Source organism: Blochmannia endosymbiont of Camponotus sp., assembly GCF_023586085.1.
In the GTDB taxonomy this organism is placed as follows: domain Bacteria; phylum Pseudomonadota; class Gammaproteobacteria; order Enterobacterales; family Enterobacteriaceae; genus Blochmanniella.
Map to the genome: position 1 here is coordinate 692,055 of NZ_CP097757.1, position 57,671 is coordinate 749,725.

The following is a 57,671-nucleotide window of genomic DNA, read 5'->3' on the forward strand; positions in this document are numbered from 1 at the left end:
AAAACCCTCACGAGTAACAGTATTAACATAATCACCTTGCAACTGTTCAGTAGGAGCAAATGCTATCGCATGAACAAACCCATCAAAAGTTAACCATTTTTTTTTCAATTCAACAAATAGCTGATCTATACAAAAATCCTCAGATACATCACATGGTAATATAATATCAGAATCAAAATTTTTAGATAAATCTTGCACTCTTAATTTCAATTTATTGGTATGGTAAGTAAAAGCCAATTCAGCCCCTTCTCTATATAAAGCCTGAGCAATACCATAAGCTATCGACCGATGGCTAGCCATGCCGGTAACTAAAATCCGCTTATTACTAAGCAACGCCATACTTTCATCTCCAAACCAGTGTATTGTGATTACATTTTAAAATATTTTAAATATAACAACCATTGTAGATTTATCTAACAATTATTGTCATACTTTTATAAAATTATTTACACTCTTAATTATATAAATTGACATTTAAATATTTCTAAAAAATTAAAAAGTATTGCTATAATAGCAATATAAAATATTAAATATGTATAAATATTTATATGATCGAATATATAACTTTAAAAATCTCAAAATAAATAAACAAAATATACACAATATTAAAATATTTCTATAATAAAAAGCAAATAAACTACATAACTTAATGATAAATAACTTTGATTTACAAAAAACATGTAATGCTTTGAATATATAAAAATTTGATTACTACTACCTTTAATTATATTTGTGTCATTTACTTATGCTCAAATACCATTGACCTACAAAATATCTTCCAAACATCCTACATTTAAATCACACTATAACTAATGATTAAAGTTTAAAATACTCCATTTATATTAATCAATTTATTCATCAACATTTAACTAGTCACATTATATTTATTTTTAAACTAAATCCATATACTAACTAATATATAAAATATATTATCAATGTATGTACATATACTACTTCCTACATATACCAATTCATAATATATATTTCTGTGATCAAAATATTATACAGGTAGTCAGCAGTTGTTAATAATTTATTATAACTCTATTATCATTATCAAAAAAATTAATTTTTGAGATCAAAATATATGTAATATGCATACAACATCCTGTTTCTATTTATTTATACATCAACCTCATAATAAATTATCTAAAATAAAATATTCTTTAATATTTTATTATGTTATTGCGATTATGAAATTTATATTTCATATCTATATAATTATCTTTAATTTATTTTATAAAAAATACAAAAATTAATAATTTTATTTTTTATTCCCTATAATTTTTATACGTTTATATCTTAATAATAACATTTAAAATATAAAAATAAAATATATAAAATTACAATCGTATCATATAGTTCAACATAAATATTATCTGTTTTACTGATCACTATACTAATTTAGACAGTAAAATAAAAAATTAAAATACATATAATACTTTAGGTATTAACAACACTCATTCTCATTAAAAATATAATCAAATATAAAGATATTTGTTTGAATCTATAATTATCAACTGTAATCAAAAAGTTAAGTACCAATTATTACGTATTACTTATATATATTAAAAATTTATCCTAGATTAACAATCTATAATAGATATTCATAAGTCCTGTTTAGTACATTCTATTGTTATAGATTCTATAATTTATAAAAAGATATTCATATTTATAATTATATAATATAATTTTTTTATTATTTAATTAATACTATCTGTTACATATAGTGTTCACAACAATCGCTGAGAATAAAACATTCATACAGTTTATAGATATTTTATACAAATAAAACATATAATACTCATCATAATAAACTTTGGTAATTACACGTATAATAATACCATTATCATATATACTGAATGACTCATTATTCACTAAAAATATATTGTACTACAAATAACCATAATATAGATATCATTTAATATGATATATTTTTCCACTACGATTTAACTATTAAGAAACCATCTATTCTTTAATAAAAACAAACATTATTGATTACATCTTTAGAGAGGTAACAAATATGCGACTTAGGCGTGTGACAGAAGCAAAATTACCAACAATTTGGGGTAATTTTTTAGTAGTAGGATTTGAAGAAAAATTTACTGGGCATAACCATGTCGCATTAATATATGGAAACATCACCGGATCAGAGCCAGTATTAACACGAATACATTCCGAATGTTTAACGGGTGATGCCTTATTCAGTTCACGCTGTGATTGTGGATTCCAACTAAAAACAGCATTATATTGTATTACAGAAGAAAAACGTGGTATTTTAATCTATCATCGACAAGAAGGACGTAACATAGGATTGTTGAACAAAATTCGTGCTTATGCCTTACAAGACAGCGGAGCTGACACAGTAGAAGCAAACCAATGTCTAGGGTTTGCTCCTGATGAACGAGATTTCACTATTTGTGCAGATATTTTAAAATTATTATGTGTAAAAAAAATACGTATTCTAACAAATAATCCAAAAAAATTAGAAATTTTAAATACATCACGTATTAATATCACAGAACGAATTCCATTAATAGTCGGAAGAAATCCAGAAAATTCTAGATACTTAGATACCAAAGCCTTTAAATTAGGACATTTATTTCATAACTAATAAAAAATAAGAAATCCCAATACAATTAAATATTAATTATTATATAGTGTCTCAAAATGAACTAAATTATTCTGTAATATAATACTATTTACGATTAATTTATGTATGAAATTACGTCATCATATATGATATATTTACATCTATTCATTTACATAAATAGATAATTGATATACAATGTAATTATATATAAAATTACCAAATTAGCACTACATTAAAACACTGTTAAATATAATTCAACGGTACTAAAAATGTTAATTAATTAAAATAATATATAAATAATCCATTGCAATAAACAATTTATATTTTAAATATTTAATTTAGTTTCTTATATAAAAATTAGTTTCATTCATCCACATAAAATTGATCAAAATATTGGTTCTATAATTTCTACAATTTTTTGAATTAAATATTTTTTATTTTAAAAATTAAACATCCACATATGATATAATCACATTTTATTTTTTATAAAAAATCTATTAGATTAGATCAATTCGTATAAAGTAAGTAGATTATATTTTCCTTGTGTCGATCTACATCCCTGATTATTTTATGTCTACCATTTACATAAAATTGATTATAAAACAATAATTTTTAGTTATACATTCTATTTATGATAAATAGAATGATTTCCCATCTAAGGCATACAAAATAATTCTAATAATACTAAGCTAGTAATTAACCATATCTTAAATTAGATTAAATATATACAGTTATAGAAAATATACGGAATATTTTCCTATAGGGTCATATTATATTAATTCGATCAAAAAATTTTATAATTTACTTTTTTAATCTTACATTTCTTAAAATAAATATAATCACTATTCAAAATAAGTAATACTATAAACATAAATTCTTTAAATAATAAAATTAATAAAAAATTTTAATTAAAAATACCAATTTATATAACTAACGACCAATTTGTCTAACGAATTAAATTCGTATCATGTATATTTAACACAAACATAACTTCTATGATTAACTACTCTCACTCTCTACTAAAATAAACAAAGTATATTTCCATATATCATTAAACTTTATTTTTATATTTAAACCTTAATTATTATAGATTTATATTTTATTTAAACTATCTAATAAAATATACATTGGTTGCTACATTGCATATGTATACTTACATAACATAATTTAATCTGAAAAATATATTGAATGCTATGAAAACAATCTACAACTTTAATTAATACCTTAGAACATTTTATCAATCTAACGCAATTCCATTCCCAAATAGATGCTATTCCACATATCTAATTTAGATAACTTATTAAAATAAAACATATTTTTATATATGCTAAAACCCTATTAATCAATACATATCCAAACACTATAACAACTTCCAATAACTTATTTTACAATAATAAAACACTATTTGATATATATTTTGTTCCACGAGCTTTGTTCATATTAAGTTAATGTATTTATCATACATACCTATACATAATCTATATTTAAAACCCAATTGAACACAAAACAATCTATAATAAGTAATTATGACAATTTTTTAAAATAATTAAATAGAGGTTTTATAATTATTATTAATCATCATTTTATGTAACTAATTCAAAATACACCATATTCTCAATATATAAATCACATATTTGGTATATATTCTTAATATTTAAAAAATAACTTTTAAACGAAAATTATAATTAATATGTGTCTAAAATAATTTACCTATCAATTCTCAATAAATTTCTCATATATACAAGTAAAAACAAAACAAACAAATAAAATTTTATTTGATTTTCTATAAAACATAATTTTCATAAAACTATATTTAATTATATACTCGATTAAAACTAAGTATATAAATGACACCCATTTCATAGTTAGATTTAATCCTAAATTTTAGAGAAATGTTTAACAATCTAAAATTTTTTAGATATATATATTAAATTTAATAATAGTTAATTATGAAAATTTTTATTAAATTTCAATTAACTATTATTATGTTTTTTGTAATTAAATTAACATTATTTAATTAATATTAAATTTATAAAAAATAATATAAAAATTATAATATCTATTTATTAATACTTTATTGTAACATTTATTAATTGCTTAGTTATACCATTAACTAAAACAAAAAGTATATAATATTTAATTCAAAATTGGATAATAATCATAACTCAATTTATACAGAACGAAAAATAATAACTATTTATATATTGAAATAAAAAATCCTATAAATAAATAAAATACAACAATATGTATCATAAAAAATTCAATACAATTTCACATTTACATTTATCAAACCAATTATACTATAAACAAAACCACAACATACAATTACCCAATATAGCAATACATAAAAAATTATATTCAACAAATAATTTTTAATATCTTTGCAATTATTGTCATTTAACATTTAAAAAATGGTAATACTAAGACGATTCATTTTATTACAAAATAGATACATAATCATATCAAGATAAAACTGAATATTCTACTACTTAACCATTTAATAGTAATTAAACAGTTATTTAGAATGTTTAATATACTTGAAAATATTTCAATCAAACCGTTAATATATATAAGATCTCAATAAATAACTGGAAAAATTAAATAATGGAATTTAAAAAAACTCATATAGAATGTCTAAATATTCAAGTACGTTACCATTCTAATCCTACAGCAATTTTTAACCAATTATGTAATAACCGTAATTCGACATTATTATTAGAATCATCAGAAATTAACAAAAAACATAACATAGAAAGCATGATGATTATTGACAGTGCTTTACGTATTACTGCCTATGGTACAAATGTCACCATACAAGCTCTAACTAAAAATGGCGCAAGTTTACTCCCATTACTAGAGAAAACTTTCCCAATACAAGTAAAAATTAATAAAACTGTTGATAAAATCAAATTGATATTTCCACCAATACAAACAATGATTGATGAAGATACACGTTTGCGATCAATCTCAATATTTGACTGTTTACGATCACTATTAATGATAACACAACCATTTAAAAATGTTCCTAAAGCCATATTTTTAGGTGGTCTATTTTCTTATGATTTAATATCTTGTTTTGAATCTTTTCCTAAATTAATTAATACTTATAAATGCCCAGACTACTGTTTCTACTTAGCTGAAACATTATTAGTTTTTGATCATCAACAACATACTGCTTTATTACAAAGCACTTTTTTTACTTCAAACACTTTAGAAAAAAATAGATTAAAAACTAGAATGAACCAATTAAAAACCCAACTCAATCAAACGCCTCAAACTATTCCATCTCAAAAAGTACACAATATGACATTACGTTGTCATCCAAGTGACGAAAAATATAAACAAATTATACGTAAAATAAAACGAGCTATACGCCAAGGAGAAATTTTACAAGCTGTTCCCTCACGACGTTTTTTTCTTCCATGCCCTTCACCATTAGCAGCATATCACATATTAAAAACTCACAATCCCAGTCCCTACATGTTTTTTATGCAAGACACGATATTTACACTTTTCGGAGCTTCTCCAGAAAGTTCTTTAAAATACAATGCAGACACTCGACACATTGAAATCTATCCCATTGCCGGAACACGAGCTAGAACTCATCGTATTGACGGATCATTAGATACAGATTCAGATAATCGCATAGAATTAGAAATGCGCTTAAACCACAAAGAATTATCAGAACATTTAATGTTAGTAGATTTGGCAAGAAATGATCTGGCACGTGTCTGCAAAGCGGGCAGTCGGTATGTAGCTGATTTGTTAAAAGTAGATAGATACTCTTTTGTTATGCATTTAGTATCTAGAGTAGTAGGAGAATTGCGCCACGATCTCGACGTATTACATGCTTATCGTGCATGTATGAATATGGGTACATTAACCGGAGCGCCTAAAATTAGAGCTATGCAACTTATCTACGAAGTGGAAGGTACACGACGAAATACTTATGGTGGTGCTATTGGATATTTAACTGGTTCTGGAAGTTTAGATACATGCATTATTATCCGATCGGCTTATGTTACGAATCAAATAGCTACAGTACAAGCAGGAGCTGGCGTAGTGATAGATTCCGTACCTCAATCGGAAGCAGACGAAAGTCGTAATAAAGCTCGAGCTGTTTTACGCGCTATTGCTATAGCACATGCTTCTGAGGAGTTATTTTAATAATGAGCAACATAGTATTACTAGATAACATTGACTCATTCACGTATAACTTAGTAGATCAGTTACGTGACAATGGACATAAAGTGTTAATATATACCAATCAATTACCAATATCAATAATCATAAACACACTATCAAATATGATAAATCCAATTTTAATGTTATCACCAGGGCCTGGATCCCCCAGCAAAGCTGGATGCATGGCACAATTAATAAAACAACTAATTAGAAAAATTCCAATTATCGGAATTTGTCTGGGATATCAAGCTATCATAGAATTTTATGGGGGGCATATATCTCAATCAAAAAAAATTTTTCATGGAAAATCCTCTTTAATATACCACGATAATTTAGCTATGTTTTCTAATATACCAAACCCTTTTTTAGTAGGACGATACCACTCGCTAATAGGTAATTACATACCAAATAATTTAAAAATTAATGCCTATTACAATAAGCATGTAGCAATGGCAGTACGTAATGATTCTGATCTAATTTGTGGATTTCAATTTCATCCTGAATCTATTTTAACCACCCATGGCACACAACTCATTACACAAACTATCGCGTGGGCAATATGTTTATCTCAAGGAAAAAAATAATATGCAAGATATTCTGGAAACTTTATATCAAGGTAAAAACATCAGCCAAGAACAAAGTGAAAAACTATTTTATAACATAATAGAGAAAAAATTATCTTCTATACAAATAGCAGCTGCACTTATTAGCATGAAAACACGTGGAGAAACATTCGAAGAAACAATAGGCGCTATAAATATATTATTAGCTCATGCTAAACCTTTTCCCCGTCCAAATAGCTTGTTTGCAGATATCACAGGCACTGGGGGAGATAATTGCAATACTATTAATATTTCTACAGCAAGCGCTATTGTTGCTTCAACTTGTGGTGCAAAAATTATTAAACACGGCAATTGCAGTATATCTAGTCTAACAGGATCAATGGATTTTTTAGAAAAAAATAATTTAGATATAAAAACAGATGCGCAACAAGCACGTAAAAATTTTGATGAACTAGGTATATGTTTTTTACATGCTCCTCAATACTACGAAGTGGTGCATCGTATAATGCCTATACGCAAACAATTAAAAACTCCCACACTATTTAATATAATAGGACCATTAATTAATCCATCTAAACCTGTATTAACACTAATTGGTGTATACAAAAAAGAATTATTATCGCTTATGATTCAAGTATTGCAATTACTCAAATATGATCACGCAATAGTAGTACATTGCGGAGGAATAGATGAAGTAGGGTTACACGCCCCTACTCATATAGCAGAATTACACAATAATACAATAAACAACTATGTTTTAACAGCGGGAGATTTTGGATTAAACTCCTATCCAATAGAAACACTGTACTGTCATTCAAGAAACCAAGCTCACGAATACATGATTAATTTACTAAAAGGAAAAGGAGAGCCTGCGCATTCAGCCATAACAGCTGCCAATGTAGCATTATTATTAAAATTATTTGGATATGGCAACTTACGTGATAATACACAATTGGCTCTAGACAAAATACACCATGGTATTCCTTACGCTCGTTTGTTATCTTTATCAAAAAATAGGATACAAAAACATGCAACACACAATACTTGATGAAATTTTATCACATAAAAAAATATGGATAACTGAACAAAAAAAACGACACCCGTTACATATCTTAAAAAATAAGATACAAGTAAGCAATCGTGATTTTTATCATGCTGTGTCCAATAAAAAAAAACAAACAGTATTTATATTAGAATGTAAGAAAGCATCACCTTCTAAAGGTATTATCTGTAATGATTTCAATCCTATCCAGATAGCTCAAACCTATAAAAAATATTCCTCAGTTATTTCAGTACTAACTGACGATAAATACTTTCACGGAAATTTTAATATTTTACACCAAGTAAGTGAAATCGTAAAACAACCAATACTATGTAAAGACTTTTTCATTTCAGAATGGCAAATCTATTTTGCACGATTACATCAAGCTGATGCCATTTTATTAATGCTATCAATTTTAGATGATGCAACATATCAAAAATTAGTTAAAATAACCCATACGCTACGTATGGGAGTATTAACAGAAATAGTAAACGAAAATGAATTAAAACGTGCTAAATATTTAGGAGCTAAAGTTATCGGTATAAATAATCGTAACCTACATGATCTTTCCGTTGATCTAAATCGTACTATCACTCTCAGTAAACATATACCCAATACAATAACAATAATTAGCGAATCTGGTATTAATAATTATTGTCAAATCAGAAAACTTAGACCATATGTCAATGGATTTTTAATCGGAACAATATTAATGTCTCAACCACATATTGATATAGCAGTAAAAAAATTAATTTTAGGAGAAAATAAAATATGCGGACTAACTCGAGTTAGTGATGCTTATATTACTAACAAATTAGGGGCGATATATGGAGGATTAATTTTTATTTCTAGCTCACCTCGCTATATAAATATCATTACCGCACAACATATTGTTTCTAACGTAAAAAATTTAAGTTATGTTGGTGTATTTCATAATGCTACTATTTCTTATGTTATCAATATAGTAAATATATTAAATCTATCAGCAGTACAACTACATGGAACAGAAGATCAAAATTATATTAATATTTTACGAAAACAACTACCTATTACATGTCATATATGGAAAAGTATTAATATGAATCACAGACCTTTATTGTCATGTAATATACTAAACGTAGACCGCTATTTGGCAGATAATGGCGGAGGTAGTGGACAAACTTTTGATTGGTCACTCCTTTCTAATATGCAATTAGAAAAAATAATTTTAGCAGGAGGATTGACAATAAATAATTGTATAAAAGCAACAAAAATAGGTTGTTTAGGTTTAGATTTTAATTCCGGAGTTGAAATCAGACCAGGTATCAAGAATCATAAGAAACTTATAAAAATATTTCAAATACTAAAATCTTATTAAACAATCAATACATTTAAAAATAATTAAAGGAACCAATATAAATCGATATGATAAAACTACAGTCCTATTTTGGTGAATTTGGAGGTATGTATGTACCACAGATTCTAATACCAGCACTTACTCAATTAGAAGAAGCATTTATATCAGCTCAAAATGATCCTGCTTTTCAAAAAGAACTTAAATACCTTTTAAATCATTATGCTGGTCGACCCACTCCTTTAACGTTATGTAGAAACTTAACGAAAGGAACTCGTGCTAAACTTTATTTAAAACGTGAAGACTTATTGCATGGAGGATCTCATAAAACCAACCAAGTATTAGGACAAGCTTTATTAGCCAAACGTATGGGTAAAAAAGAAATAATTGCTGAAACTGGTGCTGGGCAACATGGAGTTGCTGTCTCTATTGCAGCATCTCTTTTAGAATTAAAATGTCGTATTTATATGGGATCTAAAGATATACAACGTCAAGAACTTAATGTTCTACGAATGCAATTAATGGGTACACAAGTGATCCCAGTGCATCATGGTTCTGGCACCTTAAAAGATGCCTGTAATGAAGCTATGCGGGAATGGTCTAGAACTTATGAATACACTCATTATATGCTCGGTACAGCTGCCGGCCCTCATCCTTTTCCCACAATTGTTAGAGAATTTCAACGTATTATTGGAAAAGAAACATATAAACAAATACAAACATATGAACAGCGTTTACCAGATGCAATTATCGCTTGCGTAGGAGGAGGATCTAATTCTATTGGAATATTTTCTGATTTTATTGATACACCATCAGTACAATTATTAGGTGTAGAAGCGGGAGGTTTAGGAACAAATACTAAATATCATGGCGCTGCTCTACAACATGGAAATATAGGAATTTATTTTGGCATGAAAACTTCAATCTTACAGTCTTCAGATGGACAAATAAAAAATTCCTATTCTATTTCTGCTGGACTCGATTTCCCATCTGTTGGACCAGAACACGTTTACCTAAAAGACACTGGTCGAGTGAAATATGTATCTATTAATGATATAGAAGCTATAGCAGCTTTTAAGCAATTATCTGCTCATGAAGGAATCATTCCAGCTCTAGAATCCGCTCATGCTTTGGCACATGCGCTAAAAATAATTCAAGAACAACCAAATAAAATACAAATTTTAGTAGTGAATTTATCTGGACGTGGAGATAAAGATATTTATACAGTTAATAATGTATTACAAACACAAAAAGAGATATAAAAATGGATCGTTATCAAAAATTGTTTACACGCTTAAATCAAAATAAATCAGGAGCATTTGTCCCTTTCATTACTATAGGTGATCCAAATGCTGTTTCTTTTATGCATATTGTAGATACTTTAATTGCATCAGGTTCTGATGCATTAGAATTAGGTATACCATTTTCTGATCCTATCTCAGATGGGCCTGTAATACAAAAAAGCATAGCACGAGCCTTCAAATCAGGTATAAATTTTTCACGTTGTTTTGTCATATTGAGAAATATTCGTAATAAATATCCACATTTACCTATCGGATTATTAATCTACGCAAATTTAGTGTTTAAAAATGGAATAAATAATTTCTATTCATATTGTGCAGAACTGGATATAGATTCCGTGCTAATTCCTGATCTTCCTATAGAAGAAAGCCTACCATTTTATAAAGCTGCTATACAAAATAAAATAGCACATATCTTTATTTGTCCACCTAATGCTACTGAAGAATTAATACATAAAATTATAAGACAAGGATCCGGATATATCTATTTATTATCCCGCCCAGGAGTAACTGGAATTGAAATTAACAAAAAAACAATTAATACTGCTGTTTTATATAATTTAATTAAATATATTCAAAAACAAGAAAAAAAAATACCTATTCTACAAGGTTTTGGCATACATACACCACTGCAAGCTCAAGAATCAGTATTATTAGGCGCCTCTGGAATTATTTCCGGTTCTGAAATTGCAAGAATTATTGAAGAAAACATATCTAATCTGGAATTAACGCTAGAACAATTAAAAAAATTAGTACGTCTAATGAAAATGTCTATGTGTTTTCATGCAAATTAAATTTTTACATGTAATATGTATCATTTAATTCTTATATAAAACAAACACTTAACATCAATAAACCCATGTAATTACTAATATAATAACAACGATATTAAAATCCCTATACAAAATATGGAACATAGAAATAAAAATATTCGATTTGTTATAAACTATTAATAATACTAAAAATTATAAAATAACTTAATCATATCTCATTAATTTCATTTTAAAAATATGATTTTTTATTTTCAAAAAATATTTTTCAGAGAAAAAATTATAAAAGCTATGATAATTAAATTATCTCGAGATGTATTGCATTTTATTCATAATTATTATACTGATATCATAATATTAATATTGATTACAACATTAATTCAAATTTGTTTAGACTATATTTTATTGCCAAAACAAGAAGAACTTATATTCATGAATAATTTTATTGGAATAGGATTACATAACGTAATCAAAGAGTTATCAGTAGATCAACAGTACATTTTATTCAGATTATCTGCTGCTCATAGTATTTCTAAAATTCTAAGTAGTACCTTTTTATGTGGAAGTATACTAACTATGTTACATTTAATATCTACCACTAATAAAAATAATCAGCACTTAAACATAGGAAATATTATTACATCAGCAATACTAATATTTCCAAAATTTCTATTATTAATTTTTTGTACTACATTATTTATACAATTAGGGCTTATGATAGCAATGATCCTAGGGATTATATTGGCTATTATTATAAGTCTAACTCCAATTATAGTCATTATTGATAATTTACCCATCGTGAAAGCCATGTGCCTTAGCATCAAAACAAGTTATCGTAATTTTCATATAATTACACCACCTATTTTATTATGGTTTTTAATTAAAACGGTATTGATGTTAATTGTATACCATCATTACTATAATTGGATATTTATTACTAAAATTTTAGTAAATAGCTTTAGTAATGCATTATCTGTAATAATTTTAATATACCTTTATCGTCTATATATGCTCGTTAAGACTGCATAAATTATGCAGTATTTATTAAATAATAACAATTTTAATATTATTTATTATTTAATTTAAAATACCGTCCTATATACTTTTATAAATACACTTAATTCAAATCACTATTTTATTCCATACAAAATGTTTAAGTATACCAACTATTTAATTCTTAATATGCCGATCACTAAAATTTTTATTAGCATTTAAACAAAATTTAAAAGTAATAGTTAAATCTTTTTCTGATTTGTTATTCTCATATACCCAACGACGCATGGCCGATCTAATGCTTTTTTCAAATATACCAGAAGGAACAGCTGACAACACCCGTATGTTATCAACTCTACCCCTAATGTTAACATCATATTGTACAGTAACTACTCCCTCGATACCTAATATTTTTGCTTTATTAGGATATTCAGGATATATACGATTAATCACACAAGAAGATACATAGCTCTGATTATGATCTATTTTAAGAGAAGATACAGAATTCTTTGTAGCTTCTGAAAGATTAATATTATTATTTCCAGCTGCAGAAAAATTTTTATTAGAATTTAATATATTTTTAGAATTATTTACAATCTGTTGTTGTTTTGGATATGTTCTAGTTTTTAGGTTTGGCTTATTATGATTTTTTTTTAATAATTTTAATGATTGACTTTCTTCCAATGAAGAATAAGGAACCTGATCAAATTGCAGAAACGATAGTGTAAATATTTTAGACTTTTCTATATAAATAGATTTATTAACAATATGAGAAAATTGGTACGATAATATATTCATTACAATCATATGCATTGTACACGATAAACAAACACAAAAATAAATCGATACATGTAATTTGTACCAAATACGTCGATAACTATTGATAATTAAATTTTTTAAAAAACTCATATTATATTATACAAGTTAAATAACTTATCATTTTGTACAAGAAATTATTCTCTATCACGCTCCTTAATACTTTTAAAAATTTTAATCACTTTATTATAAAAAACACATTTATATTTTGCATATTTCTTTCATTACACACACTAAAATAGTAATATATATAGTATTTCAGTATCAAATTCACTTAAATATGTATAATTTATTTTATACGATCATTCTTATGCTATTCATATATATATGAAATTTTCAACAATAATTTTTTACATTCATTAAATAAATAAATATATTTTTCTGCTAAAAATATTAATTAATATCAACAGTAATTAATTAAAATAAAAAATTTTAATTAAACACATATATCAAGTTTTAAATTTTAATTATATACTAATTTAACGTTAATAATAAATAAATTTTTAATCACCGATGAACAAAATCACTAATTATTGTAGTGAATATACCCATTTATTTATTTAATACACAAAAAATTTCATACAATTATCATATATTTTATAATTTGTAAAAACGTAACAAAATCAATACTATTAATACAAATTTATTAATATTTAATTAATATATTTTACCAATTAAAATTTGATTATTATAAATATATAAGTCTCTTATGCAATTATAAGATTTATCACACAATAAACATTCAAATAATAATCGAATAGCAACCTTTTATTAAAATATTCCATAAACGTTCTAAATAGGATTTATTATAATAATGATCGCGATGTACACCATTTTTAATTGTATTTTTTTATGCAGTTATTGGTTATTAATCGCATTAGTTACATTTCGAGTTTTAATAAAACGTCGAGCAGTTCCATCATCTATGGCATGGTTATTGGTAATTTATATTTTACCTCTAATAGGTGTAATTACATATCTGCTATTTGGAGAACCTAATCTTGGTAAACAACGATCTACTAGAAGTAAAATAGCATGGTTATCTACTATACGTCGCATACAAATATTAAAAACCTATAAACATATTTTTTCAACTGAACACAGTGCAACTGCTACATCATTATTTAAGCTTTGTGAACATCGTCAAGGAATAGGCGCTCTAAAAGGTAATCAAATACAATTATTTAAAAAAACTAATGATACTATTACCTCTTTAATTAAAGATATTGAATTAGCCCAACACAGTATTGATATGGTATTTTATATTTGGGAATCTGGAGGATTAGTAGATCATGTTATAAAAAAATTGATTATAGCAGCTAAAAGAGGCATTCAATGTCGTATTATATTAGATTCTGCTGGATGTGCTAGTTTTTTTAACAGTTCATATCCTAATATAATGCGACAGGCTGGAGTCCATGTAGTAGAAGCGCTACATGTAAATTTACTACGAATTTTTTTGAGACGAATGGATTTACGCCAACATCGAAAAATGGTATTAATTGATGAGCATATTGCCTATGCTGGCAGTATGAATATGGTAGATCCACAGTTATTTAAAAAAAATATAGGAGTTGGACAATGGATTGATATCATGGTTCGAATAGACGGACCTGCGACTTCAGTTATGAGCATAATATTTTCTTCTGATTGGGAAATTGAAACAGGACAACATATATTATTACCATTATTATTAAATACTCACGTAGTGGCAGCTCACGAATTAATACCAACAGGCCATACCATTCAAATTATTCCTTCTGGCCCAGGATGTCCAGAAGGAATAATTCATCAAATATTACTAATATCATTATATGAAGCTCGTAAAAAGCTTATAATTACTACTCCATACTTAGTACCTAGCGATGATTTATTACATGCTATTTGTACAGCAGCGCAAAGAGGAGTAGAGGTTCATATCATTATTCCAAAAAATAACGATTCTGTACTAGTAAATTGGGCTAGTAGAGCATTTTTTAGCGAATTATTACAAGCTGGTGTTTTAATACATCAATTCCAAAATGGACTATTGCACGTAAAAAGTGTATTAGTTGATCAACAACTAAGTATAATAGGTACTGTAAATTTAGACACACGAAGCCTATGGCTAAACTTTGAGCTTACTTTAGTCATTGATAGCCAGGAATTTAGTAATGAACTGGAAAAAACACAACAAAACTATATTTCTCATTCTAGAGTAATTGATCCTCAAACATGGGCTAACCGTCCTTACTGGGAACGCGTTGTTGAACGTTTATTTTATTTCCTAAGCCCCTTATTATAAAAATTTTAATCTTCAGTGCATCAACAGCACAACTCAACTCAAGATAAATCAACCAATAAAAATGCTGATGGCAATATTTGGTAAAACTGTATATTATTTTTATCGAACACACTCAATAACTACAATTGATTTATACAGATAATAAAAAAATTATTTATGTGCTAAAGTAGAAATTTATTCCCCTCAATATTATCAATGCAACATTTATACTTAATTTCATAATTAAATTATTAAACAATTAACCATTATATACATAACACAGCCAAACTAGACACAATATATACAATATATATCGTCAATAATCACAATATGAATCACAATAAAAACATATATTAAACATAAAATAAAAAATTAATACAATCAAAAATCTATAACCCATATAATATTTATTTTAATTTTAATATTATTAATATCTTTAATGTTATAAACATATATCTGTTTAGAACAAAATATAACAGGTATAAATATTTATAATATTTATACATTTATTAAGATATATACATACAAAAACTAAATTAATTTTTTATCTATTTTGGTGAACACGTTTTATTAGATGAGAATGATAATTCGAATTTTTCCAAAAAATGCCTACGACATACTGAAACATAACGATTATTACCTCCAACTAATATTTGATTACCATCTCGTATTACTACACCTTGATCGTCAATTCTAAGAACTCTATTAGCCTTACGTCCACAATAACAAATAGTTTTTAATTCAATTAATTTGTCCGCCCATGCTAATAACCATAAGCTTCCCGGAAATAAATCAGCTTTAAAATCAGTACGTAAACCATAACACAACACAGGAACATTCAACGTATCTACTATTTTTCCTAAATCAATCACTTGATCACGATTAAGAAAATGACACTCATCTATTAATACACAATGTATTATATCATCCTGATACATAGCTGCTATTTGATCAAAAAAATTAGTTTTAACATTAAATATTTTAGCAGAAGCAGTTAATCCAACACGAGATTTAATTTTTTCATGCCTACAATTTTTATAATTCATTTCAGCAGTATATAATACAGTATGCATTCCTCGTTCCTGATAATTATAAGAAGACTGTAATAATGCGGTAGTTTTTCCAGCATTCATTGCTGAATAATAAAAATATAATTGCGCCATAAATTACAATCCTATCTCAGTCACAGAATTTGAATACTATTCACATAACATAATTCTATTATGTTAAGAATAAATTTATTAATCTAATTTAATCTATGAAATTTATAAATAAAAATATTTTGTATATATACATTAATTTTAATGTAATAAATTTTAGATTCCATCTAATTACAAACACTTTCACGATACCACGTATATATCTTAATATCATTCTATATTTTATGTATAAAACAATAATTTAAATAAATAAATGCTCTATGCTTAAAAAGATTCTATGTTTCTAATAAAAATAACTAAAAAATTAATAAACAACTATTATCTATTATTTAAAATTTGTAAAAATAAAAAATAATCATTTAATTAAATAATGTTATTTATTTTTATAAAAAATAAATAACATTATTTAATTAAATTAATAAAATAATTTTTAGTAAAATATAACATATCACAATACTTTACTTATATTTATAACTCTATATATAATTACTTATTAATACAAAATATAATAAAATTATTTATAAATTAAAACACCCTAGGTATTGCAGAAAATAAATTAGCGCTCTATCCTTATCAATAGATTTGTTATTTATAACATTTGAGATTAAATCAATGAATGACGCATTAAAAATTCTTAATAATATACGCACGTTACGAGCGCAAGCTAGAGAATATACTCTTGAAACATTAGAAGAAATGTTAGAAAAGTTAGAAACAGTTGTTAATGAACGCCGAAAAGAGAAGAATCAAGCCCAAGCTGAAATAGAAAAACATGCTCTAAAATTACAACAATACCGCGATATGCTTATAGCTGATGGAATAGATCCTAATGAACTATTACAAAATTTAAGTACTACTACCAAATTATTTCACAAAAATAAACGTGCAACTCGCCCAGCAAAATACCAGTATATTAATAAATATGGTGAAATTAAAACCTGGACTGGACAAGGGCGCACGCCCTCAATGATTAAGAAAGCTATCGATGAAAAACAGAAAAAACTAGAAGATTTTCTACTATAATTTTGACAGTACTGATCATATTTTATTTTTTATGTAAAACCAAAGGGCTTTTTGATCAAATTACTAAGCTCTTTGTTTTATATAAATAACGAATACGCACAATATTAGTAATTATTTAATGTAAAAATAACATATTCATATAAAAATATAACTAATAAGTTATATTATATGTTGTTTTATATACATATTTAAAATATTATTAAACACGTTCTCAAAACAATCGTTATTATTTGCAGTTTAATAATTGAAATATCAGTCCAAGAAATTTTAAAATTATCAATAATATTACTCTAATAATAATAAATATTTGTTATTACTGAACAGTTTTCCTGAATATTAAGCTGTTATAATATTTTAACGAAATATGAATATAAATATATCTATCTTTCAGTTTTTATCGACAAATGTCACTATCTATTTATTCTTAAAACATCAATTATAACTTTATAATCTTTATTATTGATAAATTGATATTATAAAAATATAAATTCTTAAATAAATCAACAACCAAACCACATTAATATTGATTATAAGACTAATATTAATAATAATTTATTAAAGAATACAAATACTACTACGAATATAACTACTAAGATAAATTATAATTTTTGTTCCTTTTATTACTTTGTATCAAACACCAAATAAAAGTAATATATGAAATTCATTAAAAAATCATCTTTATTAAACAACTATTTTTCTCAATTACATGCTTAAAGTCATAATGTGTATACTATACAACTCATTCTATTCTTTATGATGGTTTACATAACTAAAAATATAAAAAAATGATATAATGTTTACAATGCGCTTATATATATAAATATTGTAAAATGTACACTACGAATAAACGAACTTTAAATATATTAATATTTAAATTATAAAAATAAATATTACTTAAAAATAATATATATAAAAAATTATTGTATTTTGATTTTTTCAACAAATTTTAAATCTAAAAATTATTACAATTATTAAAATTAATGAAATTATTTAATAAGTATCTAAAATCTTTACGATAAAAACTATTACTAATATTCTCTATTTTTATACACAAAAGACTCTAATAAATTAGATCTCACCATTAACCAATATCATTGCTAAACATATTTAAATTTTCTAAAAAAACGTAAGATACTATCTATCTTATAGAATCAAAAATTTTAGTTATTTTATAAACGATAGCCAATCTTCTAAAAATCTTATTTTTTATACAAATTCTTGTGACTACAACACTAACTAACATATCTATCGCATATACAATAATCCTTTTTACATATCACAAATCAAATTTTTTAATATTAAAAACTATCTTAGTTTACTTTGTTCAAATAATATATTCGTACAATTATTTAGAATTATCTTTGATGATCTAATAAAACTTATAAATAAATGAATCTCAAATCAATACTAACTTTTAGTTTAAATAACTAACTATTATCCAAAAAATCATCATATAAATTCGTAATAAAATTATAAACTAATAACACATAATTTATGACTACTAAGAATAGTCATTCTCTCTGTAATTATCACCTTCATCAAGCAATTATCTGGACATAAATACGTAAACAAAAAATTAAAAATATAACCATTTATTGCAGTAAGATGAAGAAATTTCATCACAATATATAAATACCGTTCTAAACTAAATACACTTACCAAAATGCAACATTCTTTTTTAATTAGTTCTCATTTTTACATTATACAACAATATTTATATATAATATCCACAATATTTAGAATAAAAACTGTTACTTTAAAAATAAAGTATTATATATCTGAAACAAATTTAAGATTAATCAATATAATGAATGAGTATCTGTTATGTGCTCTATTATAAGCTTATAAAATTTATTTATTAATTATAATTAAGTATCTACGATAACTAATAAAAAATATGTTATATTTATGATACGTATATAAATAATTTATAGATTAATATTAGATGAGATTTGTTTCTTTTAATGTCAATGGATTACGTGCTCGTATGCATCAGTTAACTGCAATCATCTTGCAATTACAACCTGACGTGATCGGTCTACAAGAAACTAAAGTACATGATAATTTTTTCCCTATAAAGGAAATTTTAAAATACGGTTATCACGTATATTATTATGGACAAAAAAAATATTATGGTGTTGCACTACTTCTTCGTCAAATTCCATTAACTGTAATCCGGGGTCTTACTAATGATGATAATTTATCTCAAAAACGAATAATCATAGCTGATATTATGACATCAATAGGCACATTAACTATTATCAATGGTTATTTTCCTCAAGGAGAAAATAAAAATCATACTGAAAAGTTTGTGTATAAAAAAAATTTTTATAAAAATTTTCAAGACTACATAGAACATACGTATCACAATAATTCATTGTTACTAGTTATGGGTGATATGAATATCAGTCCCACAGACTTTGATATTGGTATTGGTGAAAATAATAAAAAAAATTGGATTTCATCAGGACGATGTTCTTTCTTGCCAGAAGAAAGAACATGGATCAATAATTTGATGAACTGGGGGTTAATAGATATTTATAGAAAGATGCATCCTTATAAAAACGAACGTTATTCCTGGTTTAGTTATAAATCTAATGGATTTAATAGAAATAGTGGTTTACGTATCGATTTAATATTAGTAACTTGTTCTTTAAAAAATCGTTGTAAAGATAGCGATATAAGTTATAGTATTCGCAGTATGAGTAAACCTTCTGATCATGCCCCAGTATGGGCAGATTTCAATATTTAATTTATATGTATATAATAAAAGATAAGAGTTATATGTAATTTTAATTACCTATTATAAAATGATATGCAATTAATTTTTAAAAATTATTGAGTATATATATAAAACACCTGATATACTTTAAAAGTAATTGATAAATTATTCATTGGATCATCATATAATGTCCTTAATGATTAAAGAGTTCATGCGAAACACATGGCAAATAATTAGCAAAATACTTAAATATAGTGTACGTACACTATATTTAATACGCATGATAATAATAAATATATTTTTTCTAATCCTAATGATTATCGTTGTTGGAATATATCTAAACTTAAGGAATAATGCTACTAAATCGCCATCAAAGAACACTGCTCTGATTTTAGACATTTCTGGGACCGTTGTAGATAAACCTATAACATCAGATAACAAATTCCACAAATTTAGTAGGCATTTACTAAATACAAATCAATCAAATACTAAAGAAAACTCACTGTTTGATATTGTTAATATATTACGTCAAGCTAAAAATGATCCTAACATAACTGGATTAATATTATCATTAAAAAACTTTTCTGGAAGTAATCAAACGTCATTAGAATATATTGGAAAGGCTTTGTATGAATTTAAAAATTCTGGTAAATCAATTTATGCCATTTCTGATTATTACAACCAATCGCAGTATTTTCTGGCCAGCTACTCAAACAAAATTTATATCACACCTCATGGTTTTGTAGATTTACGAGGTATCTCTACCAACAGATTATTTTATAAATCACTATTAGATAATTTAAAAATTAATACTCATGTTTTTAGAGTAGGTGCATATAAATCTGCTGTTGAACCATTTATTCAAGACCAAATGTCTGATCATGTACGACATGAAGAAAAAAAGTTGATCAATCATCTGTGGAATCAATATTTAAAAACAATATCCATTAATCGTAAGATAAAAACTCAAGAAATTTTTCCAGAAACTGATAAAATGTTAGACGAATTACATCAAATACAAGGTGATACCGCAGCTTATGCGCTTAAAAATAAATGGATAGATGAAATTGCGTCTCACTGTGTTATAGAAGATACAATGCAAAAAATATTTGGATCTAATAAACAAGGCACTTCATTGAATGCAATTAGTATGTATGATTATAATCTTGCAGCACCAATAAAACAAAATAATCAGATAGCAATAATTTGTGTTAATGGCCCAATTATAGATGGGCCTGATATACCAGGTTCAATTGGCGGTGATACTATAGCTCACAAAATTAGAAGCGCCCGATTCAATCCGAAAGTGAAAGCAGTAATACTTCGTGTAAATAGTCCTGGAGGAAGCGTAAATGCTTCTGAATTAATTAGATCAGAATTAATAGCTATCAGAGATTCTGGTAAACCAGTAGTTGTTTCTATGGGAGGAATAGCAGCATCTGGTGGATATTGGATATCAACTCCAGCTAATATTATTATCGCAAGCAACAGTACTATTACAGGTTCTATAGGAATATTTGGTATTATTAATACATTTGAAAAATCTCTTGATTCTATCGGTATCCATAACGACGGAGTAGATATATCTCCTATCTCAAATATTTCAATAACTAAATCGCTACCTACTGAATATATAAATATGATGCAACTTTATGTAAATAATAGCTATCGTTATTTTATCAACACCGTAGCTGAGTCTCGCAAAACCATAAAAGATATTCATAAAATCGCTCAAGGGCACGTATGGCTTGGTTATGATGCGATAAAAAATGGACTAATTGATAGTATAGGAGATTTAGATGATGCAATAAATAAAGCTGTTAAATTAGCTCGTTTAACAGAGTATCAACTTAATTGGTATGAAGATAAAACAAATTGGATCGATATTTTATTACAACACACTAATAAAGTTATTCATGCTATAACTATTAATTTTTTAAATCATCATCTTTTATTAACTAATTTTAACGACAAATTAAAAATTAATAATCTTAATGTTTTAAATTTTATATGGAATGATCCCAAAAATTGTTATGCTCTTTATTTAGATCATTTAATACAATGATAATATATAATCAAAGCGACATTTATGAATTTTTAGAAGTAATAAATTATATTTACATATATAAAAGATCACGTAATGAATATATTTCATATCAATTTCCATAAAAAAGATAAAAAATATATAATGTTTATATCCCTATCGCATAGTAATAAATCATAATGTAACTAGTGAAACGCATATATTATAATTAGTGTTATGATAACGATAATTAATTAATATTTATATACGAAACATAAAAATATCAAAACATACTTTATATTTTAAAATTATTAATTTACATATTACATATAATGTATATCATCATTGAACTTTATTAATAACGCATAACTACAATTACTTATACAGGAGTATATAATGTATGGCTATTAAAATAGGTATTAATGGATTTGGTAGAATTGGTCGTGTTATCTTCAGAGCCGCGCAAGAACGAAAAGACGCAGATATCGTTGCTATTAATGATTTATTAGATATTCAACATATCGCATATATGTTGAAGTATGATTCAACTCATGGACGATTTAAAGGCACAATCAACGTACACGACGATCATTTAATTATTAACAATAAAGTTGTGCACTATACTTCACAAAAGGATCCAAAAAATTTACATTGGAAAAATTTTGATGTCGATGTTGTCACCGAATCTACAGGGATTTTCTTAACTCAAGAAAAAGCTTACGGACACATATCTTCTGGGGCACGTAAAGTGGTATTAACTGCTCCAGCAAAAGATGATACCCCAATGTTTGTTATGGGAGTAAATAACCATCACTATAACGGAGAAAAAATAGTATCTAATGCATCTTGCACTACTAATTGTTTAGCTCCATTAGCCAAGGTTATTCATGATAACTTTGGAATTATTGAAGGCATAATGACCACTGTTCATGCTGCTACTGCTACTCAAAAAACTGTTGATTCTCCCATATATAATGATTGGAGAAATGGACGTGGTGCTTATCAAAATATCATTCCGTCATCTACTGGAGCAGCACAAGCATTAGGAAAAGTTATAAAAGAATTAGATGGTAAATTAACTGGAATGTCATTCCGAGTTCCCATTCCAAATGTCTCTGTCGTCGACTTTACTGTCCGCCTGGAAAAATCAACCTCTTACAAAAATATTTGTGATGTTATTAAACATGCCTCTTGTGGCAATTTAAAAGGAATTATGGGATATACCGATGAAAAAGTAGTATCCAGCGATTTTAATGGAGAAAAATTAATTTCTATATTTGACGCACAATCTAGTATTTCGTTAAATAAGAACTTTTATAAATTGATATCTTGGTACGATAATGAAACAGGTTATTCCGATAAAGTAATTGATTTAAGCATATATATTACAAAGTATAAATAATAATATAAATCAAATAAATATATTAACATGTTGAACAAATACTTAAGGTCATGTAAATAACTCTATATAACTTAAATAGGGAGGTTGTTTAAATAAATTAATAAAAACAAACTCCCTATCAATATATACATCACGTTTAAAACTTTTTAATTTAACCTTATATATAATATGACTTAATATTTTTATATTTCTATAAAATAAGCCATCATTAATATTAATTAAAAATTATCATCTTTAAGATTTGAATATTACTATATACAGACAACTTCAAATTTAATCTTAAAATTAAATTTCAATACTTGTATCATTATGTATGATTTAATAGCCTTAAAATTTTTAGTATATTTGTAGTTTTTATATATACTGGTATAATAAGAATTAATACATAATAGATTATTTATATAATAAATATTTTTATTTTGTGTTAAACAGTGATTTTTAAACCAAAAATATTTTAATTTTAGGCAATTATTTATGTTGCATTTTCTAAATATTTGTTCCAAAAGTAGAAAATGCTGGGGTTTTCTAATTTTTACCATTATTAATTTAGAATTAATAGCCTTATATTTACAGCACATTGTTTTGATAAAACCTTGCGTACTGTGTATCTATCAAAGATGTGCCCTATGTGGCATAGGGATAGCAGGCTTAATTGCAATACCAGCCCCTTCATTTGCTCCTTTAAGACTATTTGCTATATCAATTTGGTCATACAGCGCTTACAAAGGATTATTATTGGCCAAAAAATACATTGACATTCAATTAAATCCTTCCCCATTTTCTACATGTGATTTATTTGTAAAATTTCCTAATTGGTTACCTATAAATAGATGGTGGCCCACTATATTTGACGCTAATGGTAATTGTTCTGAATATAAATGGTATTTTTTATCTCTAGAAATATCTCAATGGATGCTCATAATTTTTTCTAGCTACTTTCTGATAGCCTTACTCATGGGCATATCACAAATCATTGATTTTCTAAAACGTAATACTAAATAACAATTTAAATAAAGCACTACACCAAATCACACTATGTTTTATCAAATGAAAATTATTTGATAAAACATATATTAATTATAATTAACTTTTGTTAAGATAAATCTTGTTTCAATTTATATTTGCTATAATCAATACACAAACACCGATTGGTTGTAACATATACTTATATCACAGAATAATATTCATAACAGTAACAGTCTCTTATGTTTATTAAAAACGTAAAAACTACAAAAATAGTGCTGATTATACAATAATTTTGTTACTTTTAAAATTTAAATTATCATTACGCTGTAATTTAACATAACACCCTATACATTGTCCTAAATGACAACATGTTTACTGGAAGTGTCCATAAAAATATAAATTATTAATATAACAACGTTGTATTTTTATTTTTATTGTAACATTATAAAAATTATAATATAGTATTTTATCAAGAAAATATGTAACTTGTTAATTGTATTTATTATTTAATATAAATAAACATATACTCATATGTAATAATATTTATTGCATATGAGTCCGTAATATATATTTAAATTGCGAAAAACTAGCGTGTCTATTAGCATAAAGGGAAGCAATTTTCCATTATTAGTGGTGCATGTATATAGTACATGCTTAGAAGAAATTCGTCGATCATTGGTAGAAAAAATAGAAAAATCTCCTATTTTTTTATCAAAAAACACCCCAGTTGTTGTAAACGTTAGCAATCTCAATTACCGCAGTAATTGGGATGCTCTATGTCAAACATTATCAGATTCTGGATTATTTATAGTCGGAGCATGTTGTTGTCACGACAATAAATTAAAAGAGATAATCATGCTTAGCGGGTTTCCTGTTTTATCACAAAACATAACTATATTACATAAAGATTTTACAGAATATTTTCGAAAAAATACTTTAACAACATCCAAAACACAATTAATTAAAACACCAATACGTTCTGGTCAAAAAATATATGCTCGTAATAGAGATTTAATTGTTATTGCAAATGTTAGTGCTGGTGCTGAAATTATTGCCGATGGTAATATCCATATTTATGGAATAATGCGAGGACGTATATTAGCCGGTGCATCTGGAAATGAAGAATCTCAAATTTTTTGTACTAATTTATCTTCTGAGCTAGTATCTATTGGAGGGCGTTATTGGCTAAGCGATCAAATTCCAAAAGAATTTTCAGGTAAAGCAGTAAGACTTAGTTTAAAAAATGATACTCTTATCATTCAAGATTTATAATATATACTGAAAATAAGGAATGTGTTGATGGCACGTATAATCGTTATTACTTCAGGAAAAGGAGGAGTTGGTAAAACAACATCAAGCGCAGCTCTTGCTACTGGACTAGCGCGTAAAGGAAAAAAAACAGTTGTTATTGATTTCGATATTGGTTTACGTAATCTTGATTTAATTATGGGATGTGAACGTAGAGTAGTGTACGATTTTATTAATGTTATTCAAGAAGAAGCCACATTGCATCAAGCATTAATTAAAGATAAGCGCACTGATTATCTATATATTCTACCTGCCTCACAAACACGCGATAAAAATGCCTTAACTCTCATCGGAGTAGAAAAAATATTAAATGATCTTAATAAAATGAATTTCGAATTTATAATATGCGATTCTCCTGCAGGTATTGATAGCGGAGCGTTGGCGGCTTTGTATTTTGCAAACGAAGCTGTCATCATCACCAATCCAGAAATTTCTTCAGTGCACGATTCAGATCGTGTTTTAGGAATTTTGTCTTCTAAATCTAAACATTCTATAAATAATATAGAAACCATCAAAGAATACTTATTACTAACTCGATATAATCCTATTCGCGTAAAACACGGAGATATGCTTAGTTTAGAAGACGTAATGGAAATATTACGAATCCCTTTATTAGGTGTTATACCGGAAGATAAATCAGTACTAAAAGCATCTAATCAAGGTGAGCCAATTATTTTAGATATCAGATCCCATGCAGGTCAAGCTTACTCAGATACAGTAGATCGTTTATTGGGGAAACAACGTCCTTTTAGGTTTACTGAAAACAAAAAATTCAACTTTTTAAAACGATTTTTTAAGAGATAATACTTATGGTATTAGTCAATTTCCTTTTTTTTAAAAAAAACACACCAGCTAACATCGCCAAAAGAAGACTACAAGACGTTATTTCTGAAAATAATATCAAAAATATAAGTAACCAATCCCCATGTTATCTGTATAAATTAAAAAAAGATTTAACCAAAATAATACGTAAATATATACCTGATCCATACATACTTTCAGTGCAACTGGAAAAAAAGGATAACGCGTCTATTTTAAAATGTAAAGTAATTTTTTCTAACGAAAAACATAATAAATCAGGCCATACGTATCATTCAAATTAAAAATTCTAATAAATAATACTTACAAAAATAATCCCTTTATAAAAATATTTTTGAGCCTCTTATTATTAGCTAATATTCTGATTAATCACTGTATCTCACAATATAAATTACAGTTAAACATATTAATAACATTCAATTTATACTGTATTATGATCAGGTGCATCCTTTAACAGATTATATTATAATATTTCACAACCCACAATAAACCATATATACAACGTTTTCATACACCAAACTCAATATACTATGGCATGTGGCATTACGTATGCAGTACCGTTTTTAAAACTAAATCCATATTGTTTTATGTAGAAACTATTTTATTACGTAAATAAACAGGCTGCGCCTGATTCGGGGTTAGAAATATTTTATGTCTCCAACTCTGCATTCCTAATAGCAACATGTCCTGTGCTTCAGGTGACATAACAATCTTCCTTAAAAAAATAGTATCATTTACTTTTACGTTTTCTAAAACTAAATAATTATTCCAACCTGTACCTGCAAGTACCCAACTACCTTTCAACATTGTATTACACATTAGCTCTGCCGCAATTACCTCTGCTGTCATAATAGACTCACTACTATCACATATCCAACAATTGTTATCACTCATCCGACAATAACGAGCACAATACAATTCGCCCATACGTGCGTCAATAGTGGATATAACTTGTTTAATAGAAAAAATACGCCAAGCTCCTTGCGCTAATACTGCCAAAGAAGACACCTCCACTAATGGCAAATCAGCTCCTAATGCTAACCCTTGTGCAACACAAATTCCAATTCGTATCCCCACAAAGCCACCCGGCCCTCTATTAAATATAATACAATCAAGCGATCGCAAGGTAACACCTACTTCTACTAATAATTTATTAATCATAGGTAATATCTTTTCCGCATGACGTCTAGATGCTACAATTTTATGATCATATATATTATGATCGATCATTAAAGCAACAGAACATAATTCAGTAGTAGTATCAAAAGCCAAAATTCGAGTAGACATGGCACATAAAAATACAATAAAATTATATATTGAAAGTATTACAACTAAACTATATTATACGTGTTATATTTGTAATAAAAATATTAAATATTCATTAACTTCAAACTAAAATTACTAAAGCTAAAAAATTTAGTTAAAATAGCGCTAATTATTATGAAAAGTAAGTACTATCACAGTTAATGCCTTTAAAAGAATAACACATATCGCATCGTAATTAATAGTTGTCGTTTCATATTTAATCCGAAATAAAACACAATACGAAAATAATTATATCTAAACACATATAAAAGAATGCATTATTACATGTTCTTCAATATTTTTAAAATACTACACAAATTATATTTATACTTTGTATTCATTATATGATTAACATAATTGGCACATATTTTTAAAACATAAAGGAACGTCTATTTTAATGGGAATACATCTTATAGAATTACCCTATCACCCTGATGCTATACTAAATCTTTTTGAACCTTTATCTAATACAGCGTGGTCTATGCTGTTATATTCTGGACATAATAATCAACACCCAGATGGCCGTTTTGATATATTAGTTACTAACCCAGTGTTAACATTAGTGACTAAAAATAATATCACTACAATTTCTCACAATAAAAATAATCAAATTAGTAATGCAGATCCATTTATCTTATTAAAAGAATATACCCATATTACTAATATGGAATCATGTAATCGTTATAAACTTAAATTGCCATTTCAGGGTGGATTTTTAGGTATATTTGGATATGACCTCGCAAGATGTACCGAATCATTACCAAAATTAGCTAAACAAGATCTCCTATTTCCAGATATGGCAATAGGGTTATATCGTTGGGCGATAATTTCTGATCATAAACTTTATAAAAGTTACCTTGTCACTCATGATGAGCCAAATCAAATATTACCTTGGATATATAAACGGTATACATATAGTAATCACGTTAATTACACCTCATTTCGTATTATAAGACCGTGGAAAAGTAATATGAACCAATTTGAATATTCAAAAAAATTTAATATTATAAAAAAACATATAACTATAGGTAACTGTTATCAAGTATGTTTAGCTCAACGTTTTTATACCCCATATATAGGAAACGCGTGGATAGCATTCCGTTATTTATTAAATTATAATCAGGCACCTTTTTCAGGATTTATTAGGCTACCAAATAAATTAAGCATACTTAGCTTGTCCCCAGAACGTTTTTTGCAATTACATGGTAAAAAAATTAAAACTCAACCCATTAAAGGAACATTACCCAGACTAAAAAATACACAAGATGATTGTCTCCAAATTATTAAATTATCCAAATCTATAAAAAATAGATCAGAAAATTTAATGATCGTTGACTTATTAAGAAATGATATTGGAAAAGTATCTATTCCGGGCAGTATTCGCGTACCTAAATTATTTAATATCCAATCGTTCACAGGAGTACATCATATGATCAGCACAATTACAGGAAAGCTTTCCAATAATTTTTCTGCTTGTGATTTATTACGCGCATGCTTTCCGGGAGGATCTATAACTGGAGCTCCAAAGATTCAAGCAATGAAATTAATCGAACAACTTGAACCACATCGTCGAAGTATTTGGTCTGGAAGCATTGGATACTTAAGTTGTTGCGGAAACATGGATACCAATATTGCTATTAGAACACTATTGGCTGATAAGAAACATCTCTTTTGTTCAGTAGGAAGTGGCATTGTTTCCGACAGTGACGAAAATATAGAATATCAAGAAATGCAAGACAAAATACACACTCTATTACCACCGTTATTAAAAAAATTTTATTTAATGTAATTACTACAAATTACTAACAATAACGTTATTAGATATATCTATATAATAATACTATTGTTGATGTGTTTTCTTAAAAAAAGTAAAGTGTTCTATCTCCACTAATTCAATACGATACTCTATCATTTTTCGAATTATAAAACGCCACCTATTAATTGTTAGTACATCACCCTCTTTTGGTATACGATCACAATGAGATAATAATAATCCAGCTAAAGAAGCCACATGATCACATTTATGCACTAAATCATGGGCTTGTAATGCTCGTTGCAATGCATGTAAATCCATACTACCTTTCGCTAACCAACCTGTACCATTGTTAATTTTCTCGATTTCTGGTGTTTCATCTTCGTCAGGAAATTCACCAGCTATAGCTTCTAGCACATCCAAAGGGGTTATTAACCCTTGAATAATACCAAATTCATTAGATACAATAACCATACTCCCTTTTGCACGACGTAATTCTTTTAATAAGTTCAAGACATCTAAAGTTTCTGGAACCACAATAGGCAAATTCTCTGCAGCATACGTTTCTACTTGCTCTCCATGATCTATTGCTGCCATCAAATCTTTAGCACGAACAATTCCTATTAATTGATCCAATTCACCGTTACATACGGGAAACATATTATGAGGAGTATTCATTAAAATAGAATATAATTCCTGTACTGGTTTTTGAGAATCTAACCATGAAATTTCATTCCTAGGAGTCATTATACTTCGTAAAGTACGTGAAGCTAACGATAACACTCCAGTAATCATATGTCGCTCCTCTTCAACAAAATGTGTTCTTGATGAAGAAGAAATTGGATAATTTTTTTCTGTAGTAGAATTCCATTGTACTGTATTACCCATCAACCTTATAATCACCTCTGCAGTACGTTCGCGCATTGATTTAGTTGATTGACCTTTCATAGAATTGCAATGAGCAATTTGATTAAATAATTCAATTAATACTGAAAATCCAATAGCAACATATAAATAACCCTTTGGTATATAAAATCCAATTCCCTCTGCAATTAAGCTTAAACCGATAATTAACAAAAAACTCAAACATAAAACTACTACAGTCTGATGATTATTAATAAAATTAGTTAATAAACGAGATAATAACAACATTAATGTTACTGCTATTATAACTGCCATTATCATGATGATTAAATTTTCTACTGTACCAACAGCTGTTATTACTGCATCAATAGAAAAAATAGCATCAAAAACTACAATTTGTATTACTACCATCCAAAAACTAGCGTATCCACGACTAGTGTTATTATGTATTTTATGTTCTAATTGCTGATGCAATTCAGTAGTTGCCTTAAATAAAAGAAAAATACCACCAAATAATAAAATTAAATCTCTAATAGAAAACGAAAAGTCAGCAATTTTACATAATGGTTTTGTAAGAGTTGCAAACCATGAAATTAAAGACAATAATGCTATACGCATTATTAATGCCAATGTCAAACCAATAATACATGCACGTTCACGTTGTTTTTTCGGCAGTCTATCTGCTAGAATAGTGATAAAAACTAAATTATCAATACCGAGCACAACCTCCAAAATCACCAGAGTTAATAACCCTACCCACATTGATATGTCTGTTAAAAATTCCATGATAATCTCCATTGAATGTTAGGTAACACATCATTTAATGGTATATTTATATAAACATATTAAATATCTGATTACATAATGAAGTTTTCAACAATAAATTAAACATGATCAAATATAAGTTTATGTAGGCAAAGGTATTGATAACAGTTAATATATGTCGTCATAAGATTATGTGAACGTTACTTAAGTAGAGAAATGTTATTATTATGATATGATGTAAAACATCTCTTGCATACTACTGTAAAGTATGCATTTAACATTAAAGATAATCTATCATTATGACAGAAAAGACAGTATAATGTAATCGATTATCTCTTGAAGTATCTCAATTATTACTTACATATGTATTAATTAAAATAAAATCAGAAAACTAAAATAGTACAAGCATATAACTTTTAATTTTAAAATATTAAAGAAAAATTAGCCTATGTATTGGGCATAACATAAAATAAATCATAAATAATATGACAAACAACTAAAAATAGATACTGTATTATTTTAAAAATTGAAATAATACAAAAATAAAAAATGAATTATTGATAATATATCAAAGAGGAAAAAGTAGTGACTATTGCTATTATATTAGGAGCTCATGGTTCTGTATCTGAACAATTACTTAAAACTACTGAAATGATTGTGGGAAAACAAAAAAATGTTGCATGGATTGAATTACTTCCCGAAGAAAATACTGAAATACTAATTAAAAAATATAATACATGTCTATTAAATCTAAATACTAATGCAGGTGTATTATTCTTAGTAGATACTTGGGGAGGCAGTCCTTTCAACGCTGCTCATAGCATCATATTAAACAAAGAAAAATATGATATTATCACAGGTATCAATATCCCCATGTTAATTGAAGTATTTATGGCGCGTGATGATTCCCATACCTTTCAAGAATTAGTACAAATTGTGTTAAAATCTGGTAACGAAAGTATAAAATCTGTAAAATATTGCTCTAGTCCTAATCAGTTATATGGCAAGCAGAATACCAGTAAAAATAAAATTTTGCATTCATCATTAAATAAAAAAAATAATAAAAAAAACCATATGATCATTTGTTTAGCACGTATTGATGACAGGCTGATTCATGGACAAGTAGTAACTCGTTGGGTTAAAGAATATAACATTACACGTATTATAGTAGTAAACGATGAAGTATCTAGAGATATGATCCGAAAAACTTTACTGACTCAAGTAACACCTCCTGGGGTAACCGCTCATGTCCTAGATATCGATAAAACTATACGTGTATACAATAATCCTAAATATGCTGGAGACAAAGTCATCATGTTATTCACTAATCCCACAGATATTGTGCGCCTTGTTGAAGGTGGTATCCCTATTAATTCAGTAAATATTGGAGGGATGGCTTTTTATAAAGATAAGAAACAAATAAATAATGCTATATCAGTAAATAACGTAGATATTGAGGCTTTTAAAAAGCTTGATCAATATGGTATTGAATTAGAAGCACGTAAAGTACCATCAGATCCATCATTAAAAATAATGAAATTAATAAAAAAAATAAATCATTCCTAATTAATTTACATATGTATATTTATTTAATAAATTAATATGAGAACGATATTAATAAAATGTTTTATTTTTATATTTTCAGGAAAATGAAATGGAAATTAACGCACTTCAAATTGTTTTATTGTTTATTATATCTTGTATTATCGGAATGGGTTCGATACTTGACGAATTTCAATGCCATAGACCATTAATAGCATGTACGCTAATTGGTTTAGTTTTAGGAGACCTAAAAACTGGGATTATTATTGGAGGGACACTGGAAATGATAGCGCTAGGGTGGATGAATATAGGAGCAGCTGTAGCACCTGATACTGCTTTAGCTTCAATTATTTCTACCATCTTAGTAATTATAGGGCAACAACCTATTGGAGCAGGAATTGCTTTAGCCATTCCATTAGCTGCTGCCGGACAAGTATTGACCATTATTGTACGTACTGTTACTGTAGCATTTCAACATGCTGCTGATACAGCAGCAGAGCGCTGTAATATAACAATTTTAAATTGGATTCATATCACAGCTCTTATGTTACAGGCTATGCGTATTGCAATTCCAGCTACTATTGTTGGAATTTCCGTTGGAACTGAAACTGTACATCGCATGCTTCACGCAATCCCAGAAGTAATAACTAACGGTTTAAACATTGCTGGAGGTATGATTGTTGTGGTTGGTTATGCAATGGTTATTAATATGATGCGTACTGGATATCTAATGCCAATTTTTTTTCTAGGATTTGTTATCACAGCATTCACAGAATTTAATTTAGTCGCACTAGGTGTCGTTGGTGTAGTTCTGGCTATCCTATATATTCAATTATCTCCACGGTATAATCAAATTCCGCAAAATAATATCCCTGATTCAAATGTTCAAGCCAAAAATAAACTTGATGACGAATTAGATTAGATGAATAGGTAATGATAATGATTAATAAACCTCAAACAATACATGATACAACAAAAATAATAAAACTAAGAAAAAGTGATATACGCGCAGCTTTTATTCGTTCTAACCTTTTTCAAGGTTCTTGGAACTTTGAGCGTATGCAAGCGCTGGGATTTTGTTTTACTATGATTCCAATAATTAAACGTTTGTATCCTAAATACAGCGAAAATCGGAAAGAAGCAATTAAACGTCATTTAGAATTCTTTAATACACATCCATATGTTGCCGCTCCTATATTAGGAGTTACCATGGCCATGGAAGAACAAAAAGCTAACGGCGCTACTACTATAGATAATGCTTCTATCAATGGTTTGAAAATAGGATTAATGGGTCCTCTTGCTGGAGTAGGTGATCCAATATTTTGGGGAACTGCTAGACCAGTATTTGCTGCCTTAGGAGCAGGAATTGCTATGACTGGAAGTCTATTAGGTCCATGTCTATTTTTTGTTCTATTTAATACAATCAGATTAGCTACTCGTTATTATGGCATGATATATGGTTATAAGAAAGGAGTAAGCATCGTGAATGATATGAAAGGAGGAGTGTTAAAAAAACTAACAGAAGGCTCTTCAATTTTAGGTTTATTCGTTATGGGGGCGTTAGTTAATAAATGGACACATGTAAACATTCCATGTGTGCTTTCTAAAATTACTGACAATGATGGAAACACAGTGGTTACGACTGTGCAAAATATTTTAGATCAACTCATGCCTGGATTTATTCCTCTATTATTAACATTTGCTTGCATGTGGTTACTAAATAATAAAATAAACGCACTATGGATTATTATAGGATTTTTTGGGATTGGAATTTTTGGATACTGGATAGGATTGTTAGGTCTCTAACCAAATATCTGTCAAAGTAAGATATAAAAATAAGAGGGCCTTGTTGAAGTTTTCAACAAGGCCCTCTTATTTTTATATCAACAACACAAACACAGCAGTAACCGTTATACACTTTTTAGATCTCTGCCAACAAAATTACTAAACTAACACATCAATACTACATATATAGCTTCTACACATAATTTTTAAAATTTAAAATCAAATACTATGTATTTCATATCAACAGTAACATTGTATACCATGATACTCGCTGTTTATTTTTTATAATATCCTTACACCACCACCTTATACCTTTAAAATCCTTAATTACATATTACAAAATACTTTATCATTACATTACAAAGTCGTCACGTTAACAGCAGATGGGCCTTTATGTCCATCTTGAATTTCAAATTCTACACTTTGTCCTTCAGATAAAGTCTTAAATCCGTTACCTTGAATAGCAGAAAAGTGTACAAAAACATCTTTACTACCATCTGACGGTGTAATAAAACCAAAACCTTTAGACTCATTAAACCACTTTACTTGACCTTTAATTTTTGCCATCTTACGTATTTCCTTTAGAGTGTTTACATTTGCCGTAACAGCGATTAAAAGACAAACCAGAGTTATTATTCTCGTGAAACATTCAAATAAGAGGAAATTATATTATTCATACATAACAACACTTCTTTACTGAATTTATCAAAATACCACTTACATACGGAAGCATATCTCGGTTTACCTGATACTTTATCATATAATTATTTAATTATATGATATTAATCAATAATACACATAAATTCCTTCATTTTTTAGGATCATTTTTATATGAAGAACAAATATATTTACAAAAACGTTTAACTTATACAAAACCCTATTTGCATAGTAACATTTATTTTTCATTTTGCAAATCATATGATGGTATCATTTATAAAAACCCATAAATCAACCATTTTATAAAATAAATAAAGAATGTAGTTTACTTAGAAAAAATAAGACGATTTATTCAAATACGTACCACGTTGCAATGCTTCTATGCGTTTATCTATAGAAGGATGAGATGCAAATAAATCACTTATCACACTATTTTTTTTTACACTATTAATATACAATGTTGCAATGATGCTGTTAGTATTATTTTTAGACTCATAACTACATTTTAATTCTTGTAAAGCAGAAATCATATTTCTACATCCCACTAATTTAGCAGATCCAGCATCTGCATAAAATTCACGATGACGAGAAAACCAAAATACAATCACGCTTGCAAACATACCAAACAAAACCTCTAAAAGAGTGGATACTATAACATATGTTAAAGAACTATTTACATCTCCATACTGATTATCATTGGTGTTAAATTGTTCATTATCTTGATCCTGCATAAATGAAGTCCAATAAGAAATTAATTTAGCAAGACTACGTGATATAAAAATAACAAAGGTATTAACCACTCCTTGAATAAGAGTCATAGTAATCATATCGCCAGAAGCGACATGGTTCATTTCATGAGCAATAACAGCTTCAATTGATTCCTGATTCATATTTTTTAAAAGACCAGTACTAACTGCTATTAATGCTGCATTTCTTCTTGCTCCTGTAGCAAAAGCATTCATATCCATAGAGTCATAAACAGCTAACTGTGGTGCAACAATATCTAGTTTATTAGCCTGTTTATGTATTATTTCTAATAACCAATTTTCCATATCATTAGACGCTTTGTTAATAATTACACCATCAACTGCAGACAAAGCTACAAATTTTGACAAAAATAAAGAAATAATAGCGCCCCCAAAACCAAATATCCCAGCCATTCTGACTAACCCAAGAGTAGTAGAAGACCAAAAACCCAACAAACTAAGTATGCTACCAAATAATATCATTACCGACAAATTAGTAATTATAAATAATACGATACGTACCATAAAAAATAATTTTCCTCTTTAACAAAGAACCTAAAATTTTTCAAACAATACTTTACTATACATCATTACTCAATTTTAAATAATACTCTACATAAAATATACACACTTATATTTAAGATACTGAAAACAACCTCTAATACCTAATTATATATAAATATCTTCATATAAAAACAAAAATCTAAGAACTTTATTAATTAACAATATTTAAAAAATTAACGTTACTATAACGTATTAAAATCAATCACGTATACAATTTATATTCATTCCAAAAACGACCATCTTTGGCAATCATAGTCATTGACTCTGCAGGACCCCAAGTACCAGCCTGATACAGCTTGGGTACATTATTTTCACGTTCCCAAGCTTGTATGATAGAATCGACCCATTTCCAAGCTCCTTCTATTTCATCGTGACGAACAAATAATACTTGAATCCCTCTCATTGTTTCTAATAGTAAACGCTCATATGCATCAACTATATGCTCTTGGCAAAAAGTTTTGTAAAAACTTAAATTTAATTTAGTAACTTGTAGCCGATGTTTATGACCTAATCCGGGTATTTTATTTAAAATTTGAACGTCTATCCCCTCATCTGGTTGCAATCGAATAGTTAATTTATTATTAGGCAAATCCTGATATGAATCAAGAAATAAATTAATCACTGGTTTTTTAAAAAAAATTACAATTTCAGAACATTTAGCTGGTAATCTCTTTCCAGTACGCAGATAAAATGGAACACCAGCCCAACGCCAATTATCTATATTAACACAAAGAGAGACAAACGTCTCAGTATTACTGCTCTTATTAGCTCCCTTTTCTTCTAAATAGCCTGGTACTGGCTTTCCATGAATAAAACCAGACGTATACTGTCCACGAACTGTAACATCATGTACATTATTACAATCAATCTTCCGCAACGATCTAAGAACTTTGACTTTTTCATCCCGAATACAATCAGCACTCAAATTAGATGGAGGTGACATAGCTATAATAGTTAAAATCTGTAATAAATGACTTTGTATCATATCACGCATTTGACCTATCGCATCAAAATAACCCCAACGACCTTCAATACCTACTTCTTCTGCTACAGTAATTTGCACGTGATCAATAGTATTATTGTCCCAGTTTGAGGAAAACAAATAATTTGCAAAACGTAATGCCAACAAATTTAAAACTGTTTCTTTTCCTAAATAATGATCGATACGATAAATTTGTTTTTCCTCAAAATACTTTGATATCTGCGCATTAATAACACGAGCAGAATCCAAATTAGTACCCAATGGTTTTTCTATAACTATACGATTTGATTTTTTATTTAATCCAATGGTACTTAATCCTTTACATATAATCCCAAAAGTATCAGGAGGCGTAGCCAAATAATTTATTGTTACCATATCTACATTCTGTAATTTATCTAATAAATGAATAAATCGTTCAGTTTGATATACATCTAAATTACAAAAGTCAAGTCGTGCTCTAAAAATACACCATAAAGATTCATCGATAGGATCTTGCACAAATTTTTTTAAAGAATCATATACAACTTCAATATACATAACAAGACTCCATTCTGCACGACCTACCCCTATGATGCGTGTATCGGGATGAATAGCACCTATTTTTTCTAACTGATATAATGATGGAAACAATTTTCTACGCGTTAAATCACCTTTAGTCCCAAAAATAACTAAATTACATGCTTGAGTAACAGATGTTTCCTGCATATTTATATCTCTGATATATTCGTTTGTAATTATTACATTTAATTACAATGTAAATCATAAGTGACTTAAAATAAACGTAGATACATTAATTCAACATCAATCAAAATTCCATAAAACTCGATATCATATATGGCATCTAATATTAATTATTTTTATATTTTCACAGTATCAACATAATTTTAAAATATGCAATTAAAACTACATATTCTAAAAACTTAATATATTTAAATATTATCACAAGTAAGTGTAAAATCTACCCACAATGACAAAATTACCGTATCACGAGCTTATTAATAATTAAGGAATTTATTTATCTTTCAGATAATAGTATCTAGTTGCAACTAGAAGATTGATATGTTTATCTAACATAATTAAATTATGGGATCTTAATGTTAAATTTATTTATGTGCTTAACACTATTAATATTTCCTATAAATATTAATAGATTATTTTATAAATATTTAAAATAAACATTATACTATATTTAATCGTTATAATAACATATTAAAATTTAATGTAAAATAATACAAATTATCATATATTAATAACATGATGAGCAATCATCATGTTATTAATATATGATGTTTATATTTAAGTTCATAAGGAATTATTATGCCTCGCCAAATGAGAAGAACTAAAATTATCGCTACTCTAGGGCCTGCTACAGATAAAGATAATAACCTTGAGAAAATAATTGTTTCAGGAGCAAATATAGTACGACTAAACTTTTCTCATGGAGAAACAAAAGAACATTTTATCCGTGCAAAAAAAGTGCGCGAGATTGCTTCAAAACTAAGAAAATACATCGCTATTCTAGGAGATTTACAAGGCCCTAAAATCCGTGTTTCAACTTTTCAAGGTAATAAAATATATTTAAAATCTGGAGATAACTTTTTAATTGATACTATGTTAACGAAGGATATAGGTGATCATAAATGCGTAGGTGTTGATTATGCAGAACTAGCACAAGACGTACGTTCAGGAGATTTACTTCTATTAGATGATGGGAAAATTAAACTAAAAATAATAACAATTAATAATACTAAAATCTATACTAAAGTAATTATTGGAGGTATATTATCTAATAACAAAGGACTAAATAAATTAGGAGGTGGGCTTACAGCAAAAGCATTAACAAATAAAGATAAAATCGATATTATAACTGCCGCTCAAATTGGAGTTGACTACTTAGCAATATCATTTCCACGTAGCAGTATAGATTTAGATTTAGCGCGAAAATTAGTTGTAGACGCTGGTAGTCATGCAAAAATTGTTTCTAAAATAGAACGCGCAGAAGTAGTAGCATCCGATGAAACAATAGATGACATTATTCATGCATCAGATGCAGTCATGGTAGCTCGGGGAGATTTAGGAGTAGAAATTGGAGAACCAGAACTAGTAGGTGTTCAAAAAAAGATAATAAAAAGAGCATGTGCTCTTAACCGAACAGTTATTACTGCAACCCAAATGATGGAATCTATGGTTCATAATTCTATGCCCACTCGTGCAGAAGTAATGGATGTGGCTAATGCAGTATTAGATGGCACTGATGCAGTTATGTTATCTGCCGAAACTGCTATAGGTCAATATCCGTCTGAAACTGTAGCAACAGTTGCAAATGTATGCCTAGGAGCGGAAAAAATTTCAAACATCAATTTTTTCACACACACCAATCAAAAAAAAAAATTTAATAACATCGAAGAAATTATAGCTATATCAGCAATGTATACTGCGAATCACTTAGAAGGAGTAAGTGCTATTATCGCTCTAACTGAATCTGAGAACACTACATTATTGATGTCTCGTATCAATTCAAAATTACCTATTTTTGCATTAGCCCAACACAAACGCACCTTAAACATAGTTACTCTTTATAAAGGAGTCATTCCTATTTATTTTAATCGAACAGGCGATAATGTAAAAGATGCCAAATATGCTAGAAATTTATTACGCGATGAAGGATTTCTCATTTCTGGAGAATTAGTAGTTATAATACAAAACGACATATACAATAAATGTGATATTATGAACATAAGCCATATCTTACAAGTAGAATAATCGTTCTTATCTCAATATCCCTAACAATTAATTTAAAAATACATACATCACATATTCAAGATATAATGTTTACTTGTCATTAAAATAAGATTCTAGCTATTGATCACAGATTAAAAAATATATCTAATCAAAACGTAGTTTTGGAATAATATCTTTTATCTGATTTAAGTATATTATGCGTTCATTTCCTAATAACTTATCAATATTTAAAATATTAGTAGTTAATGGATTTACAGGACGATGATTAACCCATATTTCAAAATGCAAATGAGGACCTGTTGATCGACCTGTATTACCAGATAATGCTATACTGTCGCCTCGTTTAACTTTTTGACCGGGCATAACTAGTAATTTTTTCAAATGCATATATCGAGTTACACAATGACAGCTATGTCTAATTGTTATATAATTGCCAGCTATTTTACTATATGTACTTACAATAACTTCTCCATCTCCTACCGAAAAAACTGGAGTGCCAATGGGAACAGCAAAATCAACTCCAGCGTGAGGAGATACTTGTCCGGTTACAGGATTTAATCTGCTTAAATTAAAATTAGAAGATATACGAAATGGTTTTAAGGTAGGAAAACGTATAAAACTTCCTTCTAATCTTACAGCCTCACGATCATAGAATTTACCATTATTTGCGCGAAATATATAATAGTTTTTACCAGACGTATACAATCTTGCCCCGAGTAATTTACTTTTAACATTGTAACTACTATCCATCATTGTTGATATTAATACCGCAAACCTATCCCCTTGACGCAACTTTCGAAAATCTAACTGATATTGTAATGCATTACTTATATCTATAATATAATTTTCTTCTATACCTAAAGAACGAGCGCTATCAATAAATGTTCCATTTAATTCACCTATAAATAAAATTGTAGGATATAAACTATTATTTAATTGATCTAAAATTCTAATAATACCTTCTGTAAAACTAGCATGTATCCGATTATATACACGAATTTCCCGTGGAAAAATATCCCAAACCAAACATTGTAATTTTTTTTTTGTAATTATCATCCAAGAAAGTATGTGTCCCGTTTCTAACTTCCTGAGTATTGGATACTGTTGTAATAAAAGTGCAATCCCAGAAGCATCAACACCATCGCTACTATATTTTAGTAAAATTTCACTCAAAACATCATCTTGACATACTATATGATTATACACATTTATTTCTTTCGATAATTTATTAAGATATAAGTATTTCTTTAGAATATCTAAATACACCATTGCACTATTGAAAAATTTTTCATTTTTTACAATTTCAGATTGGTGAAGTTCATCTTTCTTAAGATAAAATTCCTTATTATAATTTTTTTTACTTTTATTTAATAATGCACATGGGATAAAAAATTTCCAAATAGTCATAACTATAATAATTAATAGCAATATAGATGACATTATAAAATAACACTTATGCACATAACGATATAATAACTTAATATAACGAACTATAATACTACACACTAATTAATAGCCTTATATTACGATTTCTAACAAAAAGCATGATTCTTAATAAAAATCAAAAGAAAACATAAAAAAGAATAAAACTCTAATATTAATAATACTACCTTTTAAAATCACATTACCTAAAAATCTATTCAAAATTAACACGAAAACCAAATATTCTATTTATTACCTTTTATATTTTATAATATCTAAAAATAGCCTTCTTAAACACTCTTTAAAATATAGTTGACAAATGCACCACATAAATTTTATATGACCTAGCCCACAACCCCACCGAATTACATATATCAATCAGGTGCATTAACCATTAAATCTATTGCTGCTGTAGTTTTAGGGAATGCAATAACCTCTCTAATACTCTTCACTCCAGTTAACAACATAGCTAGACGATCTAAACCAAATGCTAAACCAGCATGCGGAGGCGCTCCATATTTCAAAGCATTCATTAAATATCCAAATTTTTCTTTCTGTTCATTTTGAGTAATACCTAAAATATTGAACACTACTTGTTGTACATCAAATGAATGAATACGAACTGATCCGCTCCCAACTTCGTGTCCATTAATAACCATATCATAAGCCTCCGAAGTCGCTGATAACGGATCTTTCTGTAATGTGTGAACATCACAATTTTTTGGAGAAGTAAAAATATGATGCATAGACACCAGTTCATCATAGCTGTTCTTTCTAAACATTGGAAAGTCTATTATCCACAACGGAGCCCAAGAATCTTTTTTAATTAAACAAAGATCATTGCCTAATTTAGATCTTAAAGGGCTTAATAATTTTGTAATAGATTTATTTTGATCCTCACTAAATCCAAAAAATAAAATATCACCATTTTTAGTATTAGTTTTGTCTAAAATAGTATCCAATACCGAATTATCTAAAAAGTCAATAACTGGCCCATTAATTTCCTTTTTAGGGCTACCATCATTATATTGAACCTTAATCCACATTAATTCTTGCAAACCACATTTTTTAACGTAGTAAATATATCCATCAATCTGATTTTGCGTCAATTTACTACCATTAGGTACTCTCATAACTACTACCTGGATATCAATATTATTTGCGCGAATAAAGGACAGTCTATTTTGTCTTGACTTAAATAAATACGATATATCAATCATTTCTATTGGGTTTCTTAAATCTGGGGTATCAGATCCAAAACGTTGTATTACTTCAGAATACGTCAATTGAGGAAACGTTCCTAATTCTACATTTAAAATTTCACGCCAGATAATACGAATAAAAATCTCCATAAGTTCTCGTATTTTTTGTGCAGACATAAAAGAAGTTTCAATATCTATTTGAGTAAACTCTGGTTGACGATCCGCACGTAAATCCTCATCTCTAAAGCATTTAGTCACTTGATAATACCTATCAAATCCAGCAACCATTAATAATTGCTTAAATATCTGAGGTGACTGAGGCAAGGCATAATTTTTACCTATATGTAATCTACTAGGAACAATATAATCACGTGAGCCTTCTGGAGTAACTTTTGTTAATATTGGTGTTTCAATATTTAAAAAACCTTCTAATTCCATAAAACGATGTACAATTGATATAATACGCGATCGAGTTTTTATTCGATGTAACATAACTGGGCGTCTTAAATCAAGATAACGATATTTTAATCTATTTTCTTCAATATTATTATGATTAATATCTAATGGTAATGGATCAGAAGTATTAAGAATAGTGAAAGATTTTGCAGCTATTTCAATAGCGCCAGTAGATATATTGCTATTGATTTGATTTCTAGGGCGTGCGCGAACCATTCCTATTAACTGGATACAGAATTCTTGTTTCAATGTAGTTGCAGATATACACATTTTTCTATTATTATTAATATCAAAACATACTTGTATATGTCCTTCTCTGTCACGTAAATCAATAAATATTAACCCACCAAGATTACGATATTTACTTACCCAACCACATAATGTAACTTCCAATCCAACATGAGACAAATTTAATTGACCACAATATGCAGTACGCATAAAAATTCCTCTACTCATGAATATCTAATTATAGAAAATATGTTTTTATAAAATTACATATTAAAAATATTATATATGTATGTAATATATATATCTTAATTTTAATAACTCATACAAATAAAATCATTGTCTGATGTTATATTAATCATTTCTTAAAATTACAGCATACGCATTCTGAACTATACTTAAACTTATTGAAGTTAATTGTAACGTATGTTGAATATACTGATTAAATAATATTCTTAATATTTAAAAATTAAATTATGTAAATTTAGATGAATACAAATTCTATATGTTTTAATTGAAATTATGTATTTTTATAAAGTTGTAATATAAATAAATTTAATTAAAACTAGAATAAATTCTCTACCAAAACAAAACTAAAATACTTAATTTTTAGCAAATAAAGTGTATTATATTGCCTGCATGCATAATGATTATTTTAATTGGTTTTCCAAATAATTTTATACAACTTAATTATCATCCAACATAACGAATACATTTAATAAATAGAACATAATCTGAAAAATATATTCGTAATTATAAAGTAAAATTTATAATTTACATTACTGGAAATTAATATATTATCTAATATTATTAGATAATATATTTTTAAAATGTTCATATGAATATTCAAACATTTTTATTAAAAAAAATAAATCAAGCTCTATTATTAATTACAAATCAATCTGTTTCCAATCTAATACAAATACAACAATCAACAAGAAAAAAATTTGGTGACTATCAAGTTAATGGATTAATAACTATCTCTAAAAAATTAAATATCTCTGTTGAAGATCTTGCTAAAAAAATTATAAAACTTACCGACCTAAATGATATCGCTCAAACAGCAAAAATTGAACAACCAGGATTTATTAATATATTTTTAAATCCAAAATGGATATCCCATCAAATTAATAGTGTTTTTTCAGTACCTCGTTTAGGTATCGCCCCAGTTACATCAAAAACCATTGTTATTGATTACTCTAGTCCAAATATTGCAAAAGAAATGCATGTTGGACATTTACGTTCAACCGTTATTGGAGATAGTATTGCTCGTGTTTTATCTTTTTTAGGACATAATGTTATTAAAGCTAATCATATAGGAGATTGGGGTACTCAATTCGGTATGCTTATTGCTTATATAGAAAAAAATATCCAGCCTGAATTTTTATTAAATAAATCTATACAATTATCTACATTAGAACATTTTTATAAAGAAGCTAAAAAAATATATGATATCGACCCCGATTTCGCGAAATTATCTCGAAATTATGTTCTAAAATTGCAAAAAGGCGACAAATATTGCTGTCAAATATGGCAACGTTTAGTAGACATCTCTACATCAAATAATCAAAATACATACATACGATTAAATGTTACCTTAAAAAAAAGCGATATTATGGGAGAAAGTTTTTATAAACATATGCTTCCTAATATTGTATCAGATTTAAAAAATAAAGGCTTAGCAATTATGAGTAACGGAGCTATTGTAGTGCCTCTAAAAAAATATACCAATAAAAATGGTACCCCTTTTGGAGTAATTATTCAAAAAAAAGATGGAGCTTACCTATATAGTACCACTGATATTGCTTGCATAAAATATCGCTGTAAAATATTGCATGCCGACAGAATTATTTACTATATTGATAGTCGTCAAAAACAACATATAATGCAGGCACAGGAAATTGCATATAGAGCAGGTTATTTAGATACATCAGTACTATTAGAGCATCACATATGTGGTATGCTACTTGGAAAAGATAAAAAACCATTTAAAACACGATCTGGTAATGCGTTAAAATTAAAAACATTATTAGATGAAGCCTTAAAACGTGCCCGTTTGTTGATTTTAAGCAAAACCCCTAATTTAAAACATCCTCAAATAAATAAACTAGCACATATTATCGGTATTGGTGCTATAAAATATTCTGAATTATCAAAGAACCGCATTATAAATTACATATTCGATTGGAATAACATGTTAAAATTTGAAGGAAACACCGCGCCTTATATACAATATGCATGTACTAGAATTTTTTCTATTTTTAAACAATTTAAACAAATTGATTTTCAACTAAAACAAAACAATATTAAACTAGAAACTGAAGAAGAAAAATTGTTAGCAATTTGTTTACTTCAATTTGAAGAAACAATTACCACTGTAGCAAATCGAGGAGCCCCTCACATATTATGTTCTTATTTATATAAATTATCTGTACTATTTTCTTCCTTTTATGAAAACTGTCCAATCATTAAAGAAACCAACACACAAATAAAATATAGTAGATTAAAATTAGCATTGATTACTGTTCGTATTTTAAAAAAAGGATTAAATTTACTCGGAATTAAAACAGTAAAACATATGTAATATACTAACACATTTTTTATTTAATCGAACGATTCCTCCTCTCCACTTAAAAAAATAAAATCATTTAAACGAATACCTACGAACCATAACGTTACGCAGTAACTACTACCAACTAATATTAAAACCGCTATCATTCTAATTAATCTATAAAAAATATGCCCTTGCGTCCAATCAGATATATATATCAACAATCCTAAACACACTATACACAACATAATAAGCGCGATAATCAATTGACCACAAAAAAACCACCATCCAGATTGTAATTGAAATAAATACTTTTTTTTCAATTTCCAATATAACAACCCTGCATTCAACCATGCCCCCAAACTAATAGAAAAAGAAAAAACAATATGCTTTAATAAATCAATACACATTAAATTTACAAATTGAGTAAAAATAAGTACAATAATGACGATGTGGACTGGAGTTTTAATATCATGGCGTGCATAAAAAGCAGATGTCAATACTTTAGATAAAATTAATCCAGGCAATCCTATTGCGTATGCAATTACAGAATATTGTGTCATTAATACATCAAATTCTAAAAATTTTCCATACTTAAACAATGTTATTATTAACGGTTCAGACAAAAATCCTAAAATAACAGCACTAGGTAAACTTAGTATGAAACATAACTTAATACCCCAATTCATTAAACAAGAATAATCTTCATAATTTTTCTTAGAAACAAAACGAGATAAATACGGATATAGAATAGTAGTTAACGTTACACCAAAAACTCCAATAGGTAACTCCATTAATCTATCAGCATAATACATCCAAGAAATAGAACCATCGCGCAAAAAAGAAGCAAGAATAGTATTAATCACCAATGATATCTGACTGCTTGAAACAACAATTATAGCAGGAACCATTGATCTATATATTCTACATACTCTATTATCATAAAATTGAATTTTTGGAATGACTAGCATATTAATTTTTTTTAAAAATAACACACAATAAGCACACTGTAGTAGTCCTCCTACAATCACTGACCAAGCTAATCCCATAATAGGAATATGAGAATATAAACACTCTGAAAATAACATAAAACTGATCATACTGATATTTAAAAAAATTGGAGTGAACGCTGGTACTAAAAAAAAATTACAAGTATTTAAAATAGCCCCCATTAATGATGTTAACGATACGAATAAAATATAAGGAAACATCACTCTAAACATTTTAATAGCCATAATAAATTTTTCTATAGCACTGTTAAAACCCGGAGCAGTAACCGCAATAATCCAAGGCGCTGTCAATAATCCAATGACAACTACAATAGCTACCATAAATATCAACAAACCAGATACTCTAGCAATAAATACCCGTATTTCTTCTTCGCTATCACGATATTGATATTCTGATAATATAGGTAGGAAAACCTGATAAAACACTCCTTCTGCAAAAATACGTCTCAATAAATTAGGTAATTTAAAAGCAATGAAAAAAGCATCTGTCATGACACTGACGCCAAAAATTCGAGCTATAATGGTATCTCTGATAAAACCTAAAATACGAGATAACATAATTATAAAACTCATTGAAGTCAGCGACTTTAACAGATTCATTATATTTAAAAATTTTAAAAAGTTCAGTATAAATATAGTATTATGCAAATATAATTTTTGTTACAAATTACAAAATTGCGCTGAATAACATTAAGATGATAACAATCAGTTCTATAAACAATAATTTTATTTTAAAAACATTTTCTATCTTAGAATCTTACACTTAAAATACTAATACAATGTATATATAAACTACAATTATTATATATCTCTGTTATAATATAGTATATATATCGATTCACATAAAACATGGTACTTATTAAAAATAACTAATAACAACAGCCATATTTCTTATATTATATACTTTTACAAATAAAATGACCGCTTAACATACTTTCTTTAATTAATCACAAATCTGGTTAAGTATGTGTAACGTACGTATATACACATATTAGCAACCTTTAATAAAGATAATCACTTTTATCATTAAGTATTATTCTGGAACAAAATATATAAAAAATAAACACACAAAAACATCAATATTATAATATTTAAATGTTTCATACAAAATTTAAAATACATGTTAATTTACACCGTGATTAAAAATAAAAACATACAACTATTAAAAATATTTTTAATACACACAGTAAACAAAATGTATACAAAATACACAAACGGGGGCCCATGTATACAATATCTCAAGCTAGAAGACTAGGTAAATATTTTTTAATAATAGATAATATGTTTGTAGTTATAGGTTTTTATGTTGTTTTCCCACTTATTTCAATATATTTTGTCGAACAACTAGGATGGGGGGCTTTTTTAGTAGGGTTTGCTTTAGGATTACGACAATTCATTCAACAAGGATTAGGAATTTTTAGTGGTGCTTTCGCTGATAAATTAGGCGCCAAACCCATGATCGTATCCGGGTTATTTATGCGTACTTTAGGATTTATTGTAATGAGTATTGCAAATACTCCTATATTATTATGTTTATCTTGTGTATTATCTGCATTAGGCGGAACATTATTTGATCCACCGCGTACCGCACTAGTAATTAAGTTAGTTCGCCCATGGGAATTAGGGAGATTTTATTCTGTATTGATGCTAGAAGATAGCATGTGTGCTATAATAGGTATTGTGCTAGGCACATGGTTATTACAATATAACTTCAAGTTAGTATGCTTTACCGGAGCAACATTATTTTTCATCGCTGGAGTTTTTAACGCCTGGCGATTGCCTGCATACAAAATTTCTAGTTCCCATGATTCATTATTAGAAGGTATAAAAAAAGTACTTAATAATCAAAGATTTATAATTTACGTCTTCACCCTAACCGGATATTATATCTTATCAGCTCAAGTGATGTTAATGTTGCCTATTCGTATTCATGAAGTGTCTGGACAACTATCATATATAAAATGGATGTATATCATAGAGGCAATTTTATCTTTATTATTAATTATTCCTATAACTTGGTGGAGCGAAAAATATTTCAAATTAGAAACGCGCCTGATGATAGGGTTAATAACTATTATCATTAGTTTATTTCCTATTGGGTTAGTTAAAAACTTACATACGTTATTAATTTTAATTAGCTTGTTCTACATAGGTTCTATTATTGCCGAACCTGCAAGAGAGACTTTGGGAGCTTTATTGACAGACTATAAGGCACGTAGCAGTTATATAGGTTTTAGTAAACTGAGTTTAGCTTTAGGAGGTACTGTGGGTTATAGCGGTAGTGGATGGTTATATGACATTGGTAAAGAACGCGATTTTATGCAATTACCTTGGATCATTCTGAGTATAATCGGTGTAATTACTTTACTGGGATTATATTTTCAATTCAAATATTATTCTTTTCAATCTTTACTTAATAATAAACATGATAAGAAACGCAAACTGTGACTAAGAATACACAACTATGTATACAAAAAAATATCTTATCGTATCATTTATCTTATGCTACTAAAATTTTTGATGCTTAATTCAAGACCAGTATATTTAATTGATACTAACAAACAACAGACTAATTAAATTACTCATATTTAACCTAAAAAAGAAAAATCTTATATATTATCTTATTTAAGTTTTTTATATGGAATGGTGAGGTGTCCGAGCGGGTTAAGGAGCATGCCTGGAAAGCATGTATATATAATTTATGTATCAAGGGTTCGAATCCCTTCCTCACCGCCATTATCGTAATGATATAAATCGACAGCCCCGTTATTCATATTTTATAAAAATTAAAATTTATATATACTTTCAAACTAACAAAACCAATTGTAATTACTTAAATAAGTACAATAACATCGTTATTCTATTTGTAATAGAAGTAAAAACCACCTTCTTACTATCTATATATAATAGTAACCAAATATTTTTATAAAAATAAAAATTAAATTCATAACACTTACTGCACAAAACATAAAAATATATAATCATCCTTTAAATCGATCATAAATAAATTATATTATTTATTTAAATTTACTTATATATGAACGATATCATATAAATATATAAAAAATCACCAACCAAAATAAATATCCCTTATCATTTTATATCTATAACAAAAAAATAAAAAATAATCTTCAAGCACATTAGCATTTATAAAAATAAAACTCATATAAACCAATATAAATTTCATCATCAATTACTTAATCATTATAATTAAATATAAATCATCATACTCTAACCCAATATTGAAACATCATATAGTATTAATATTAATACTCTCAAAACATGCGGAGAGAAAGGGATTCGAACCCTTGAAAGATATTATTTCTTTAAAACGGTTTTCGAAACCGCTCCGTTCAACCACTCCGGCATCTCTCCCTATTGAAAATCTAAAGAATTTTAGATGCTTCATATATAAAATAACGTATGAACATGCCTATTTTAATTTAAATATGATATACTTGTTGTGTTTAAATTAAAATACCGCAAGAAATAATAGAAATAATATAACTATTAAATAAATAATAGTATACACAATGTTCCCATCATATTTAAATACCTTATTAACTCAACCTATCATTATTAAGCACTTGTATTATCAAATATATTAATATAATATAAATTTGATTTATTGGTTCCTCTGTAGTTCAGTTGGTAGAACGGCGGACTGTTAATCCGTATGTCACTGGTTCGAATCCAGTCAGGGGAGTCAAAATGACTAAAATATTGTTTATTAATTTTTAGTTGTTTTGACTAATTAAAATTAAAGATAACTAATCACTCTATTATGGCTTGGTGTAAGTCATGTATATTAATTGACCCTACCAACGTTCCAACTTTATCCACCACTGGAGCTGCAGCTATTTTTCGTTGATACAGTGCTTTTAATGCTACGCTTGCGCGCCATTCTTTTGGAATACGATATCCAGGCTTAGTCATTGCAATATCAATAGGGTCATCAAGAGATTTACCTTTAACTATCCAACGTCTTAAATCTCCGTCAGTAAACACCCCTATAACACGAATATGATTGTCGCATACAGCAGTCAATCCGAGCCCAGTACGACTTAATTCAAACATTGCATCCATTACTGTCACCTCCCAAAAAACTTTGGAAATATGTTCCCCAGTACGCATTAAATGATGTACGCAATTGAGTAATTGAACTCCTAATCTACCTCCTGGATGAGATCTAGCAAATTGTTCTAAACTAAATCCTCTATATCTCATAAGAGCTATTGTTAATGCATCCCCCATCATTAAAGTATTAACTGTGCTAGAAGTAGGAGCTAGTTCCATGGGGCAAGCTTCTCTTTTTATCTTAATATTAAGCACACACGTAGCCCCTTTAGCTAAAGGAGAACTAACATCACCAGTAAATGCGATCACAGGAATCCCACTTTCTACTAAGAATGGCATTAAAGTAATTATTTCACAGGCACGACCCGAATAAGAAATAAATATCACTACATCTTGCGCTCCAATCATACCTAAATCACCATGCAAAGCTTCTGCAGGATGAACAAAAAAAGCAGGAGTACCCGTGCTTGCTAAAGAAGCGGCAATTTTTTTCCCAATATGGCCTGATTTACCTATACCAGAAACCGCCACCTTTCCTGTACAATTCAATAATATATGACAAGCAAAAACTATGCTTTCATCTAACCTACCCAGCATTCTTTGAGCTTCATTAATTTCGATCTCTAAAGTTTCTTTAGCAAATTCCAATAGCAATGCGTCATTAACTATTACCATAGTTATTAAATAATCAATTTCATAATATAACACTGTTAAATAATTCATATCATTAAATATGAATTAAATCCTTCTTCTGGAAATTTCGAAAAATCTGTTTCTATAGATACTATACAAAAACAATAAATACTCAAAATGTACTTATATTCACTTGCTTAACCCCAACCAAGACACACAATAATATTTTATTATTAAAACAGAAAAATACACAAATATTTTAATCAAATATTGAAATGTAACATACATAATAACATATATTGAGATCGTTTATTATCGATATAACGCTGTTATTAAATTAATAATAATATACTAGACATAATATTGCTTATATTTTTTGTAAGATTACCACCCTTCCCGATACTACTTTATATATAAATAAAGTATCTTACTTTTATATATTAATTCATTACGAATGAACTGAAATAAATATATCAATACAAATCAACTTTCCATTAAATTTAATCAACTGTAGATTCTTTAAAATTATTTAATTTTTTTGATAATTCACGACGTTCCTTTGACAATTCAGCATTTTTTATTATATATTCATCGACTCGATCCTCATAATCATTACGCATATTAGCGATAATAACTTGTATCCCTTCTACAGATGTTTCAGTCTTAATATAATCACTTAAATTACCCAGTAATAATACTCTTTTTTGATTGTCTCGAATTTTTTTTTCATTATCAAGAATCTCTCGTTGCAGTTTATTCTTACGACGGAATATACGCACAAATTCCAATACATCATAAAACGATTTATTAACATTATTGCTCACAAATCATCTCCTATTTGTATTTATTTTAAAAATATATACATAATAAATTTCTATAACTTAATTAAACCAAAATTAAAATTTAAATTTATAAATGCTATTAGTATTATGTAATACTTAATTTTAATTAAGCCAAAAATTGTAATATTACTACTCAATTGCGCCAATTAATATTACTCATACTGACACGATACTTCTATGTTTCTAAATATTTATATTAAAACTATATTAATTATGATAAATTCAAACTAATTATACATACACTACGCGATTACATTTTTTATATCATGTTATAACATACAATATATTACAAATAAGTCTAAACATATTATTTTTAATATTAGTAAACAATTTAAATATTATTTATACTGCAAGTACCGATATAACTATGTTAATGAATAAAAATACTAAAAATCCTAGTTTTTTTTTTATGATTATGAAACTTTTGGAACAAATCCGGCGCTAGACAGACCAGCACAATTTGCTGGAATTCGTACTAACGATACATTAACTCCCATAGAAGAAGAAAAAATATTATTTTGTCGCTTGTCAAACGATTATCTTCCTGACCCAAAATCGGTACTTATTACAAAAATTACTCCTCAAGATACTTTACATAACGGTTTAATAGAACCTGAATTCGCCCGTCGTATCAATCAAATATTCTGTATACCCAAAACTTGCATACTTGGATATAATAATATTCATTTTGATGATGAATTCAGTAGAAATATTTTTTATAGAAATTTTTATGATCCTTATATATGGGCTTATCAACAAGGAAACTCACGCTGGGATTTATTACATGTATTACGTGCTTATTATTCGCTATGTCCAAATGGGATTAAATGGCCATTAAATAATCAGAATAAACCTAGTTTTCGTCTAAAAGATTTAACGCAAGCAAACGCTATACAACACTCTAACGCTCATGACGCTATGTCAGATGTATATGCTACTTTAGAGTTAACAAAATTGACTAAAAGAGCTCAACCACAACTATTTCAGTTCTTATTTAACCATCGTACTAAATACCAACTGAAAAAAATAATCGATTTAGAAACTATGCGACCTCTAATATTTATAACTAAAAAAATTAACAATAAATATCAGAATTTTTTAACCTATATAGCCCCAATTACTTGGCACCCTACAAATTCTAATATTTTAATCGCATGTGATTTAAATGCAAATATTGATACTTTGTTACATTTAAATATAAATACAATATATCAAAAATTATATTCCAATCGTACGGCAATATATGATGTATTAAAAAATATACCATTACAACTGATCCGATTAAATACATGCCCCACTTTAATACCAATAAGTTTTTTTAATAAAAATAACATCAATATGAATTATTCCACACAGTTTTATAGCAATTATCAACATTGTTCAAAAAATTTAAATTTTCTCAGAATTTATGAAAATAGCGTTCATTTACGTAAAAAAATAAATACACTATATACTATCATTGAATCATACATACGTCTAAAAGCTTTACGTCACAACTCCCATGTGGATTCTCAACTATATCATGGATTTTTTAATAATTATGATCGAAAAATAATCTTAAATATCCAAAAAACTCATCCAAAAAATTTAAAAAATTTATGTACCGATAATGTTGATCGTCGCTTAAAACTATTATTGTACTATTATAGAGCTCGTAACTTTCCTAGCACTTTAGATCATCAAGAACAAAAAGAATGGTTAAATTATATAAAAAATAAATTATTTAATCACAGTCAATCAAAATCTTATAACGATAAATTGAACATACTTTTATCAATCTATAGCTATGATGAACAAAAAACTAAACTTCTACATTTATTACAAAAATATTATCAGCACCTTTATGAAGAGGTGCTTTAATTTTCATTAAAAACAATAGTTTTTAGCATTTTATCTATAGATACAAATACGATATGATCTAATATCAATTAAATTAGTCAAAAAATTACTACATATAATATTATAAAAGATAATACATATCCATATTATAATTACTAATCATATATAATTATAATTCTAAAACCTTTTACATAATTAGTTTTAGACTAAAACATACATCAAATGTTATAAAATATCTTATAATTTAATTAAAGTATTAATTATGTACGTATAAAATAAAGTAACTGAATAACATTTAACCCTATACAAATTTAATTATATTCGTTAAGATATTAGAGCATTAACAAATTTTTTAATGAAAAAATTATGCTTCAAAATGTTAATTTATCATCATGACCCTAATTGATCCTCCAAATAAATTAACAATAGAAATAATTTTAATCCTTTGTTCATTAACAATATCAAAATTAGTTCTATTGTACAAATTTTATTAAAGTATTTAGTTATCACAAATTCTTTCATAAGGTAAAAATATCATGTTGGATAGATCACGATTACGAATAGCGATGCAAAAATCAGGAAGATTAAGCAAAGAATCCCAACAACTTCTTGAACAATGTGGCATTAAAATTAATTTACAGCAACAACGGCTACTAGCGTTTGCAGAAAATATGGCCATCGATATCATGAGAGTACGCGATGACGACATTCCTGGTTTAGTTATGGATAGTATTGTAGATTTAGGAATTATAGGAGAAAATGTATTAGAAGAAGCATTGTTATCAAGACGATCGCAAGGAGATCATCCTTGTTATGTTATGTTACGTCGATTAGATTTTGGAGATTGTAGACTATCTATGGCTTTACCAATAGATGAACCATGGCACGGGCCGAAATGTTTACAAGGAAAACGAATTGCAACTTCATATCCACATTTACTAAAACAGTATTTAGATAAATTGGGTATTAATTTTAAATCTTGCTTGCTAAACGGTTCGGTGGAAGTAGCGCCGCGCGTTGGATTAGCAGATGCAATTTGCGATCTTGTGTCTACTGGAGCCACACTAGAAGCTAACGGATTACATGAAGTAGAAGTGATTTATCGATCTAGAGCATGCCTTATTCAAAGATCTGGAAAATTATCAAACATAAAGCAATCATTAATAAATAAATTAATGATTCGTATCCAAGGGGTTATACAAGCTAGAGGTTCTAAATACATCATGTTGCATGCTCCTACTGAACAACTAGAAGAAATTATTAATTTACTACCTGGAGCAGAAAGTCCAACAGTATTACCATTAGCAGGAAATCAACATCGTGTAGCAATATATATGGTCAGCAACGAAACATTATTTTGGGAAACAATGGAAAATTTAAAAAATCTTGGAGCCAGTTCTATTTTAGTATTACCAATAGAAAAAATGATGGAATAATATTATGAGTGCTCATGAACATCCTATATCTATTTATTGGAACTGTTGTTCTAAATCTGAACAAAAAAAATTACTTATCCGTCCAATAGACAACAACTTAAAAAGTATCAGTGTAAATGTTAAAGATGTCCTTAATCAAGTCCATAATGAAGGAGATCGCGCTTTATTTAAATTTAATCTGCATTTTGATAACGTGCAAACTAAAAAATTGAGAATTCCATCTGAAGCTATCATAAAATCAGGCAATAATTTATCTAACACCATAAAAAAAGCAATACACGTTGCGATAACTAATATTACACAATTTCATCAAGCACAATATCCTGCAGAAATAAATTTAGAAACTTCCCCCGAAGTATACTGTCGACAAATTATTCGACCATTAAACGTTGTCGGACTATATATTCCGGGAGGAACTGCACCGTTGCTATCAACAGTGATGATGTTGGGCATTCCAGCTCGTATTGCTCAATGTAAGCGCATTATATTATGTTCTCCTCCTCCGGTGCCCGACATAATTATATATACTGCACAACTTTGTGGTATCAATGAGATTTATCAAATAGGAGGAATCCAAGCTATAGCTGCTATGGGATTTGGTACTGAATCTGTTCCAAAAGTAGATAAAATATTTGGACCAGGTAATGCTTGGGTTACTGAAGCAAAACGGCAAATTAGTTTTGCACCAAATGGAACCGCTATCGATATGTTGGCTGGGCCTTCCGAGGTATTGATTATTGCAGATAATACAGCTAATCCTATTTTTATCGCGGCAGATCTTTTATCACAAGCAGAACATGGACCTGATTCGCATGTGATATTAATCACTCCCAGTATACACATTGCAGAACAAACAAAACAAGAACTACATAAACAACTACAAATACTACCACGTAAAAATATAATTAAGGATTCATTAACTAATGGTCATATAATTATTACTGATAATTTAATGGAATGTTTTTCCATAAGTAACAGTTACGCTCCAGAACAC

The 57,671-nt window shown here is 27.7% G+C and carries 39 protein-coding genes, 3 tRNA genes and 1 pseudogene (2 of these 43 cut by a window edge); 29 read left to right on the forward strand and 14 right to left on the reverse strand.

Going from position 1 to position 57,671, the window contains the following annotated elements; translation table 11 throughout:
- On the reverse strand, nt 1-339 hold the 5' portion of the coding sequence (locus M9400_RS02950; protein ID WP_250232358.1) for an SDR family oxidoreductase. 459 nt of this gene lie to the left of the window's left edge; the window shows 339 of its 798 coding nt (coding positions 1-339); its start codon is at nt 337-339; its stop codon lies beyond the left edge, outside the window.
- A gap of 1,681 nt (nt 340-2,020) precedes the next feature.
- Here M9400_RS02950 and ribA point away from each other — a divergent pair.
- The 8 genes from ribA to M9400_RS02990 all read left to right on the forward strand — a co-directional run bounded on the left by ribA (nt 2,021) and on the right by M9400_RS02990 (nt 12,813).
- Entirely contained in the window at nt 2,021-2,611 is a 591-nt protein-coding gene (ribA, locus tag M9400_RS02955; RefSeq protein ID WP_250232359.1) for a GTP cyclohydrolase II, read from the forward strand.
- A 2,583-nt stretch (nt 2,612-5,194) separates the two neighbouring features.
- Nucleotides 5,195-6,757, forward strand: a complete 1,563-nt coding sequence (locus M9400_RS02960) for an anthranilate synthase component 1 (RefSeq protein WP_250232360.1) — start codon at nt 5,195-5,197, stop codon at nt 6,755-6,757.
- Nucleotides 6,758-6,759: 2 nt separating this feature from the next.
- On the forward strand, nt 6,760-7,359 hold the full coding sequence (locus tag M9400_RS02965; protein ID WP_250232361.1) for a glutamine amidotransferase-related protein: 600 nt from the start codon (nt 6,760-6,762) through the stop codon (nt 7,357-7,359).
- Between the two features lies 1 nt (nt 7,360).
- Nucleotides 7,361-8,386, forward strand: a complete 1,026-nt coding sequence (gene trpD / locus M9400_RS02970; RefSeq protein WP_250232362.1) for an anthranilate phosphoribosyltransferase — start codon at nt 7,361-7,363, stop codon at nt 8,384-8,386.
- The gene (gene trpCF, locus M9400_RS02975; RefSeq protein ID WP_250232363.1) at nt 8,367-9,737 is read left to right on the forward strand and encodes a bifunctional indole-3-glycerol-phosphate synthase TrpC/phosphoribosylanthranilate isomerase TrpF; all 1,371 of its coding nucleotides are present in this window, start codon (nt 8,367-8,369) and stop codon (nt 9,735-9,737) included. Before trpD ends, trpCF begins: the two co-directional genes overlap by 20 nt.
- A gap of 47 nt (nt 9,738-9,784) precedes the next feature.
- A complete protein-coding gene (gene trpB / locus M9400_RS02980; protein ID WP_250232364.1) occupies nt 9,785-10,975 on the forward strand; it encodes a tryptophan synthase subunit beta in 1,191 nt (396 codons plus the stop codon).
- Between the two features lie 2 nt (nt 10,976-10,977).
- Complete coding sequence (trpA, locus tag M9400_RS02985; protein ID WP_250232365.1) at nt 10,978-11,808, forward strand: tryptophan synthase subunit alpha; 831 nt, start codon at nt 10,978-10,980, stop codon at nt 11,806-11,808.
- Nucleotides 11,809-12,075: 267 nt separating this feature from the next.
- Nucleotides 12,076-12,813, forward strand: a complete 738-nt coding sequence (locus tag M9400_RS02990; protein WP_250232366.1) for a YciC family protein — start codon at nt 12,076-12,078, stop codon at nt 12,811-12,813.
- Between the two features lie 141 nt (nt 12,814-12,954).
- Here the strand turns inward: M9400_RS02990 and M9400_RS02995 are convergent, their stop codons facing one another.
- Nucleotides 12,955-13,575, reverse strand: coding sequence for a TonB family protein (locus tag M9400_RS02995; protein WP_250232367.1), 621 nt, complete (start codon nt 13,573-13,575; stop codon nt 12,955-12,957).
- Nucleotides 13,576-14,407: 832 nt separating this feature from the next.
- On the opposite strand from M9400_RS02995, the gene cls reads away from it, so the two are divergent.
- Entirely contained in the window at nt 14,408-15,877 is a 1,470-nt protein-coding gene (gene cls, locus M9400_RS03000) for a cardiolipin synthase (protein ID WP_250232368.1), read from the forward strand.
- Nucleotides 15,878-16,404: 527 nt separating this feature from the next.
- On the opposite strand, the gene M9400_RS03005 is transcribed toward cls, so the two are convergent.
- On the reverse strand, nt 16,405-17,019 hold the full coding sequence (locus tag M9400_RS03005; protein WP_250232369.1) for a thymidine kinase: 615 nt from the start codon (nt 17,017-17,019) through the stop codon (nt 16,405-16,407).
- Between the two features lie 609 nt (nt 17,020-17,628).
- Between M9400_RS03005 and hns the strand changes: the two genes are divergently transcribed.
- From hns to M9400_RS03045, 8 genes are all read left to right on the forward strand, one after another.
- Nucleotides 17,629-18,039, forward strand: coding sequence for a histone-like nucleoid-structuring protein H-NS (gene hns / locus M9400_RS03010; protein WP_250232370.1), 411 nt, complete (start codon nt 17,629-17,631; stop codon nt 18,037-18,039).
- Nucleotides 18,040-19,984: 1,945 nt separating this feature from the next.
- A complete protein-coding gene (xthA, locus tag M9400_RS03015) occupies nt 19,985-20,791 on the forward strand; it encodes an exodeoxyribonuclease III (RefSeq protein WP_250232371.1) in 807 nt (268 codons plus the stop codon).
- Between the two features lie 181 nt (nt 20,792-20,972).
- The gene (sppA, locus tag M9400_RS03020) at nt 20,973-22,826 is read left to right on the forward strand and encodes a signal peptide peptidase SppA (protein ID WP_250232372.1); all 1,854 of its coding nucleotides are present in this window, start codon (nt 20,973-20,975) and stop codon (nt 22,824-22,826) included.
- A 358-nt stretch (nt 22,827-23,184) separates the two neighbouring features.
- Nucleotides 23,185-24,186 (forward strand): type I glyceraldehyde-3-phosphate dehydrogenase, encoded by a 1,002-nt coding sequence (gene gap / locus M9400_RS03025; RefSeq protein ID WP_250232373.1) that lies wholly within the window; start codon nt 23,185-23,187, stop codon nt 24,184-24,186.
- A 474-nt stretch (nt 24,187-24,660) separates the two neighbouring features.
- Nucleotides 24,661-25,188, forward strand: coding sequence for a disulfide bond formation protein DsbB (dsbB, locus tag M9400_RS03030; protein ID WP_250232374.1), 528 nt, complete (start codon nt 24,661-24,663; stop codon nt 25,186-25,188).
- A 555-nt stretch (nt 25,189-25,743) separates the two neighbouring features.
- Entirely contained in the window at nt 25,744-26,424 is a 681-nt protein-coding gene (minC, locus tag M9400_RS03035) for a septum site-determining protein MinC (RefSeq protein ID WP_250232375.1), read from the forward strand.
- 27 nt (nt 26,425-26,451) lie between these two features.
- The gene (gene minD, locus M9400_RS03040) at nt 26,452-27,264 is read left to right on the forward strand and encodes a septum site-determining protein MinD (RefSeq protein ID WP_250232376.1); all 813 of its coding nucleotides are present in this window, start codon (nt 26,452-26,454) and stop codon (nt 27,262-27,264) included.
- 5 nt (nt 27,265-27,269) lie between these two features.
- Nucleotides 27,270-27,563 (forward strand): cell division topological specificity factor MinE, encoded by a 294-nt coding sequence (locus M9400_RS03045; protein WP_250232377.1) that lies wholly within the window; start codon nt 27,270-27,272, stop codon nt 27,561-27,563.
- Between the two features lie 301 nt (nt 27,564-27,864).
- Here M9400_RS03045 and tsaB read toward each other — a convergent pair whose 3' ends face one another.
- Nucleotides 27,865-28,566, reverse strand: coding sequence for a tRNA (adenosine(37)-N6)-threonylcarbamoyltransferase complex dimerization subunit type 1 TsaB (gene tsaB / locus M9400_RS03050; RefSeq protein ID WP_250232378.1), 702 nt, complete (start codon nt 28,564-28,566; stop codon nt 27,865-27,867).
- Nucleotides 28,567-28,981: 415 nt separating this feature from the next.
- Here tsaB and pabB point away from each other — a divergent pair, with 415 nt between their 5' ends.
- Nucleotides 28,982-30,373, forward strand: coding sequence for an aminodeoxychorismate synthase component I (pabB, locus tag M9400_RS03055; protein WP_250232379.1), 1,392 nt, complete (start codon nt 28,982-28,984; stop codon nt 30,371-30,373).
- Between the two features lie 51 nt (nt 30,374-30,424).
- Here the strand turns inward: pabB and M9400_RS03060 are convergent, their stop codons facing one another.
- A complete protein-coding gene (locus tag M9400_RS03060) occupies nt 30,425-31,987 on the reverse strand; it encodes a TerC family protein (protein WP_250232380.1) in 1,563 nt (520 codons plus the stop codon).
- A gap of 564 nt (nt 31,988-32,551) precedes the next feature.
- Between M9400_RS03060 and manX the strand changes: the two genes are divergently transcribed.
- The 3 genes from manX to M9400_RS03075 all read left to right on the forward strand — a co-directional run bounded on the left by manX (nt 32,552) and on the right by M9400_RS03075 (nt 35,314).
- Nucleotides 32,552-33,532 (forward strand): PTS mannose transporter subunit IIAB, encoded by a 981-nt coding sequence (gene manX / locus M9400_RS03065; protein WP_250232381.1) that lies wholly within the window; start codon nt 32,552-32,554, stop codon nt 33,530-33,532.
- Between the two features lie 88 nt (nt 33,533-33,620).
- On the forward strand, nt 33,621-34,430 hold the full coding sequence (locus tag M9400_RS03070; protein ID WP_250232382.1) for a PTS mannose/fructose/sorbose transporter subunit IIC: 810 nt from the start codon (nt 33,621-33,623) through the stop codon (nt 34,428-34,430).
- A 17-nt stretch (nt 34,431-34,447) separates the two neighbouring features.
- A complete protein-coding gene (locus M9400_RS03075; protein WP_250232383.1) occupies nt 34,448-35,314 on the forward strand; it encodes a PTS mannose transporter subunit IID in 867 nt (288 codons plus the stop codon).
- 336 nt (nt 35,315-35,650) lie between these two features.
- Here the strand turns inward: M9400_RS03075 and cspE are convergent, their stop codons facing one another.
- The 3 genes from cspE to zwf all read right to left on the reverse strand — a co-directional run bounded on the left by cspE (nt 35,651) and on the right by zwf (nt 38,947).
- Nucleotides 35,651-35,860: a transcription antiterminator/RNA stability regulator CspE gene (gene cspE / locus M9400_RS03080; protein ID WP_250232384.1), complete on the reverse strand. Its 210-nt coding sequence runs from the start codon at nt 35,858-35,860 to the stop codon at nt 35,651-35,653.
- Between the two features lie 419 nt (nt 35,861-36,279).
- Nucleotides 36,280-37,221 carry a protease HtpX gene (htpX, locus tag M9400_RS03085; protein ID WP_250232385.1) on the reverse strand — a complete coding sequence of 314 codons (942 nt, stop codon included), beginning with the start codon at nt 37,219-37,221 and terminating at the stop codon, nt 36,280-36,282.
- Between the two features lie 241 nt (nt 37,222-37,462).
- Complete coding sequence (gene zwf, locus M9400_RS03090) at nt 37,463-38,947, reverse strand: glucose-6-phosphate dehydrogenase (protein ID WP_250232386.1); 1,485 nt, start codon at nt 38,945-38,947, stop codon at nt 37,463-37,465.
- 612 nt (nt 38,948-39,559) lie between these two features.
- Here zwf and pyk point away from each other — a divergent pair.
- Nucleotides 39,560-41,005 carry a pyruvate kinase gene (pyk, locus tag M9400_RS03095; protein ID WP_250232387.1) on the forward strand — a complete coding sequence of 482 codons (1,446 nt, stop codon included), beginning with the start codon at nt 39,560-39,562 and terminating at the stop codon, nt 41,003-41,005.
- A gap of 123 nt (nt 41,006-41,128) precedes the next feature.
- On the opposite strand, the gene mepM is transcribed toward pyk, so the two are convergent.
- Nucleotides 41,129-42,490, reverse strand: coding sequence for a murein DD-endopeptidase MepM (mepM, locus tag M9400_RS03100; RefSeq protein WP_284307628.1), 1,362 nt, complete (start codon nt 42,488-42,490; stop codon nt 41,129-41,131).
- A 290-nt stretch (nt 42,491-42,780) separates the two neighbouring features.
- Nucleotides 42,781-44,502 (reverse strand): aspartate--tRNA ligase, encoded by a 1,722-nt coding sequence (gene aspS, locus M9400_RS03105; protein WP_250232714.1) that lies wholly within the window; start codon nt 44,500-44,502, stop codon nt 42,781-42,783.
- A gap of 625 nt (nt 44,503-45,127) precedes the next feature.
- Here aspS and argS point away from each other — a divergent pair.
- Nucleotides 45,128-46,873 (forward strand): arginine--tRNA ligase, encoded by a 1,746-nt coding sequence (gene argS, locus M9400_RS03110; RefSeq protein WP_250232389.1) that lies wholly within the window; start codon nt 45,128-45,130, stop codon nt 46,871-46,873.
- Between the two features lie 20 nt (nt 46,874-46,893).
- Here argS and murJ read toward each other — a convergent pair whose 3' ends face one another.
- Entirely contained in the window at nt 46,894-48,450 is a 1,557-nt protein-coding gene (gene murJ, locus M9400_RS03115) for a murein biosynthesis integral membrane protein MurJ (RefSeq protein ID WP_250232390.1), read from the reverse strand.
- 624 nt (nt 48,451-49,074) lie between these two features.
- Between murJ and mdtH the strand changes: the two genes are divergently transcribed.
- Together mdtH and M9400_RS03125 are read left to right on the forward strand one after the other, a co-directional pair.
- Entirely contained in the window at nt 49,075-50,298 is a 1,224-nt protein-coding gene (mdtH, locus tag M9400_RS03120; protein WP_250232391.1) for a multidrug efflux MFS transporter MdtH, read from the forward strand.
- Between the two features lie 197 nt (nt 50,299-50,495).
- Nucleotides 50,496-50,586 (forward strand) — tRNA-Ser (locus tag M9400_RS03125).
- A 549-nt stretch (nt 50,587-51,135) separates the two neighbouring features.
- Here the strand turns inward: M9400_RS03125 and M9400_RS03130 are convergent.
- Nucleotides 51,136-51,225: transfer RNA gene (locus M9400_RS03130), tRNA-Ser, on the reverse strand.
- A 258-nt stretch (nt 51,226-51,483) separates the two neighbouring features.
- On the opposite strand from M9400_RS03130, the gene M9400_RS03135 reads away from it, so the two are divergent.
- Nucleotides 51,484-51,556 (forward strand) — tRNA-Asn (locus tag M9400_RS03135).
- Nucleotides 51,557-51,624: 68 nt separating this feature from the next.
- Here the strand turns inward: M9400_RS03135 and gutQ are convergent.
- Complete coding sequence (gene gutQ / locus M9400_RS03140) at nt 51,625-52,602, reverse strand: arabinose-5-phosphate isomerase GutQ (protein ID WP_250232715.1); 978 nt, start codon at nt 52,600-52,602, stop codon at nt 51,625-51,627.
- A 458-nt stretch (nt 52,603-53,060) separates the two neighbouring features.
- A complete protein-coding gene (gene tmaR / locus M9400_RS03145) occupies nt 53,061-53,384 on the reverse strand; it encodes a PTS system regulator TmaR (RefSeq protein WP_250232392.1) in 324 nt (107 codons plus the stop codon).
- A 477-nt stretch (nt 53,385-53,861) separates the two neighbouring features.
- Here tmaR and sbcB point away from each other — a divergent pair.
- The 3 genes and pseudogenes from sbcB to hisD form a co-directional block, all read left to right on the forward strand.
- Nucleotides 53,862-55,262, forward strand: a pseudogene (gene sbcB, locus M9400_RS03150) (exodeoxyribonuclease I); the annotation flags it as partial.
- 515 nt (nt 55,263-55,777) lie between these two features.
- Complete coding sequence (gene hisG, locus M9400_RS03155) at nt 55,778-56,677, forward strand: ATP phosphoribosyltransferase (RefSeq protein ID WP_250232393.1); 900 nt, start codon at nt 55,778-55,780, stop codon at nt 56,675-56,677.
- A gap of 4 nt (nt 56,678-56,681) precedes the next feature.
- Nucleotides 56,682-57,671, forward strand: the 5' portion of a protein-coding gene (gene hisD, locus M9400_RS03160) for a histidinol dehydrogenase (protein ID WP_250232394.1). It continues 333 nt past the right edge of the window; 990 of the gene's 1,323 nt are visible here — the first part of the coding sequence; it begins with the start codon at nt 56,682-56,684; its stop codon lies off the right edge, out of view.

What these genes read in the sequence shown, in the direction of transcription:
- gutQ (WP_250232715.1), bottom strand. Translation starts at nt 52,602, where the DNA reads ATGGTAATAGTTAATGACGCATTGCTATTGGAATTTGCTAAAGAAACT.
- murJ (WP_250232390.1), bottom strand. Translation starts at nt 48,450, where the DNA reads ATGAATCTGTTAAAGTCGCTGACTTCAATGAGTTTTATAATTATGTTA.
- tsaB (WP_250232378.1), bottom strand. Translation starts at nt 28,566, where the DNA reads ATGTCTACTCGAATTTTGGCTTTTGATACTACTACTGAATTATGTTCT.
- trpB (WP_250232364.1), top strand. Translation starts at nt 9,785, where the DNA reads ATGATAAAACTACAGTCCTATTTTGGTGAATTTGGAGGTATGTATGTA.
- gap (WP_250232373.1), top strand. Translation starts at nt 23,185, where the DNA reads ATGGCTATTAAAATAGGTATTAATGGATTTGGTAGAATTGGTCGTGTT.
- hns (WP_250232370.1), top strand. Translation starts at nt 17,629, where the DNA reads ATGAATGACGCATTAAAAATTCTTAATAATATACGCACGTTACGAGCG.
- trpD (WP_250232362.1), top strand. Translation starts at nt 7,361, where the DNA reads ATGCAAGATATTCTGGAAACTTTATATCAAGGTAAAAACATCAGCCAA.
- mdtH (WP_250232391.1), top strand. Translation starts at nt 49,075, where the DNA reads ATGTATACAATATCTCAAGCTAGAAGACTAGGTAAATATTTTTTAATA.
- M9400_RS03075 (WP_250232383.1), top strand. Translation starts at nt 34,448, where the DNA reads ATGATTAATAAACCTCAAACAATACATGATACAACAAAAATAATAAAA.
- M9400_RS02990 (WP_250232366.1), top strand. Translation starts at nt 12,076, where the DNA reads ATGATAATTAAATTATCTCGAGATGTATTGCATTTTATTCATAATTAT.
- pabB (WP_250232379.1), top strand. Translation starts at nt 28,982, where the DNA reads ATGGGAATACATCTTATAGAATTACCCTATCACCCTGATGCTATACTA.
- hisG (WP_250232393.1), top strand. Translation starts at nt 55,778, where the DNA reads ATGTTGGATAGATCACGATTACGAATAGCGATGCAAAAATCAGGAAGA.
- cspE (WP_250232384.1), bottom strand. Translation starts at nt 35,860, where the DNA reads ATGGCAAAAATTAAAGGTCAAGTAAAGTGGTTTAATGAGTCTAAAGGT.
- trpCF (WP_250232363.1), top strand. Translation starts at nt 8,367, where the DNA reads ATGCAACACACAATACTTGATGAAATTTTATCACATAAAAAAATATGG.
- htpX (WP_250232385.1), bottom strand. Translation starts at nt 37,221, where the DNA reads ATGGTACGTATCGTATTATTTATAATTACTAATTTGTCGGTAATGATA.
- pyk (WP_250232387.1), top strand. Translation starts at nt 39,560, where the DNA reads ATGCCTCGCCAAATGAGAAGAACTAAAATTATCGCTACTCTAGGGCCT.
- M9400_RS02995 (WP_250232367.1), bottom strand. Translation starts at nt 13,575, where the DNA reads ATGAATATATTATCGTACCAATTTTCTCATATTGTTAATAAATCTATT.
- M9400_RS03045 (WP_250232377.1), top strand. Translation starts at nt 27,270, where the DNA reads ATGGTATTAGTCAATTTCCTTTTTTTTAAAAAAAACACACCAGCTAAC.
- cls (WP_250232368.1), top strand. Translation starts at nt 14,408, where the DNA reads ATGATCGCGATGTACACCATTTTTAATTGTATTTTTTTATGCAGTTAT.
- sppA (WP_250232372.1), top strand. Translation starts at nt 20,973, where the DNA reads ATGCGAAACACATGGCAAATAATTAGCAAAATACTTAAATATAGTGTA.
- M9400_RS03070 (WP_250232382.1), top strand. Translation starts at nt 33,621, where the DNA reads ATGGAAATTAACGCACTTCAAATTGTTTTATTGTTTATTATATCTTGT.
- dsbB (WP_250232374.1), top strand. Translation starts at nt 24,661, where the DNA reads ATGTTGCATTTTCTAAATATTTGTTCCAAAAGTAGAAAATGCTGGGGT.
- xthA (WP_250232371.1), top strand. Translation starts at nt 19,985, where the DNA reads ATGAGATTTGTTTCTTTTAATGTCAATGGATTACGTGCTCGTATGCAT.
- zwf (WP_250232386.1), bottom strand. Translation starts at nt 38,947, where the DNA reads ATGCAGGAAACATCTGTTACTCAAGCATGTAATTTAGTTATTTTTGGG.
- aspS (WP_250232714.1), bottom strand. Translation starts at nt 44,502, where the DNA reads ATGCGTACTGCATATTGTGGTCAATTAAATTTGTCTCATGTTGGATTG.
- trpA (WP_250232365.1), top strand. Translation starts at nt 10,978, where the DNA reads ATGGATCGTTATCAAAAATTGTTTACACGCTTAAATCAAAATAAATCA.
- ribA (WP_250232359.1), top strand. Translation starts at nt 2,021, where the DNA reads ATGCGACTTAGGCGTGTGACAGAAGCAAAATTACCAACAATTTGGGGT.
- minD (WP_250232376.1), top strand. Translation starts at nt 26,452, where the DNA reads ATGGCACGTATAATCGTTATTACTTCAGGAAAAGGAGGAGTTGGTAAA.
- argS (WP_250232389.1), top strand. Translation starts at nt 45,128, where the DNA reads ATGAATATTCAAACATTTTTATTAAAAAAAATAAATCAAGCTCTATTA.
- M9400_RS03005 (WP_250232369.1), bottom strand. Translation starts at nt 17,019, where the DNA reads ATGGCGCAATTATATTTTTATTATTCAGCAATGAATGCTGGAAAAACT.
- M9400_RS03060 (WP_250232380.1), bottom strand. Translation starts at nt 31,987, where the DNA reads ATGGAATTTTTAACAGACATATCAATGTGGGTAGGGTTATTAACTCTG.
- M9400_RS02960 (WP_250232360.1), top strand. Translation starts at nt 5,195, where the DNA reads ATGGAATTTAAAAAAACTCATATAGAATGTCTAAATATTCAAGTACGT.
- M9400_RS02965 (WP_250232361.1), top strand. Translation starts at nt 6,760, where the DNA reads ATGAGCAACATAGTATTACTAGATAACATTGACTCATTCACGTATAAC.